The organism is Vibrio sp. 1751 (assembly GCF_033339895.1).
Lineage (GTDB): Bacteria > Pseudomonadota > Gammaproteobacteria > Enterobacterales > Vibrionaceae > Vibrio > Vibrio alginolyticus.
Genome location: NZ_JAWOVM010000007.1, coordinates 57,672 through 112,580, shown reverse-complemented (window position 1 = coordinate 112,580; position 54,909 = coordinate 57,672). Strand labels below are relative to the sequence as shown.

36 protein-coding genes and 1 riboswitch (1 of these 37 cut by a window edge) are annotated in these 54,909 nt (G+C 43.3%); of the genes, 25 read left to right on the top strand and 11 right to left on the bottom strand.

What is annotated here, in order from left to right; translation table 11 throughout:
- Positions 1-364: 364 nt before the first annotated feature.
- The 3 genes from R7041_RS04795 (at position 365) to R7041_RS04785 (ending at position 2,576) form a co-directional block, all read left to right on the top strand.
- Positions 365-751 (top strand): DUF6559 family protein, encoded by a 387-nt coding sequence (locus tag R7041_RS04795; RefSeq protein ID WP_005377791.1) that lies wholly within the window; start codon positions 365-367, stop codon positions 749-751.
- Positions 752-848: 97 nt separating this feature from the next.
- Positions 849-1,205, top strand: a complete 357-nt coding sequence (locus tag R7041_RS04790) for a DMT family transporter (protein ID WP_054574104.1) — start codon at positions 849-851, stop codon at positions 1,203-1,205.
- 420 nt (positions 1,206-1,625) lie between these two features.
- Positions 1,626-2,576 (top strand): LpxL/LpxP family Kdo(2)-lipid IV(A) lauroyl/palmitoleoyl acyltransferase, encoded by a 951-nt coding sequence (locus tag R7041_RS04785; RefSeq protein ID WP_064369089.1) that lies wholly within the window; start codon positions 1,626-1,628, stop codon positions 2,574-2,576.
- A gap of 70 nt (positions 2,577-2,646) precedes the next feature.
- Here the strand turns inward: R7041_RS04785 and R7041_RS04780 are convergent, their stop codons facing one another.
- Entirely contained in the window at positions 2,647-4,119 is a 1,473-nt protein-coding gene (locus R7041_RS04780; RefSeq protein WP_258512263.1) for a carboxypeptidase M32, read from the bottom strand.
- A gap of 223 nt (positions 4,120-4,342) precedes the next feature.
- Between R7041_RS04780 and R7041_RS04775 the strand changes: the two genes are divergently transcribed.
- Positions 4,343-4,978: a LysE family translocator gene (locus tag R7041_RS04775; protein WP_017820932.1), complete on the top strand. Its 636-nt coding sequence runs from the start codon at positions 4,343-4,345 to the stop codon at positions 4,976-4,978.
- Complete coding sequence (locus R7041_RS04770; protein WP_005385713.1) at positions 4,978-5,544, top strand: hypothetical protein; 567 nt, start codon at positions 4,978-4,980, stop codon at positions 5,542-5,544. Before R7041_RS04775 ends, R7041_RS04770 begins: the two co-directional genes overlap by 1 nt.
- Positions 5,545-5,662: 118 nt before the next feature.
- Here R7041_RS04770 and R7041_RS04765 read toward each other — a convergent pair whose 3' ends face one another.
- Entirely contained in the window at positions 5,663-7,039 is a 1,377-nt protein-coding gene (locus R7041_RS04765; RefSeq protein WP_005377785.1) for an alanine/glycine:cation symporter family protein, read from the bottom strand.
- A gap of 123 nt (positions 7,040-7,162) precedes the next feature.
- A riboswitch (glycine riboswitch) is annotated at positions 7,163-7,262 on the bottom strand.
- A 527-nt stretch (positions 7,263-7,789) separates the two neighbouring features.
- Here R7041_RS04765 and R7041_RS04760 point away from each other — a divergent pair.
- Complete coding sequence (locus R7041_RS04760; protein WP_005377784.1) at positions 7,790-7,948, top strand: hypothetical protein; 159 nt, start codon at positions 7,790-7,792, stop codon at positions 7,946-7,948.
- Positions 7,949-7,979: 31 nt separating this feature from the next.
- Positions 7,980-8,714 carry a chromosome partitioning protein ParA gene (locus tag R7041_RS04755; RefSeq protein ID WP_258512261.1) on the top strand — a complete coding sequence of 245 codons (735 nt, stop codon included), beginning with the start codon at positions 7,980-7,982 and terminating at the stop codon, positions 8,712-8,714.
- Between the two features lie 89 nt (positions 8,715-8,803).
- Here the strand turns inward: R7041_RS04755 and R7041_RS04750 are convergent, their stop codons facing one another.
- The 6 genes from R7041_RS04750 to proV all read right to left on the bottom strand — a co-directional run bounded on the left by R7041_RS04750 (position 8,804) and on the right by proV (position 15,221).
- Positions 8,804-9,187 carry a hypothetical protein gene (locus tag R7041_RS04750; RefSeq protein WP_005377782.1) on the bottom strand — a complete coding sequence of 128 codons (384 nt, stop codon included), beginning with the start codon at positions 9,185-9,187 and terminating at the stop codon, positions 8,804-8,806.
- Between the two features lie 99 nt (positions 9,188-9,286).
- Positions 9,287-9,652 carry a VOC family protein gene (locus tag R7041_RS04745; protein WP_258512260.1) on the bottom strand — a complete coding sequence of 122 codons (366 nt, stop codon included), beginning with the start codon at positions 9,650-9,652 and terminating at the stop codon, positions 9,287-9,289.
- A 146-nt stretch (positions 9,653-9,798) separates the two neighbouring features.
- Positions 9,799-11,748 (bottom strand): LTA synthase family protein, encoded by a 1,950-nt coding sequence (locus R7041_RS04740; protein WP_258512259.1) that lies wholly within the window; start codon positions 11,746-11,748, stop codon positions 9,799-9,801.
- Between the two features lie 195 nt (positions 11,749-11,943).
- Positions 11,944-12,951 (bottom strand): glycine betaine/L-proline ABC transporter substrate-binding protein ProX, encoded by a 1,008-nt coding sequence (gene proX / locus R7041_RS04735; RefSeq protein ID WP_054865582.1) that lies wholly within the window; start codon positions 12,949-12,951, stop codon positions 11,944-11,946.
- On the bottom strand, positions 12,944-14,029 hold the full coding sequence (gene proW / locus R7041_RS04730; RefSeq protein ID WP_005377778.1) for a glycine betaine/L-proline ABC transporter permease ProW: 1,086 nt from the start codon (positions 14,027-14,029) through the stop codon (positions 12,944-12,946). Before proW ends, proX begins: the two co-directional genes overlap by 8 nt.
- Positions 14,030-14,033: 4 nt before the next feature.
- Positions 14,034-15,221, bottom strand: a complete 1,188-nt coding sequence (proV, locus tag R7041_RS04725) for a glycine betaine/L-proline ABC transporter ATP-binding protein ProV (RefSeq protein ID WP_005377777.1) — start codon at positions 15,219-15,221, stop codon at positions 14,034-14,036.
- A 437-nt stretch (positions 15,222-15,658) separates the two neighbouring features.
- Here proV and R7041_RS04720 point away from each other — a divergent pair, with 437 nt between their 5' ends.
- From R7041_RS04720 to R7041_RS04690, 7 genes are all read left to right on the top strand, one after another.
- The gene (locus R7041_RS04720; protein ID WP_005377775.1) at positions 15,659-17,539 is read left to right on the top strand and encodes a DUF294 nucleotidyltransferase-like domain-containing protein; all 1,881 of its coding nucleotides are present in this window, start codon (positions 15,659-15,661) and stop codon (positions 17,537-17,539) included.
- Positions 17,539-18,285 carry a 3'-5' exonuclease gene (locus tag R7041_RS04715; RefSeq protein WP_182016200.1) on the top strand — a complete coding sequence of 249 codons (747 nt, stop codon included), beginning with the start codon at positions 17,539-17,541 and terminating at the stop codon, positions 18,283-18,285. Before R7041_RS04720 ends, R7041_RS04715 begins: the two co-directional genes overlap by 1 nt.
- Positions 18,286-18,477: 192 nt before the next feature.
- On the top strand, positions 18,478-20,136 hold the full coding sequence (locus tag R7041_RS04710; RefSeq protein ID WP_005377772.1) for a BCCT family transporter: 1,659 nt from the start codon (positions 18,478-18,480) through the stop codon (positions 20,134-20,136).
- A gap of 314 nt (positions 20,137-20,450) precedes the next feature.
- Positions 20,451-20,984 carry a diaminobutyrate acetyltransferase gene (gene ectA, locus R7041_RS04705; protein WP_047100663.1) on the top strand — a complete coding sequence of 178 codons (534 nt, stop codon included), beginning with the start codon at positions 20,451-20,453 and terminating at the stop codon, positions 20,982-20,984.
- A 34-nt stretch (positions 20,985-21,018) separates the two neighbouring features.
- Complete coding sequence (gene ectB, locus R7041_RS04700) at positions 21,019-22,284, top strand: diaminobutyrate--2-oxoglutarate transaminase (protein WP_017820939.1); 1,266 nt, start codon at positions 21,019-21,021, stop codon at positions 22,282-22,284.
- A gap of 14 nt (positions 22,285-22,298) precedes the next feature.
- Entirely contained in the window at positions 22,299-22,685 is a 387-nt protein-coding gene (locus tag R7041_RS04695; RefSeq protein ID WP_047100662.1) for an ectoine synthase, read from the top strand.
- 86 nt (positions 22,686-22,771) lie between these two features.
- The gene (locus R7041_RS04690; protein WP_258512461.1) at positions 22,772-24,193 is read left to right on the top strand and encodes an aspartate kinase; all 1,422 of its coding nucleotides are present in this window, start codon (positions 22,772-22,774) and stop codon (positions 24,191-24,193) included.
- Positions 24,194-24,382: 189 nt separating this feature from the next.
- Here R7041_RS04690 and R7041_RS04685 read toward each other — a convergent pair whose 3' ends face one another.
- Complete coding sequence (locus tag R7041_RS04685) at positions 24,383-25,948, bottom strand: arylsulfatase (protein WP_258512460.1); 1,566 nt, start codon at positions 25,946-25,948, stop codon at positions 24,383-24,385.
- 388 nt (positions 25,949-26,336) lie between these two features.
- Between R7041_RS04685 and R7041_RS04680 the strand changes: the two genes are divergently transcribed.
- On the top strand, positions 26,337-28,667 hold the full coding sequence (locus R7041_RS04680) for a tetratricopeptide repeat protein (protein ID WP_206949099.1): 2,331 nt from the start codon (positions 26,337-26,339) through the stop codon (positions 28,665-28,667).
- A gap of 47 nt (positions 28,668-28,714) precedes the next feature.
- Here R7041_RS04680 and R7041_RS04675 read toward each other — a convergent pair whose 3' ends face one another.
- The gene (locus tag R7041_RS04675; RefSeq protein ID WP_171345374.1) at positions 28,715-29,503 is read right to left on the bottom strand and encodes a formylglycine-generating enzyme family protein; all 789 of its coding nucleotides are present in this window, start codon (positions 29,501-29,503) and stop codon (positions 28,715-28,717) included.
- Positions 29,504-29,681: 178 nt separating this feature from the next.
- Here R7041_RS04675 and R7041_RS04670 point away from each other — a divergent pair, with 178 nt between their 5' ends.
- The 3 genes from R7041_RS04670 to R7041_RS04660 all read left to right on the top strand — a co-directional run bounded on the left by R7041_RS04670 (position 29,682) and on the right by R7041_RS04660 (position 33,319).
- On the top strand, positions 29,682-31,007 hold the full coding sequence (locus R7041_RS04670) for an anaerobic sulfatase maturase (protein WP_206949098.1): 1,326 nt from the start codon (positions 29,682-29,684) through the stop codon (positions 31,005-31,007).
- A 53-nt stretch (positions 31,008-31,060) separates the two neighbouring features.
- A complete protein-coding gene (locus R7041_RS04665; RefSeq protein ID WP_017634003.1) occupies positions 31,061-32,158 on the top strand; it encodes a hypothetical protein in 1,098 nt (365 codons plus the stop codon).
- Positions 32,159-32,320: 162 nt separating this feature from the next.
- Positions 32,321-33,319: an HAD family hydrolase gene (locus R7041_RS04660; protein WP_005385672.1), complete on the top strand. Its 999-nt coding sequence runs from the start codon at positions 32,321-32,323 to the stop codon at positions 33,317-33,319.
- 107 nt (positions 33,320-33,426) lie between these two features.
- Here the strand turns inward: R7041_RS04660 and R7041_RS04655 are convergent, their stop codons facing one another.
- Positions 33,427-34,944 (bottom strand): arylsulfatase, encoded by a 1,518-nt coding sequence (locus tag R7041_RS04655; RefSeq protein WP_206949097.1) that lies wholly within the window; start codon positions 34,942-34,944, stop codon positions 33,427-33,429.
- Positions 34,945-35,191: 247 nt separating this feature from the next.
- Between R7041_RS04655 and R7041_RS04650 the strand changes: the two genes are divergently transcribed.
- The 7 genes from R7041_RS04650 to R7041_RS04620 all read left to right on the top strand — a co-directional run.
- On the top strand, positions 35,192-36,628 hold the full coding sequence (locus R7041_RS04650) for an arylsulfatase (protein ID WP_225455402.1): 1,437 nt from the start codon (positions 35,192-35,194) through the stop codon (positions 36,626-36,628).
- 152 nt (positions 36,629-36,780) lie between these two features.
- Positions 36,781-48,921, top strand: coding sequence for an Ig-like domain-containing protein (locus R7041_RS04645; protein ID WP_318128597.1), 12,141 nt, complete (start codon positions 36,781-36,783; stop codon positions 48,919-48,921).
- Positions 48,918-51,089, top strand: a complete 2,172-nt coding sequence (locus tag R7041_RS04640) for a type I secretion system permease/ATPase (RefSeq protein WP_064353875.1) — start codon at positions 48,918-48,920, stop codon at positions 51,087-51,089. The genes R7041_RS04645 and R7041_RS04640 overlap by 4 nt, the downstream gene beginning before the upstream one ends.
- Positions 51,086-52,399 carry an HlyD family type I secretion periplasmic adaptor subunit gene (locus R7041_RS04635; RefSeq protein WP_047102180.1) on the top strand — a complete coding sequence of 438 codons (1,314 nt, stop codon included), beginning with the start codon at positions 51,086-51,088 and terminating at the stop codon, positions 52,397-52,399. Before R7041_RS04640 ends, R7041_RS04635 begins: the two co-directional genes overlap by 4 nt.
- Positions 52,400-52,414: 15 nt before the next feature.
- The gene (locus R7041_RS04630) at positions 52,415-53,728 is read left to right on the top strand and encodes a TolC family outer membrane protein (protein ID WP_005377756.1); all 1,314 of its coding nucleotides are present in this window, start codon (positions 52,415-52,417) and stop codon (positions 53,726-53,728) included.
- Positions 53,721-54,341, top strand: a complete 621-nt coding sequence (locus R7041_RS04625) for an OmpA family protein (RefSeq protein WP_054574113.1) — start codon at positions 53,721-53,723, stop codon at positions 54,339-54,341. The genes R7041_RS04630 and R7041_RS04625 overlap by 8 nt, the downstream gene beginning before the upstream one ends.
- Positions 54,331-54,909, top strand: the 5' portion of a protein-coding gene (locus tag R7041_RS04620) for a hypothetical protein (RefSeq protein ID WP_054574114.1). Its footprint extends 264 nt past the window's final position; only the first 579 of its 843 coding nucleotides appear in the window; its start codon is at positions 54,331-54,333; the stop codon falls past the right edge of the window. The genes R7041_RS04625 and R7041_RS04620 overlap by 11 nt, the downstream gene beginning before the upstream one ends.

Here is a 54,909-nt window from a genome sequence, read left to right as displayed (position 1 = left end):
TTGATCTGGAATTCTAATTGGCACGACTTTCTCTCCCTAAGTATAGTCAATCTAGACGTCTATACTTCTAAAGCTAACTTAATTAAGTTTAGATGTCGATACGAAATCCGACTTTTCAATCTACTCTTTACATTATGGTAAACCGTACTCGGGGTTGTCACACAATTGTGACTAAAGCAGAGTTTCTGATGAGATAGGTTTGAAACGCAGTGTGTACTATTTGCTGGTAATTATGCGATCACGTTAATATGTGAAGGTGACTTCGTAGTAAGGAAGTCTCAAATTAATGAGCCATACTAAAAACAATCAGCTCACCATTTTGCATTAATGTGCATATTTGGAAACATCGTCAGTGGAGGACATTATGTTCGGTATTTTCAAGAGAAAGACAAAGATTCAGAGCATAGCTCAAGAAGTTCCTTGCGTGCTACTGCATTCGTTTGGTGATAAAGACATTTATACGCCGGAAGAGATTGATCAAGCTCTTCAAAAGCTGGGTTATGATAAGAGCAAGGATATCAGTCATTATCAGTATGCGTATGGAATGTTTGCCGATGAAGCCTCTTACGAGCTCCTAGAACTAACGGATGAGCTAGGTAATTATGGTCATTTCCAACGTGAAGTAGGTAAGATGCTACTCAATACACCTGAGCCGATTGATATGCATATCTACTTTGAAATTTCTCGTCAGCACCAAAACGTCAGCCTTTCACCTGGTCATCAAAAAGTAAGCGAAAGTGATGGTGTGTAAACATCGTTAGTGGTATTCCATCGTGAGATGAGTATAATGCGCGGCCTAATTATCCGGACATGTTGTCGGTTACATTTCTGTTGAGCGTTAATGCCTTATGTTCAAAATGCTTGTCTCTATGCCACCAACGTTGGCGCTGTCGATAGCGATTGTATGTGAAGTGATTGCCACTTCTTATATTCCCAAAACAGAGCAATTTACGAAAGTAATGCCGAGCACAGTCGTTTTGATTGGTTACGGCATCGCTTTCTTCTTGCTTTCCGTCACAGTGCAAACAATGCCTGTCGGGGTTGTTTATGCCATATGGAGTGGTGCTGGGATCGTTTTGGTTGCGACGGTTGGTTACTTTGTTTACGGACAGCGTCTAGACTTACCAGCCCTAGTTGGTATTGGGTTTATCATCGCTGGTGTGTTGATCGTAAATTTATTATCCAAAACAGTAGGGCATGAATAACGCCACTCTACTTGTTTAGTGAATAAGAAGCCGCAGCGAGAAATTGCTGCGGCTTTTTAGTGCAAATTCAATCGCTAATGGCGAGTATTGATATGATGTCTTATTGTTGCATTCATCACGGTCGCATTATGTGATTGAAAAACAGGCATTATTTAGCGCATTGAAAATACAAAGTTATGTTTCTTCAAACTTTAGGAAAGGGCAGTAGATAAATCACTCCGATAGATGTTAACGTGGCGACTCATCTTTACTGCTTTTTCATTCCCTACATATTTCTGCAAAGTTCTTATTGTGTAGTGTGTCGAAGAACCATAGAATCCGCGCGCTTTAATTTATGTTATTGGCGTTATCAATGATAAAAGTGCAGTCCATTATCATTGTTTTTATCACTTATAGATGGGCACATCTGACAATACTTACATGAACAAATACAAAAAGCCTGCATTCAAGGCCGAATTTCTTTTGCCTCGTTACTGGGGAACGTTAATTATCATTAGCGTGATGTACTTACTTAGCCTCCTTCCTTTTAAAGTTCAACTAGCTTTGGGACGCAACATTGGTCGTTTAGCTATGCGACTCATGAGAAAACGTCAAGTTACGATCAGACGCAATCTTGAGCTTTGCTTCCCTCATATGGAAGAATGCCAACGCGAAGCAATTCTAAAAGACAACATCGACAATACTGGCATCGCACTTTTTGAGACTGCAATGGCATGGTTTTGGTCAGATAAACGGGTAAACAAACACGTCACGATAAAAGGCATGGAGCATCTAGAGGCTTTAGAGAAGTCAGGCAAAGGTGCATTAATGTTGGCCGTACACTCAATGAATCTAGAGTTAGGTGCTCGAGCTTTTGGCATTAAAAAGTCTGGAACCGGTGTTTATCGCCCAAACAATAATCCGTGCTTTGATTATTTTCAGTATAAGGGACGCTCTCGCTCTAATCGTACACTGATTGATCGTAAAAACGTCAAAGCCATGCTTGAAGCACTTAAAACGGGTGAGCGGGTTTGGTATGCACCGGACCATGATTATGGTAACCGACGCTCGACATTTGCACCGTTATTTGCCGTTAAAAATGCTTGTACTACGACAGGTACAAGTTTGTTGGTTGATTCTACAGATTGCGCCATTGTGCCTTTTACGATGGTAAGAGGAAAAGACGGACACTATACCCTAACCATTAGTGCGCCCGTCGAAGGTTTCCCGAAAGAGGATCATCAACGTGCCGCCGCATTCGTGAATCAAATAGTTGAAACATCAATCATGGCAAGTCCGAGCCAGTATATGTGGCTTCATCGTCGGTTTAAAACTAGACCAGAGGGTGAGGACTGTTTGTACAAGCCTAGGCTCATCCCTAGCTTGGCATAACACATAGAGAGCCTACAAAAAGCCCAAGGAACATACGAACTTTGGGCTTTTACTTTCTATTCTTTTCGCTTTATAAGTAGCGATCTTTTAGGTGAGCTTGAAAGTGTTTAGCATTCAGTGTTTCACCCGTGGCTTGTTTTACCAACTCATCAGTGGTGAATAAGCTACCTTTACTCCAGATGTTTTCCGAGAGCCAATTGAATATCGGAGCTAAGTCGCCAGAACGAATAACCGCATCTACATCGACGGTTTGTTTCATTGCTGCCATAAATTGTGCAGCGTACATCGCACCGAGCGTGTAGGACGGGAAATAGCCAAAACTTCCGTCTGTCCAATGGATATCTTGCATACAGCCATTTTTGAAGTTTCCTTCGGTTGATAGCCCCAAGTACGCTTTCATCTTTTCGTTCCAGAGTTCTGGTACATCTGTATGTTTGATGACGCCGTTCATGAGATCTCGCTCAATTTCATATCGAAGAATAACGTGAGCAGGATATGTTAGTTCGTCAGCATCTACGCGAATAAAGCCTTTTTCTACGCGAGTGTAAATTTTGGCTAAATTGGCTTTTTCGAATTCACTACCAGAAAAATGGTTAGAAGCCAGTCGAGCGAGGTGATCGATAAACGCGCTGCTTCGTCCTATTTGCATTTCAAAGAAGAGTGATTGTGATTCATGAATACCCATAGAGCGAGCTTCTCCCGCGGGTGTTCCTGATAAATCTTTTGGTAGCCCTTGCTCGTATCGAGCATGGCCAGTTTCGTGGACAATCCCCATCAATGATTGGACAAACTCGTTTTCATTATAACGTGTCGTAATACGCACATCTGCCGGTACACCGCCACAAAATGGGTGGGTACTCTCATCAAGTCGACCGTGTTCAAAATCGAATTGAAGTAGCTTCATGACTTCCAAACCGAGCGCTTTTTGCTTTTCCGCAGGGTAGTGTGCAGTTGGCAATAAGATGTTGTCTGATTGTTGTTTTTCAAGCGCTTCATCGATCAAAGTAGGAAGCCAGGTTTTCACGTCAGCAAAAAGAATGTCTAACGACGCAGACGTTGTGCCAGGTTCATAAACATCGAGCATGGCATCATAAGGAGTCGTGCCATTTGCTTCGGCTCTAATTTGCGCTTCTTCCTGCGATAGCTTTACGACTTCAGCCCAGTTCTTTTCAAAACCAGCCCAGTCATTTTCTCCACGTTGCGTACGCCATGCATGTTCACATTTGGAGCCAGCAAGAGATTGAGCTTGAACTAATGATTCTGGTAGTAAGTTAGCTTGCTGCCACCCACGCTTCATTTCTCTTAGGATAGATTTTTCTTTTGTAGACAGCGTCTCTTCTTCTGCCTGAGCGAAAAGCTCTCCCAAGTGCGGTTGAGTCATTAAAGAATGGATATGTACATCGAGCTCTGCCGTGGCATTCGAGCGTGCTTCAGCGCCACCAGGTGGCATGACCGCCGCTTGATCCCAATCTATGATGGCTGATAGATGCTCAAAATTTGCCACTTTTTTGGAATGTTCAACGAGTTTTGTAAATGCGTTCATGTGACTACTCTTATTCTTTTGTTCTTTCCCTAAACACCCGATAACGGGTCCTTCATATGGTGTTGCACTAAGCAACCTGCGTTAATTTACTAATAATTAACAATTAACTCCAACCCATTGTCCATAAACTCACCCAGTTGTATAGCTCTCTTAAAAAAGAAGCTTGCGAATCTTGTGGATTGGCGGTATTGATGAAGGATTGACAATTAATTATCACGATAATATGGATATTTTGAATTTCGAGGCATTTATTATTGCCATTACGATTTTAACGTTAACGCCAGGTTTAGATACTGCACTTGTTATCCGTAACACTAGCCGATCGGGCCTAAAAGATGGATGTACAACCAGTCTAGGGATTTGCTTTGGCTTATTCGTACATGCTTTTTTTTCTGCGGTTGGTATCTCGGCGATTCTTGCGCAATCAGCAGAGTTGTTCCAAATCGTAAAAATGATTGGTGCGGCTTATCTTATCTGGCTTGGTTTGAGCAGTTTAAAAGCGCTAATGTCGTCGAAAGATGGATTGACCGTGACCGAGCAGATTCACGAAGTGTTTAATGGTAAGCGCTCTTTTAGAGAGGGCTTTCTTTCTAACGTCTTGAACCCGAAAACGGCGGTCTTCTATTTGGCTTTCTTGCCACAGTTTGTGAATCCAGAAGGTTCACCCTTGCTTCAATCAATGATGATGGCATCTGTACACTTTGCTATTGCGATGGTTTGGCAGTGTGGTTTAGCTGGCGCGCTTAACTCGGCTAAAAATCTACTAAAGAATGCAAGCTTTATGAAGTGGATGGAAGGCGCGACGGGCGCAGTATTAGTCGCACTTGGTGTGAAGTTATTAATTGAAAAACCCGTTTAATGCGTAATATTTATCGATTGTTGATACTACTCGCTGTATTTATTGTGGGGATAGGTGCCGCTGTTGCTTGGCATACGTGGCCACAAGTACAGTTTGCGCAACGCGGCATGATCTGGTCTTGGCACTGGGGCTACTTCGAGCCTTTTGCTAATGGAATACAACAAACGCGAACTCAAGACACTAAACAGTTATTGCTCAGGCGTGTGTATTTGCATGACGCTATTGTCGTTTTTGTTTCGACAACTATGGACAATAAATTTGAGGTTGACGTTGTAAAAGAGCAAACCTGTGAACCTAAAACGACAACTTGGGCTTCGGTCTCTGTCAATCATCAACGTGTTAGGCATGTACCTATGGTGTGCGATGCGTTTGGGCAAGGCTACTTTTATCGCTACATCGGGAAACATCTGGAATCGATTGAGGTTGGTGTCGGCGACTCGTTTGTAACAGAAGCATTTTTAGACTGGCCGCTATCAGAGTTGAAAGCGGATCAATTCAAGCAAAAAAATGCGAAGTTTTTTGAAGAACGTGGAGAAAACGTTGAGCATCAATGGTTGAGAGATTAACCATTTAACCGAAGATAAATAAAGCCCGCTAAATAATAGCGGGCTATGTGTTTTTACCATTTCTAATGTGTTTTGCTCTCTGTGACTGGTAGTTTGTGACCGCAAACCTGCCGTTTAACTAAGCTTTCACTGCTTCAACTTCACCTGATTGCGATGTTGAGCTAAAGAACAGTTTGGTTTCTGCCAGTACGACGTGACGCAGTGCGATCAAACCAATTAGGTTAGGAATTGCCATCAGACCGTTTACGATATCAGCCAGTAGCCAAATCATATCGAGGTGAAGGAATGCACCAGATGCCACCAAGCCGACGAAAATCAGTTTGTATGGAAGCACAGCTTTAGTTCCGAACAGGAACACAACGCAACGCTCACCGTAGTAGTTCCAACCAAGAATGGTGGTAAAAGCGAAGAACATCAAACCGATTGAGACGAGCATAGGGCCAAATGTATCTGCATTTAAACCCACCGCAAAAGCATGAGTCGTCATCGCGGCGCCTGCTAGGTCACTTTGCCATGCACCGGTCAGGATTAGAGCAAGGCCTGTCATGGTACAAATAATGATGGTATCGAAAAAGGTACCCGTCATTGAAATTAGGCCTTGTTTAACACAAGAGTCTGTCTTTGCTGCTGCTGCTGCCATAGGCGCGCTACCCAAACCTGATTCATTTGAGAACACACCGCGAGCGATACCTGATTGGATTGCCAGCATGATGCTTGCACCTAAAAAACCACCAGTCGCTGCTGTTGATGTAAAGGCTGAAACCAGCACTAATTCAACGGCATTGAACAATTGGTCTGCATTCATGATGATCACGCTTAAACACGCCAACACATAAAATACAGCCATGGTAGGAACCACTTTTCCTGCAACGTTAGCAATGGATTTGATGCCACCCAAAGTTACGAAAGCAACCAAAAGAGTTAGTACAAAGGCAGATAGCTCACGGTTAACACCAAGAGATATCTCACTTGCATCCAGAATCGCGTTTACTTGTGGAAACGTACCGATACCAAAACAAGCAACACCCAAAGCAAAGACTGCAAACATGATCGCGAGAGCTTTTGAGCCAACACCGTATTGCAAGTAATACATTGGGCCACCAATCATTTGGCCTTTATCATCGACTCTTCGGTACTTAACCGCCAACAAACATTCGGCGTATTTAGTCGCCATTCCGAAAAGGGCAGCGAGCCACATCCAGAATAGAGCGCCTGGTCCACCGAGTTTGATTGCTGTGGCAACACCAACAATGTTACCAGTACCAATTGTTGCTGAGAGTGCAGTACAAAGAGCTGCAAAGCTAGAAACGTCACCTTGAGTATTAGATGACTTATCTTTACTGAATACCATCGCTAGCGCTGTTGGGAGGTGTTTAAACTGGATCAAGCCAAGGCTAAAAGTGAAGTAAACACCTGTACCTACTAGCAAAATAAGCAGCGGTGGACCCCAGACAAAATTATCGATGGTTTGTAGTAAAGATTGTAGGTTGTTCATGATTTCCCCTTAATAAAACAACTAATAAGGAGAAGAGGGAAAGGACGAGATCAACGATCTCTAAAAGAACTAAGCTATTGGTTGTAGGCGGGAAGGCCAAGCCAAAATAGTTAGGTTGTAACTTTCCACTCCTCTGTCCTTTTGCCTGAGAGTTTCACCTTGCGTGAGTGCAAGACTTGCTCCTTCGGCGACCGATTTAACGGTTCTCTCCAGAGGTTCCTCCAACTACAGTCTCCGCTACCTAGGTAGCACCTGAAATAGTTAATTCTTCGGCGAGTTATGCTAATCAAATGTTAAAATTTGATTAATAACCACTCTCCTGCAGTCTTCATCGGAACAATTACTCAATTAAATGAGTAAAGGTTAGTTAATGATGCTGGTCATCATTAACGTGTGAACTCTATCATGTTTTTGGTCCATTTCAACACCCTATGTCAATTTATTTTCAATGAAATAACCTCATCTATTTTCATGAAGGTATGTTTGCCAATCTTTTTGTGCGAGTCACGGCATAAATAAAATTTATTGGGTTAGGGAATGGAACCCAAAAACACTTCAGAACGATAAATGTGTTTCGATTGTTACGACATAAGTTATTCAATTAAGGACACAAAATTGATTAAAATCGGAGCATTTATTTTAAAATCTACGCTAAGTTGACCTTATGGTACGTATAAATGGGTTACAATGAACCTTTGTGAAACAGTCTACGGACCTAGGCAGTTTTTCATGAGTGGACAAGGAGGCGGTATGACCAGATTATTAGCCATTGCGGTGTTGATTGCAGTAGCATTTGTGCTGTTTCGTTATCGAACCAATGAAAAAGTCCAAAAAGCGACCGTTATAACATTAATTGGCGCATTTCTGATTTATACAGCATCAATTATGTTTGCGGAATTGATCCGCTAGCAAAGTAAAAGAGTCCTTGGAGTAGTATACGGTGAGTTCTCAGAACAAAATGGAAGAGCAAGACGACGTAGTTGTCATTGAAGAGCGTGACAAACGTACGCATATCTATATCGCAATCGCTGCGGTGTTAGGCTTGGCATTTGGTGGCCTTGTTGGATCGGTTGTCACTGCGAACAAGTGGGAATCGACTTACCACGTATTAGAAGAAAAGTGTCAAGCACTAACGCAAGATAAAACCCAGTTGGCATCTCAAGTAAAAGTGCGTGAAGAGGCGATCGACCAAGAAATACAAAACCAAGTTAGTGAGTTACTCGCCGCGAAAGATGAAGCTCATCAGAAAGCACTTAAGAAGTTGCAAAAGCAATTGACTGAGGTCGAGAAGGTCAACTTGTCACTAGAGTCTCAATTGAAGCAGCAGGCAGATAAGATCAACACGACGAAGTCAGAAAATGAGAAGTTGAGTCGTCAAGCGGATATGCAAGCGACTATGTTTGAGCGGTCCCGCGAAGTATTCCAGAAAGAGCTAAAAATTTCGCAAGAATTAGAGTCTCTCGAGAAAGAACGGTCGAAATTATTACCTAAGATTGAGAAACTCAAGAAAGAGTGTGACGTATTTTTAGAAGGCAAATCTTGGGACGTGAAGTCGGACGCGTGTGATAAACATGATGAAGCTAATTCACGACTAAGTCAGGTCGATCAAATGATTGAAGTCTATAAAATGGACCTCAAACAAATCAAAGCAATAACGGAAGATATCGGCCTTTAAGTCTTTTGTATCCGGTTTTGAAAAGCAAAAGGAGCTCTTTAAGAGCTCCTTTTTCGTTGTTAGCTATGACTTTTAGCCTGTCGCGTATATTAGATTCGTGAGGCGTCATAGCCTGAGGCGAGCAGGAGCTCTCGTTCGTGTTTAATCAGCTGAGCTCGATCTTCAATTAGTTCATTGAGTGCTTGAGATGGCTTACCTGCTAATGCTTTGAACGAAGCAAAAGATTCCGCGGTGTCGATTTTATCAATCATCTGACTGATGACATTACGAGCCTCACACGGGTTACTCGTCGTTGTAAAGTATTCTACTTGCTTTGCTGCCGATTTCATCTCAGTTAATAGCTCAAGCGGGCTACTTTCTTTGGCTACTGCCATGTAGTTATCCAGCACGCGCTTTGCATAAAGCAGTTCTTTGAGGGGGATATCTCTTCCGCTCTCGATTAGGGATTCGCTAAGGATCATACTTGAGCTCATGGGCATTCCTTCTTATTACTACGCCGCTTTTGATGTTTCCTTGAGTCTAATTTATTGAAGTCACATTGGGAATGGGTAAAAAGCATTTTTAACGCATTTTTATTCATTTATGAAAACACGAATGCGATGCTTATCTGGATCGATAGCCATAAAATTTAACCCATACACTGATGTCGCTGGTGGTTGAACAAACTCAACACCTAGGTCTTTCCAGCGCTTGTAAATGCGCTCTAACATATGACTATTGGGCACCGATAAAGACAACTCGGTGCCACCACCTCTAATTCCGCTGTAGGGTGAAAGATTATCTCTTTGCTTGAGTGTCAACGTTAAGCCTTCGGTCAGTGGAATAGCGGCAAAGGTTGGAGACAACTGCGTGACTTTGCGTTCGAACAGTTTCGAATAAAAAACTTGGCTTATGTGGATGTCCTCAACGTAGAGAACGAATGAATTGATAGTCATCATGGTTTGTTCCTTAATCAATTAGAAGTAGTAGGGGCAATCTAACGGAAAGGAACGACAGGAGTTGTCAGTAGCACATTCTCGAAGGTAAGTGAAAGAATAAGAAAAAGGAGCCGTTTAGCTCCTTTTTATCAGCGGAATCATTGGTATTAATGAGTGTGTTTGGAAGAATACCAGTTGTTTTGATAAGCTTTAGATGCAAATAATGCGTTTGCTTTTGCACGCTCGACAATAGACTCGTCCACCTCTAGCGGCTCCATGGTTTGGCCGTTAAAGTCGTACGCCAGGGTCGATACCTTTTCACCAGGTGAAAGCACAACGAGATTGTCGCGCGTTAAATAACCAAAGTTTTTGTCGTATTGCATCATTGCGCGCTCATCTTCGCGAGCTAGTGGCTTCGTTAAATCACGACCAATCATCGGTGTTTTAGCATCTACCCCAATTAGAGATAACAGTGTAGGCGGCATGTCGATGTTGTTTGCTATGCGGTCATCTTTACGTGGTTGAATGCCTTTACCAAGGATCAATGCTGGAATGTGAAAGTGCTTAACTGGAACAAGGTTAGCGCCAGAAACACGTGCATCATGATCTGCAATTACAATGAAAATGGTATCATCCCAATAAGATGACTTTTTCGCCTTTTCAAAGAAAGTGCCCAAAGCGTAATCGGAATATTTAACGGCGTTGTTACGCGTCATATATTCTGAATCGTATGGCTCAATTTTGCCTTTTGGATACTCATAAGGGCTATGATTACTTGACGTAAAAACTAAGCTAAAAAAAGGTTTGTCGCTTTTTGAAAGGCGTTCAAACTCTTCGTTTGCTTTGTTATATAGATCTTCATCACTAACACCCCAAGAGCCAACAAAGCTTGGGTTGTTATAATCGTCTTCTTCTACTATTTGATCAAAACCGTTACCAAAGAAGAAAGTTTTCATGTTGTCAAAGTTGGCTTCACCGCCGTAAATAAATTGCGTGTGATAGCCTTGAGCTTTCAGTAAGTCCGCGATAGTAAAGAAACCCGTTTGGCTTTTACTCAGCTTCACTACAGCGCGAGAGGGAGATGGAGGAAAGCCCGTGGTTACGGCTTCAATTCCACGAACAGAACGAGTACCAGTGGCGTACATTTGTGTGAACTGCCAACCTTCCTTCATGAGTTCATCAAGGTTTGGTGTTAGAGGCAAACCGCCCAAAGCACCGACAAATTGGGCGCCTAAGCTTTCTTGTAGCAAAATCACTAAGTTTCTATGTTTACCCTGGTAAGTCGCGGGGTTACTGTTCATGGTTGGGAGTAATGAAGGGGTGAAGTCGGACTTTGTTGATGAAGTGCGAACTAATTCCAACATCTTTTGAGTGTCCATTTTTCCGTAGAACTGCTCCGCGCTCTTTTCTGACTTCATGCTATTAACCGCAAACAACAATGAGTAAGATGAGTTCAGTGCTAAGTCGTTAAGCAGTGGATCGTTAGAAAAGGCGACCATAGCAGGATTTAGCGGGCGGTGCCCTAAAGATGAGCGAGCACCTGCAACCCCAAAAAGAACAACGAAAAGTGCCAATAGTGGTCGCCATTTCCAGTTGACCTGCTGCGCCTTATCGGTCAGTTTCTTACTCCACTTCCAACCTAAAGTGATGGTTAAAACTGTACCTAACGCACCAATAAACAGTTCTAATTTGTAGCCAGTCCAGAGCATACTCAAGACTTCTTTTGGGTAGATTAAATATTCCACAAACAGGCGGTTTGGACGTAGGTCGTATTCCTGAATGAATGGCGCTGTTGCTAGCTCCATGTATACAAGCACCCAAAGCCCTAAAACCATCCATATGCGTAATATTCGCTTCCAACACTCTCCCATCTTACCGGTTAATGGCATGAAGGTTGAAAGCAGTGCTGGAAGAATAAATAACCAGCAAAGCGTTGCAATATCTACGCGCAAACCTTGACCTAGGATGTAAATTAAGTCGTTTAGAGAGTCAATACGGTCAATCTGCCAAAAGGCTAGCAAAACTCTTGAGATAGACAGAAATAGAAGCGAAAACAAAGAAAAGGCAGCAATTGGCTGCAAAGGCCCCCACACAGAGCTCTTTGATAATTTTTTCATATTTATTCGAATAGTTTAATTGTTATGTTGTGTTGTTTTTAGCAAAGCAAGCGTGAAATAAACGTGAATTATAATGTGGGTTTATGGTCGAGTAGTGTAAGTGTTGGTATGTCTATGTAAGGGGGAGGGGCGTTTGTGTAAAAAAAAGAGCCAGTTGATAACACCAACTGGCTCTAGAGGTTGATAAAGGCATGATTACATTGCGGCTTTCTTCGCTTCTTCGACCCATGCGTCGAACTTTTTCTGGTTCGCTTTGATCCAGCCATTTACATGAGACTCGATGTCCGCTGAGCTGTTCTTACCTTGGCTCATCATCATATTCTGCGCACTAACATCATTGATATTTAGTTTGATGATTTCAAATAGCTTCGCAGCAGCAGGGTTTTTTTCCGTAAACTCTTTATTGGCAACGATGCGCATAGAGTTCATCTCGAAGCCGTAGTTCTTACCGTTCTCTAGTGTCGTATCAATGTCCTTACGCTCACCAGGAAGTGAAGAGAATGGCACTTCTAACCACACAACATCTTTCCCTGGAACTAAAACGCCACTTACCCAGTACGGTGTCCAAGTGTAGTAAAGAATCGGATCGCCTTTTTTGTAACGTGAGATTGTATCAGCGATAATCGCCGCGTAGTTACCTTGGTTGTGTGTTACTGTGTCACGAAGTTTGAAAGCATCCAACTGATGTTCAACAACCATTTCACAACCCCAACCTGGGTTGCAGCCAGTTAAGTCCGCTTTGCCATCGCCGTTTGCATCGAATAGCTTCGCCAATTTTGGATCTTTTAACTGACCAATGTTCGTGATGTTATATTTTTCCGCGGTTTTCTTATCGATCAAATAACCTTGCGCAGCACCACTTACGTATTGGCCTTTACGGAAGAACTTATCATCACCGCCAGACATCGTGTACTTATCGGCGTGAAGAGGGAACCAACCAACCGCTAAGAAAGTAGCATCACCTTTAGCAATAGAGGTGTAGCCTACGTTGTAGTCCACTTCTTTGGTCGGTTTAACATCGTAACCAAGCTCTTCAAGTGCGCGGTTTACGATCAACGTTTGAAATGTTTCTTCTGCAACGGTTGATTGAACAGGCTGAACAGTGACACCTTCACCCGGTAGTTCACTTGCCACACCATAAGTTGAAAATGCGATAGTACTTAGAGCTCCAACAGAGAGCGCTTTCTTCCATGAATTATTCATTGATGTTTCTCCTAAGTTTTAGATCGTCTTGGTTCGTCTTTGTTTTCAGTTTTAATAGGTATGAAACAGGACCTGTGTGATACCAGCGAAGTTTAGTGTTGCCCGCATTAACCCCTAACACCTGGGTGATACGGTCTAACAAAATCGCAAGAATAACGATGCCTAAGCCACCAACGGCAGCAAGACCCATATCAAGTCGGCCAATACCACGAAGCACCATTTGGCCTAAGCCGCCAACAGCAATCATTGAAGCAATCACTACCATAGAAAGTGACAGCATTAAGGTTTGGTTTACACCTGCCATGATAGTTGGTAACGCCAACGGTAACTGGATGCGATAAAGCATCTGTTTTTTGTTTGCCCCGAAAGAGTGGCCAGCTTCGATAAGCTCTTCAGGTACTTGCTGAATACCCAAAATAGTCAGGCGCACAACGGGAGGCAGGGCGAAAATGATTGTTACTACTACGCCAGGAACGTTACCAATACCAAACAACATAACAATTGGCACAAGGTAAACGAACGCGGGAGTCGTTTGCATTGCATCTAATATTGGCCTAACAAATTTGGCAGCGGTTTGGCTCCTTGCCAACCATATCCCCATTGGTAGCCCTATAAGCAAACAGAAGAAAACGGCGGTTAACACCAGTGCTAGCGTTGTCATCGCTTGTGACCACGCACCAATTAGGCCGATGAAAACAAGGGATACAAGAGTAGAAAAACCAAGTTTTACATTGGAAAACTGCCACGCTAGCAAAAATAAAATGAGTACCATTATAGGCGCAGGTGTAGACACCAAAGCAGTTTCAAACGACGTTAGAATAAAGTCGATTGGAACTCGTATTGCTTGGAAAACAGGTCGACCATGTTCCACCAGCCAGTTCAAACCGGACTCTACCCAGCTATCGAGGGGTAAAACCGCATCTTGGAATGGGTTCATAATATCGAATGGTGCTTGCTCTACAGTTTCTGAGTTGAGCCAATCATTACTTGGCGCGGCCTCTGTACCTTGCGACCAAGGATCATCTTGCGCAGGAGCAGTATTTGACCAGGGATCATTGTTAGTTTGCTCTGAAGACATCGTGTTAATCCTTATCTAGTGTTTGTAGAAGACGTGATTTAGTCACGACACCAAAGTAAGTTCCTTTCTCATCTACGACAGGCACGGCATAAGGAACACCAGCAACCAGACCCAAAATGTCATTAATTGACTGATCAGGCTGAAGAGTAACTTCATCCGGTAATTGAGCACTGGCTAACGAACGGTTTTCTTTATGAGCCAAACGTAGTGAATCAAGAGATACGATGCCGGAATATCGGCTAGATTTATCGACGACAATGCCGTAATCACGGTCGTGATCCATCAGAATCTGCATCGCAGAGCCTGGACCGTCATTTTCCGATTTCTTAAAAACAGCCGCTGGCTTCTTGCGCGCGATATCTTTTGCTGTCAAGACACTTGCGATGTTTACGCCGCGGAAAAACGCTTCGACATAATCATTTGCTGGACTGTGTAATATTTCATCAGGTGTACCAACCTGAACAACCTCACCGTTTTGCATGATGGCGATACGGTCGCCAATGCGCATTGCTTCATCCAAATCATGAGAAATGAAGACAATTGTGCGTTTGTCATCGTTCTGTAGACGAATAAGCTCATCTTGCATCTCAGAACGGATCAATGGGTCTAAAGCGGAAAATGCCTCGTCCATTAATAGGATGTCAGGATCACAGGCTAACGCTCTCGCTAAACCAACGCGCTGTTTCATACCACCGGATAATTCGTCAGGGAAAGATTCTGCATAAGGGTCTAAACCCACTCTTTCTAAGGCGGAAAGGGCACTTTTCTGACGCTCATTAACGTCGATGCCGGCAAGTTCTAAACCAAAGGCAGCATTTTCAATCACCGTCATGTGTGGCATGAGTGCGAAACTTTGAAACACCATTGAGATATTATTACGACGAACTTCTCGAAGTTCATTTTCGGAGATGTGGGCGATATCTCTTCCTTTGAGATAAACACTGCCTTTAGTCGGCTCAATGAGCCGGTTAAGAAGTCGAACAAGGGTGGATTTCCCGGAGCCAGAAAGGCCCATGATTACGAAAATTTCCCCTTCATTTATGGTGAGAGATACATCGTTTACGCCGACTGTTAAACCTGTCTGTTCAAAAATACCGTCTTTATCGACGCCTTTGTCGATAAGCGAGAAGGCTCTCTCTGGGTCTTCTCCAAACACTTTATACAGTCCCTTAACTTCCAGTATGGGATCCATGTTATCTGTCCTTTTTCGTGTGTTTATAACTGTTTAACGATTTGTACTCTAATTAATTTTAGTTCAACTTTCAACGAAAGGGGGTTGGTTAACTAGTTCTGCCGTGCATAGAGAATTCGTTGAGCAAGGTGTGTTCAATTCTTGTTTTTTATATTTAAAACAATTGCTTGTGATGTGTTTTTATCCACCATAACGTTGCCCTGACGTAGGGTTGAATTTATTTTGAATTTTTTTATACATTTCAACTCAACTCGCTTGCATAGATATAAGCTGTGATAGCTTAGAACTCTACATATAAAAGGTTAGAGCTCTAATTTTTGGTTAAGGCTTGGTCCTGTGAAATCGGTTAGGTACTGTTCTCCTTAGATTTATTTATTGCTTGATTTCACTCAGGGTGATATTTATCGCTGTAGTTTAGGCAACGTATGGAATAAAAAATGGAAGCCGAACAGTTAGAAGTGCTCAATTTCATTAGCCAGTACCCACCTTTTGATGACCTACCTGAAGAGCAGCTTAGAAAAATTGCTCTCAATGCCGAGGTTGCATACTTTCGGCAAGGAACAAAAATCCTTAACTTCGGAGATACGATCCGCGACTTGTATATGGTGAGAAGTGGGGCGGTAGAGATTTATCGACGTAAAGGTGAACTCTATAACAGGATTGATGCTGGTGGACTGTTTGGTCAGATGGGGTTGTTGATGAACAACCGCGTACGGATGCCAGCCAAAGCGATAGAAGACACTCTCGTTTACTGTATTCCGGAAAACATCTTCAATGAACTTTGTGATGAGTTTGAAAACTTTGCGGACTACATGGAACTGGAAGATAGCGCGCGTTTGCGAAGCGCAATATCTAGCCGCTCCGAAAGCAATGACTTTACCACCGCTAAGGCACGTAAAATCTTAGCAAGAGATCCAGTAACTCTGGAGGCAACGGCTTCAATTCAGGAAGCTGCGATACTAATGGCAGAGGAAAATGTCACCTCTCTGCTCATTATTCGCCCGACAGAGGAGCTCACAGAAGAAGATGACGAACAGCTGCTTGGAATATTGACTGATCGCGATCTTTGCATTCGCGTACTAGCTCAGGGTATTGATACCAATATTCCAGTGAGTGAGGTCATGAGTTATGACGTGGTTTCATTGGATTATAACGCCTATGTGTTTGAGGCCATGTTAACCATGTTGCGTTACAACGTGCATCATTTACCAATTTTAAAAGATAAAAAGCCGATAGGAATTATTGGCATGACGGACATCGTTCGTTATGAATCTCAGAACAGCCTATTGCTAGTGAGCTCTATTTTTCAGCAAACCAGTGTCGAGGATCTCAAGCAGGTTTCTGAACAAGTAAAAGACTGTTTCGTAAGAATGGTCAATGAAGATGCCAACGCGCACATGATTGGTCGAGCCATGTCGGTTATAGGCAGTAGTTTCAAACAACGCCTCGCTGAATTAGCTGAGCAAGAGTTCGGCCCAGCGCCCATTCCTTATTGTTTAGTCGCAATGGGTTCAATGGCGAGGGATGAGCAGCTAATTGTAACGGATCAAGATAACGCGCTTATTCTCGATAACAGTTATGACGTTGAGATTCACGGAGAGTACTTTGAAAAGTTTGCTAAATTTGTTTGTGATGGTTTAGCGGCATGCGGCTATGCTTATTGTACTGGAGACATTATGGCTACCAACCCAGAATGGCGAAAAACTCGTGCAGAATGGGAAGAATGCTTTGGAAACTGGATAGACAATCCAACCCCTGAGAGATTGTTAAATAGTAATATCTTTTTTGATCTCCTCGGTGTGCATGGGCGAGTGAAATGGGCGGAGCAATTAAGCAGCTTTATTGTGAGACGAGCGAAAAGAAATAACCGCTTTCTTGCTTGTATGGCGTATAACGCAATACGTAGGACGCCTCCACTGGGCTTTTTCAAAGACTTTGTGATGGAGAAAGATGGTCGTCATCGCAACTCGATTAACTTGAAGCGAAGGGGGACGGCTCCGTTGGCCGATTTAATACGGGTGCATTCTCTGGCAATCGGTTCGCGATCGCAAAACTCTTTCGACCGTTTAGATGACATTAATGATGCTGGCATTTTACCGAAAGGTCGAGGTTTGGATTTAAGGGATGCGATGGAGCTAATCTACATGGTTCGAATTCGTCACCAAGCCCTTGATATAGAAAATGGAGAAGAGCCAGACAACAATATTGAGCCGGAGAACATGTCTGAATTTGAACGTCGAAACTTAAAAGCAGCATTTCAAATTCTAAGTAACGCTCAGAACTTCATTAAGTTTCGATACCAGAGAAGTAGCAAATAATGTGGTTCTCAAAAAAAGTAGAAAAAGAACAGCCGTTGTTGGATACATCCCAGACGCCAGAGTGGTCAATGTTGTTCAAACAACTAGCTAAAGAAGCGAAAGACGAGAGGCTCAAACGCTACTATTCGACACCGATGGTTAATGGGGAAACACCAATTGAACAAGTGCCATTTGTCTCGGTAGACTTTGAGACAACAGGATTGAACTCGGAAGAGGATGTCATTCTCACGATCGGACTTGTGCCGTTCACTATTGATCGTGTTCAATGTAATGGTTCTGCTCATTGGGTCGTTAACCCAAACAGAGAGTTAAACCACGAGTCTGTCATTATTCACGGTATCACTGACTCTGAGGTTAAAAACGCGCCGCAGCTGTCTCCGATCTTGGGTGAAATATTGGATGCGTTGTCAGGCAAAGTGGTACTTGTTCACTACAAGAACATTGAAAGGCAGTTCTTTAATAATGCCTTGCTAAATAGCATCGGAGAGGGGATACAGTTTCCTGTTGTTGATACGTTAGATATTGAGTATGCGATACAACGCCGTGAATGCAGAGGTTTTATCAATAAGTTGAAAGGCAAGAAACCCGGTTCTGTACGATTAGGGCACGCTCGTGAAAGATATGGCCTCCCTGCTTATCAACCTCACCATGCCCTGACGGATGCGTTAGCAACTGCGGAGCTGTTTCAAGCACAACTGCAGTATCACTTTAATCGAAACATGCCAATATCTTCGGTTTGGCAATAGGCGTTATTTATGGTGAAAACAATAAAATGCAATGAGAGATAGGGGGCTTTAAGATTATGATGGCGGATTGAGTAACCGCTTATAAGAACAATGTTTTATGAACATGTGCTTGGTAGTGATGAAGACGTTTCATTACTCGAACTCCGACGAAAGTAATTTAAACTTGGTCACGTATTTTTAAGGAGATTATCCGTGAGCACCGATAATAACGGTGGCATTCAACGCCCCGATGGAAAAGTAAACGCAATAGATACTGACTATCAAATTGGTCAGGATAACGTTGCGCTAAAGGTAGGCCCATTTGGCCTTGATATTCACAACCGTGTTTTTGCAATTTCTGGCTTAGCAATCGTCATGTTTGTTGTGATAACACTATTATTCCGAGAACAGGTAGAGCCGTTTTTTGCAGACCTACGAGCGGGTTTGTTACACAATTTAGACTGGTTTTTTCTCGCTTCAGGTAATATTTTTGTCATTGTCTGTGTCGGATTGATCTTCACACCATTGGGCCGTGTGCGAATCGGTGGTACTGAAGCAACACCGGATTACTCCTATGCCGGATGGTTGGCAATGCTATTTGCTGCAGGTATGGGCATTGGTCTCGTATTCTTCGGTGTATCAGAACCGATGTCCCATTTTAGTTCTGCGATTGGTGGCGTGAGCGTTGAGAATGGTGTACGTACTGACTGGGCACCGCTAGGTGGTGCAGAGGGCGATGCAACTGCAGCTTCGGCATTAGGGATGGCTGCGACGATTTACCACTGGGCACTTCATCCGTGGTCAATATACGCGCTCTTGGCTCTTGGACTGGCTATCTTTTCATTTAACAAAGGTTTGCCACTCACTATGCGCTCAATTTTTTACCCTTTGTTTGGTGAGCGTGTATGGGGTTGGACTGGTCATATTATCGATATTCTTGCAGTGGTAGCGACGGTTTTTGGTTTAGCAACATCGCTAGGCTACGGTGCGTCTCAAGCCGCAACGGGTTTGAACTTCCTGTTTGATGTCCCAATGACCAATACCACGCAGGTTATATTGATTATTGGTATTACTGCGCTCGCTTTAATCTCTGTTGTGGCTGGACTCGATAAGGGCGTGAAAATCTTATCTGAAATCAACATGGGTCTTGCAGCGCTGCTATTGCTATTTGTTATTGTTGTTGGCCCGACGATTGCGATTTTAACTGGTTTCTTCGAGAACATCGTTTCCTATGTGGCTAATATCCCTGCCTTATCTATGCCATTTGGACGAGAGGATGTGAATTACTCTCAAGGCTGGACGGCGTTTTACTGGGCGTGGTGGATTTCTTGGTCACCATTTGTGGGTATGTTCATCGCACGTGTGTCTCGCGGTCGTTCAGTTCGTGAGTTTATTATTTGCGTTATTCTTATCCCATCTTCAGTTTGTGTGTTATGGATGACGGCTTTTGGCGGTAACGCAATTAGCCAATACGTTAATGATGGCTACGAGGCGGTGTTTAACGCAGAACTGCCTTTAAAACTTTTTGCCATGTTAGATGTTATGCCATTGGCTGAGATAACATCTTTTGTCGGCATTATCTTAGTCGTGGTGTTCTTCATTACCTCTTCTGACTCAGGATCACTGGTTATTGATACTATTGCTGCGGGCGGTAAGGTCGATGCACCAACGCCACAACGCGTGTTCTGGTGTACGTTTGAAGGTTTGGTTGCGATTGCATTGATGTTGGGTGGTGGTCTAGCTGCTGCTCAAGCAATGGCGGTGACGACTGGTTTACCATTTACTATTGTTTTGCTTGTTGCAACGGTATCTTTGATAAAAGGTTTGATGGATGAACCTCGTCCAAAGGCGGTTTCTAAGAAATCAAAATAACTAGTATCAGCAGTTAAATTATTGATAAAAGCGGTATGCGAAAGCATGCCGCTTTTTTTTGGATTTCTATTTTTCTCTGAGAAATGAACAGCATGGAAAATGGTCTTATTCTGGTTGTTTTTTGTACTGTGCATTTAGGTGACTATTTAATAAATTAGACCTCGAACTATTTTAACTTTTGGTTAATAGGTTTATTTTTGTGATCCATATCACAAAAATACCGATAAAAAGGCGGATTATTTGATTTTTAGTCGCGAGGGATGCCCATAATAAAAAGGAAATTTAATTAGACCTCAAAGGATATGTATTTTCACATGATCACATCAGCACCTTGGGTCCTTTATCCAGAGATTGGAGAAGACTCAAGTAAAAAATGGATTTTTCGTGAGCCTAAAATCTCTGATGGTGACGACATTTACAGCTTGATTGCAGACTGTCCTCCATTGGACATGAACTCATCTTATTGCAATTTCCTACAGTCTACGCATTTCAGCAAAACCAGTATTTTGGTTGAGCAAAAAGGCGAAATCGCAGGTTTCATTTCCGGTTATCAGAAACCAGACGAGCAAGACGTTTTATTTGTCTGGCAAGTTGCAGTCTCACCTCGCTTTAGAGGTCATGGTTTAGCATTCCGCATGTTGAAAGAACTTCTCACCCGAGAGGAATTAGGCGGTGTTAAATCGGTAGAAACTACCATCACGGAAGATAATAAAGCCTCTTGGGCACTGTTCAAAAAGTTAGATGCGATTAACGGCAATTCTGGCCAAGTAAGCACATTTTTGGATGAAGAAGCCCACTTTAAAGGCAAACACGATACAGAATATTTGTATCGCATTCCTCTCAAATAATCCTCAAACAATAGGAATTAAAAACGGTCTCATCATGGATATTTTCAAAAAGCAGGAATCCAACGTACGCTCATATTCAAACAATTTCCCGGTCGTTTTTCGTAAAGCGAAAGGCTGCTGGCTAGAAACAGAACAAGGTGAACGATACTTAGACTTCCTTGCTGGAGCGGGATCTCTAAATTACGGCCATAACAATCCAGTACTAAAACAAGCGTTGCTTGAGTACATTGAAATGGACGGTATTACTCACGGTTTGGATATGCACTCAGAAGCGAAAGCATCGTTTCTGGAAGCGTTGGATACTTACATCCTTAAACCAAGAAACTTGGATTACAAGGTTCAGTTTACGGGCCCAACAGGTACTAACGCTGTTGAGGCGGCATTGAAGCTGGCTAAAAAAGTAAAAGGCCGCGACAGCGTCGTTGCGTTTACTAACGGCTTCCATGGTTGTACTGCTGGCGCACTGGCTGCAACGGGTAACCAGCATCACAGACAAGGTAATGGTTCTAGTCTAAGTAACGTCACTCGTATTCCATTTGAAGGTTACGCTGGCGTAGATGGTCTCGCGCTGTTCGAAACCATGCTAAATGATAACTCTGCAGGTATGGATAAACCAGCCGCTGTACTTCTTGAAACTGTGCAGGGTGAAGGTGGTTTAAATGCTGCTTCAAACGAGTGGTTACAACGTTTGAGCAAAATCTGTAAAGCCAATGACATTCTTGTGATTGTCGATGACATTCAAGCAGGTTGTGGACGTACCGGTACTTTCTTTAGTTTCGAGCCGTCTGGTATCCAACCGGATATCGTGACGCTATCGAAGTCGATCGGTGGTTACGGTTTGCCGATGGCTGTCGTATTACTTAAGCCTGAGCTTGACCAGTGGAAGCCAGGCGAGCATAACGGTACGTTCCGTGGCAATAATCACGCCTTTATTACCGCTGCAAAAGCACTAGAAATTTACTGGGCAAACGATGATTTTGAAACACACATCAAGCAGTGTTCAGACAAGGTAAGTGCTGTTATTGACCGTTGTGTTCGTCGCTTTCCACAAATGTTTGTGCAGAAAAAAGGCCGCGGCATGATGGTTGGTATTGAATGTATCAATGGTGACATGGCATCTGAAATCGCGAAAAACTGTTTCGAGAATGGAATGGTGATAGAGACAGCGGGTCCAGACGATGAAGTTGTGAAGTTCTTCTGTCCACTAACCATCAGCGAATCAGAGCTAGATCAAGGACTAAGCATCTTTGAAAATGCAGTAGAGACTATCGCTGCGAAACATTTCAAACAAGCATCTTAATAAGGATTTTAATTATGATCGTCAGAACTCTAGATGAATGCCGCAACAGCGAACGACGTGTTGTTTCAGATAACTGGGAAAGTGTCCGCATGTTGTTGAAAGACGACAACATGGGTTTCTCTTTCCACGTCACAACGATTTATGAAGATACAGAAACTCATATTCACTATCAAAACCACCTTGAATCGGTGTTTTGTATGAGTGGTGAAGGTGAGATTGAAGTTGTAGGTGGAGAAACGTACCCAATCAAACCAGGTACATTATACATCCTTGATAAACACGATGAGCACTACTTGAGAGCTTATAAGAATAAAGAAATGGTAATGGCGTGTGTGTTTAACCCACCGATTACTGGCGCTGAAGTGCACGATGAAAACGGTGTTTATCCTCTCGTTGACTAAAAGATGATGGTGGGGTGCTTTGCCACCCCACACTTTACTATCTCTTCTTTTTTCTTTTTAAAGTTACCAATCAAAAAAGGCTTATCATGACATTTACCGTAGAAAAAATCGGCGGTACATCAATGACAGCATTTGATGCTGTTCTCGACAATATTATTCTTCGTCCCAAAACACCATACAATCGTATTTTTGTCGTATCTGCATACGGTGGCATGACCGATGCGCTGCTCGAGTGTAAAAAAACCAGTAAACCAGGCGTTTATCAGCTTATCGCGAAACGCGACGACAAATGGGAAGAAGCGTTAGCGTACGTTGAAAGCCGTATGTTGCTGACCAATGAAAATATTTTTGCGGACCCAATGAATCGTATCCGTGCGGATAAATTCATTCGCTCCCGCATTGCTGAAGCGAAAAACTGTATCGCGAATATTTTAGAAACCTGTCAGTACGGTCAATTTTCGTTGCGCCAGTACTTGCCTCAAATTCGAGAGTTTCTCTCGTCTATCGGTGAGGCACATAGTGCTTACAACACAGCACTAAAACTAAAAAATATGGGTATTAACGCTAAGTTCGTTGACCTGTCTGGTTGGGATAATCATGCGCCAAGAAGCCTTGATGAGTCGATTAGTGACGCGTTTGCTGATATCGATGTATCAAAAGAACTGCCAATTGTGACAGGTTATGCTTACTGTAAAGAGGGCCTAATGCACACTTATGACCGAGGTTATAGTGAGATGACATTTAGCCGAATTGCAGCAATAACAAAAGCGGATTTAGCAGTAATTCACAAAGAGTACCACTTGAGCTCAGCAGACCCACGCGTTGTTGGTCCTGAAAAAGTATTACCAATTGGTAGTACAAACTATGACGTAGCAGACCAACTTGCGAACCTTGGCATGGAAGCTATTCACCCAAATGCCGCTGCGGGTTTGCGTGAAAGTGGTATTGAGCTACAGATTAAAAATACATTCGAACCTGAACACGAAGGTACTTTGATCTCTTCAAGCTATCGTCCGGAAGAAGACAAAGTCGAGATCATCGCAGGTAAAGAAAAAGTATTTGCACTGCATTTGTTTGACCAAGCAATGGTAGGAAAAGCCGATAACGTTAGTTACGAATTGATGGAAATCATCTCCGATGCTCGTGTAAGTTTGGTTGGTAAAGAGATGAACGCGAACTCTATTACTTACTATCTAGGTGGCAGTACTGATAGCTTAAACAAAGTATTGTATAAAGCCGAGAAACGTTATCCGAATGCCTCGATTAAAGGCCGTATGGTCGCGCTTATCTCAGCCATCGGTTCTCAAATTGATACCAATAAGACGTTGGCGAAAGGTGTGCTTGCATTGATGAATAATGGCGTTACGCCAGTTGCACTGCACTCATCATTGAGAAATGTAAATGTTCAATTTGTTGTCGGTGATAAGGAATACCAGCACGCGATTTGCGCATTGCATGATGAGTTTTTCCAAAGTAGCAGTTTAGCTAAATCGGTTAATGTGGCTTAGTTTATCCACGGTTAAAATACAAAGGAGAGCAGGTTAGCTCTCCTTTTTTTTGTTTTTCAGTTTGTACTCACAATGCCCACTTTGTATAGGCTAAACAGGCGATTTAAGTAAGTTCCTATGTGGCGATACACATAAGTCAGCAGAATGGTCTGCTGGCTTATGTTACTGATTAACTAACGTTAACTTAGTTTACTTAAACTTGCTGATTTCTTGTTCAACTTTGTTTAGTTGTTGCAGCTTCTCTTGCATTTTTAGAGAGTCGTAGTTTAGTGAAGCAGGGTTCATCGCTGTGCCACGTTGCATTGGGTATTCTGGAAGTGTTTTAAAGAACTCTCCCACAACGTCTTGTACAGGTACAAATAGCCACATGTTGTCAGCCATCCAACGCAAGTACATTTGTGATTCGCTTGGGCCTTTTTCGAATGGGTCAGCGCGTAGGTGGATGATTTTAGGCCAGTTCGGAGCAAAACGAACTGCGTTACTTAGGTTCCCTTCAAGCGTTGCAAAGTGAAGTTTCCAGTCATTCCAGCGGACAGCGTTTAATTCACCATTAGACGTAAAGTAAAGCAGCGACTCACGAGGGCCTTTTTCTTCCTTACCTTCAAAGTATGGCATGAAGTTATAACCATCTAAATGTACACGCCACTCTTTGCCATTTGCTTTGTAGCCTTCTGCCAGTTTTTCTTTTACATCAGGTACGCCAGCAGCTGCCAATAATGTAGGCAACCAGTCTTGGTGTGCCATCATTTCATTGATCTTGGTTCCTGGCTTAATTACGCCTGGCCAACGAACCAGTTGAGGAACACGCATACCGCCTTCCCAAGTTGTACCTTTTTCACCATGGAATGGTGTTGCGCCACCATCTGGCCAAGTCATGGTTTCTGCGCCGTTGTCCGTTGAGTAGATAACGATAGTGTTGTCTGCAACACCTAGCTCATCCAGCTTGTCGAGTAAAACACCTACATGATCATCGTGTTCCAGCATACCATCGGCATAAATGCTTACGCCTGATTTACCTTGGTATTTTTCCTGCAAGCGAGTCCAAACGTGCATACGAGTGGCGTTATGCCAAATAAAGAAGGGTTTATCCGCCTTAACTGCTTTTTCCATAAATGCCAAAGAGCTCTCTAGGAACTCTTCATCTGCGTGCTCCATACGTTTTCGTGTCATCGGGCCAGTGTCTTCAATCTTACCGTCGGCATAAGACTTAATGACACCACGAGGGCCATAGTTTTTACGAAACTCTGGGTCTTTAGGGTAGTAATAAGTTTCAGGTTCTTCTTCTGCGTTTAGGTGATATAAGTTACCGAAGAATTCGTCAAAGCCGTGTTTTGTCGGTAAGTGCTTATCTTGGTCACCTAAGTGGTTTTTACCAAATTGACCCGTCATGTAACCTTGTTCTTTTAACAGGTCTGCAATGGTTGGCGCCCAATCAGGTATGCCGTGGTCAGAGCCTGGCATACCAATTGTTAACAAACCCGTACGAAATGGCTCTTCACCCGTAATAAAGGCAGCGCGACCAGCAGTACAAGACTGTTGTCCGTAGTGATCTGTGAACAACGCACCTTCATTCGCGATACGGTCGATGTTTGGCGTTTTGTAACTCATCATACCTTGGTTGTATGCGCTGATATTCCAGTAGCCGATATCGTCACCAAAAATTGCCAGAATATTCGGTTTGTCGGCTGCCATAGCAGCACTGGACGCCGCTAACAGTCCTGCGCCCACAGCGATTTTGCTCAATTGATTTGCCATAAAAACTCCAGATTGTTGAGAGTAAAGATAAGCACAAGTGAGCCTTATGCTTAGTTGCTGCATAAGTTAATGATGTATATAGAAAAATCCTCTTATACTCGATATAACCATAAGTTATTGCTAGGTTGTAACTATTTGTTAATTAAGAAGAAATAGGATTGTTCTGTTAGTTTGTAGAGATTCGTAAAGTAGATTTAGATCACTGAAGAGCCTTATTTTTATTGCGTAGTAGAAGAGGGGATGGAAATGAAAAACAATAGGATGCTCGCTTGTTTTACGGTCCTAAAGCAATACTAAAGTCGTTATGTATTGCTTGTAATTATTTGTATAACCAGTGATTTAGTGTCTATATTGATTTAGGTTGTACATTATAAATATAAGGATATCTATGAGTCAGTGGGCAGGCCGGTTTCGCATTTTATTGCTGGTCAACGTTGTTGTCAGTTTTATGGCTTTTTCTCAAGAGTTATTCACAGAGAAACCAAATATTCCTTCAGGCTTAAATCCAGAATATGCTGGCACACAAGCTTGTGCAGAGTGCCACCAAAACGAGGTGGAGGCTTGGAAAGGGTCACATCACGATATGGCCATGAAGCATGCAAGTACAACCTCTGTACGTGGTGATTTTGATAACCATGTTGTAACGCACAAAGGAATGCCTAATCGTTTTTTTAAAAAAGGCGGCGAATATTGGGTCAACATTCAAGGCTCTGACGGGCAATGGCATGACTATAAGATCAGCTATACATTTGGCTGGGAGCCATTACAGCAGTACATGGTCGAGTTTGAAGATGGCCGCGTGCAGCTTATTCCTTTTGCTTGGGACACAAGAGCTAAAGTTGAAGGGGGACAGCGTTGGTTTCATCTTTATCCAGAAACGACAACAACGGATGAATTCTATTGGACCAATACCGGGCAAAATTGGAACTTCATGTGTGCTGATTGCCATTCAACGAACCTAAAGAAGAATTACGACGCTGACAAAAACACTTACAACAGCTCATGGTCAGAGATTAATGTGGGATGCGAAGCATGCCATGGTCCCGCTAGTCAGCACATAGAACTGGCCAAGAAATACAAAAATGCTGGCACTTCTTTTGAGCATGACAGCCATTATGGCTTTGATCGAAATTTGTCTAAAGCAGTGTCGGATTGGGTGTTTGAGGAAGGCCATAGTACGTTACAGCCGAAATCAATTGAAGCAACCAATCAAGTGCAAACATGCGCTCAATGCCATAGTCGCCGAACCCAGTTAAATGAAACAGGTGATCATGTTAAAGGTTCTTTTTTTGATAAATATCGCTTAAGTCTTATAACACCTGAACTCTACTATCATGATGGACAGATTTACGACGAAGATTATGTTTATGGTTCGTTTCTTCAATCTGAAATGGCGGAGAAGGGGGTCACGTGCACTAATTGCCATGATCCACACACGGCAGAGTTAACGATCCCAGAAGAGGCAGTATGTTCGCAATGCCATATTGCATCGGAATATACACCTGAAAAGCATACCTTTCATAAGGCTGGATCTGAAGCATCGCAATGTACGACTTGTCATATGCCAGAAACGACTTACATGCAAGTCGATCCTCGTAGAGACCACAGTTGGCATATTCCACGACCGGATTTGAGCAAACACATTGGAACGCCCAATGTTTGCATGTCATGCCATGAAGATAAAAGCAATCAATGGGCCGATGAACAGATAGCAGAATGGTACCCGAATTCGAAGTATCGTAATCAACAACATTTTGCTGTCGCATTTTATGCGGATTCAATTGGTCATCAAGGAGCAGCAAATGCGTTGGCATACTCTGCTCAGGATTCGTCGTTAAAAGACATTATTCGTGCTTCAGCCCTGGAGAGAATGGGGGGCAACACTGACCAAAATACAACAGTATCTTTGGCTAGGGCCGTTAAGAATGAGAATGAAATGGTTCGATTAGGGGCAATTTCAGGCTCGTCTGGTTATGAATTTCATGATCGGTGGCGGATTCTAGAGCCATTGCTTGGTGACCCGGTGCTTTCAGTGAGAGCGGAAGCTGCCTCGGTGCTGGTAGCGAACTACGCACAAATGACCCCTTTACAAAAAGATATCATTAAATCACCTTTAGAAGAGTACATGGAAATTCAAGAGTTTAATGCCGATCGTGGTTTCGGAAGAACCAATTTGGCGAATGTGTACCGCAGCTTAGGTGAAATCGACAAAGCGGCCGAGCTGTATAAACAAGCGATCAGCATCGAACCCTATTTCGAAAATAGCTACGTTAACCTAGCAGATTTGTATCGTCACCTAGGTAAAGAAGAAGCTGCGCTCACGGTGCTACAACAAGGGATGAAAGCTCAACCTAAATCCAGCACGTTACCATACAGCGCAGGTCTTTCTTTGTTGCGTCAAGGCAAAGCTGATGATGCGAAAAAGCTACTTAGACGCGCCGCAGAAATTGGTGAAACTAATGCGCATTATTGGTACGTGTACGGTCTAGCTTTAGAAAAAAGCGATGTTCTAGAAGCCAGTAAAGCGTTGCAAACAGCATTTGAAGTCGGTGGCAATCCACAACACTTGTTTGCTCAATGCGAGGTTCTAGCGAGAAATCATAAAAAAGGTGCTGTCGCTTTTGCTTTCGATAGGTGCATACAAGAGCTTAGTCACTATGCACCTAAACAAGCTATTGATCAGCTTAAAGCCTCTATTGTTGGGGTCAATAGGAGATAATTACCAAAAGTGGAGCTTTTATCGCTCCACTTTTTTTCTTACTTAGTTTAATCAGCGTCTTTCGCTAATCTCAGCCCCATGTCGGACATGATGACTGACTGGCTAGCAAAATCGCGACGATAGTTTTCGGATTCGTCAGCATCATAGGCAAAGCTACCACCTCGTACAGACTTGTGTGCAAGGCTTTCTTTTTCATCTTTTGCGTTTACCGGATTATCACTTGGTGCTGATTTGTAATAGCCTTCATCAAACGCATCAATAACAAACTCACCAACATTACCCGTCATATCGTATAAGCCAAGCTCATTCGGTTTTTTCTGACCTACCTTGTGTGCCTTATTGTTTGAGTTACTGGCATACCAGGCAACGTCGTTAATATCATCAGACCCCGCGTAAGTGAATCCTTGACTTAGATTCCCCCCTTTCGCTGCAAACTCCCATTCTGCTTCTGTGGGTAAACGATAGTGCTCTCCCGTTTTTTCATTCAATTTCTTTATAAAATAATTGGCTTGTTGCCAGCTAATGTTATTCACGGGCGTATTTGGGTTTCTAAAATAACTCAGAGAAGAGCCTGTAACCGATTCGAATAACTCTTGGGTTACCTCAAATTTTGCCAAATAGAAATCTTCCACGCGAACGGTGCGAGCCGGGCGCTCGGATTTATTTGCTGATGGATTATCCGAGCCCATCATAAATTGTCCACCTTCAATAAGAACCATATCTTGATCGATTTTTTGAGCAAGAGGGCTAGGTTGTGTTGTTGCACATCCAGTGATAATTAGCGAAATCGAAATAGTGGCACCAAGGTAAAGAGTATTACTTTTGGAATGCTTCATAGGGGAGCTCCATCAACATTTATGATCAAAAAATTTTATCAGGCAAGTCTATGAAAAACAGTTATACACACTATAACAAGCGCCACGAATAATTGAACATTATCATCACACTAGGCGATTAACTTAATGATTAGTCTTAACGCCGTTGGGCGCAGGCTAGCAACTAAGAAGGTGATGAATGCACATAACTCAAGGTCCGCAGTTCAATGGAAAAGCATCCAAGCGATTACATGTCATGGCGAAACCTATCGGTGCAGTGTGCAATATCGATTGCACCTATTGTTACTACCTAAGCAAACAAGATTTACTTGAGTACAAGCCAGGCTGCTCACCAGTCATGGATGAGGAAACGCTCGAGACCTATATCCGTCAATATATAGCGGGACAAAATACACCTGAAATTATTTTCTCTTGGCAGGGTGGTGAGCCGACAATGCTAGGTTTGGATTATTTCAAGACAATTGTTGAGCTACAGAATAAATACCGTCCCGATGGCATTGCGATCTCCAATGATCTCCAGACTAATGGCACACTGCTTAACGATGAATGGTGTGAGTTTTTAAAGGCGAACAACTTTCTCGTCGGTTTAAGCATTGATGGTCCAGAAATGATGCATAACGCTTATCGAACAAACCGAGCTGGTAGAGGCACATTCCGGCAAGTCATGAATGCGGTTGAACTATTACATAAGCACGAAGTAAAGTTTGCTACGCTCACTTGTGTTAACAACTTGACCGGCCGTAACCCACTTGAAGTGTACCGATTCTTGCGAGATGAAGTACGCTCCCCTCAAATGCAGTTTATTCCAATAGTTGAGCAGAAAACATTCAGAACAACCGCCCCTCAAACTTGGGAGCCAAACGAGCAACTAAAGCAAGGAGATAAACGGTTGATCCCAGGTCATAAAGATGCCGTTGTTGAGCCTTTTTGCGTTGCGGATGAAGCATGGGGAAATTTTCTGATCGCGATTTTCAATGAATGGGTTTTACACGATATCGGCAACGTGTTTGTGCAGTACTTTGAAGCCAGTATCGAAACCTGGATGGGCAGAAAAAACCCACTGTGTACGTTAGGTGAAATCTGCGGGAAGGGCTTAGCAATGGAGCCTAATGGTGATGTGTTTGCGTGTGATCATTACGTGTACCCAGAATATAAGGTTGGAAACATTCATCACGAAAAGCTCGATACGCTCGCTTATAGCTCTGAGCAGCAGAAATTTGGGTTTGCTAAAAGTCGTACGCTGCCCCAACAGTGCCTTCAATGTGATTATCAATTTGCATGTTTTGGAGAATGTCCCAAAAACCGTTTTATCCGTACTAGGCAAGGTGAGCCTGGTCTTAATTATCTCTGCGCGGGTTGGAAGAAGTTTTTTACCCATGTTGATCAGTCGATGGCGTACATCTTACGAGCGACAGGTAACCCAGTGGTTCACGGTAAATACAGTGACCAGATTCTACACCAGCAAGCTACTCAAACACAGACTGTGTTTGAAACGAAGTTTTAAGATAGTCACTACGCCTGCTACAGGCCCGGAAATGAAAGAATATAGGTTATTGAATGCAAAAAATTAAGCTGCTCTCTAAATCATTACTCGTGATCTCGATCGGCATTGCTACGAGTCAAGCCGTGGTGGCACAAGAAACAACATTGCTAGACCCAGATCAAGTATCGCCGACAACGGTTGTCACTCCACAAGAAGCTCAAATGACACCGGCGCAACGAGTCGAAAAGCTGTCTTATGATGCGCAAAATAAAAAGTTGTCTTCAGAAAAACGTATTGATGCTTTACGTGAGTTAGCCAACTATCCAAGCCAAAATGCATTGGTTGCAGTTGCGCGTGGGTTGCAGGATGAAGATGCAGGTATTCGCGAAGCTGCGATCGTGGGAGCACAACCATATATGATTGAGCACCGTTGGCGTTTGATTTCACCATTATTGAGTGATGACGCCGCCATGGTGCGAATTACAGCAGCGATTAACCTCGTTCGAGATTACGCCAATTTGAGTTCAGAGCAACAGCAGTCACTTGAAGGGCCTGTTTCAGAGCTGACAGCACACTTGTCCAGTAAGAACGATAATGTTTCCAAGTTATTACTTGCAGACGTTTACCGTTGGCATCGTGATTGGGATAAAGCGGCGCTGATATACCCAGAGTTAACTAAGCTTGAGCCAAACAACCCTCAAGTTTGGTTAAGCTATGCAGACAACTTCCGAGCGCAACAGCTAGACCAAAAAGCTATCAACGTGCTTGACGAGGGCATCAAGCTAAATTCAGAAGATGCCTCGCTGCATTATTCTAAATCTCTCGCTTTGGTTAGATTAGACAAAAAGAAAGAAGCGGCGTTTGAAATAGACAAAGCTGCGACGATGGCAAAGACGAACAGTTACTTTTGGTATTTAAATGGTGTTCTGCAAGAAGAGTTAGACTTGAAGAAGTCTGTCAACGCTTTTGAGCAAGCGTATTTGATATCCGGTGCTCCAGAACAATTGTATGCCGTGTGTGACATCTATGTCAGATACGGCAACCCTAAAACGGATGACTGTTTAACAGAGCTAACGAAGGTCGCTCCCGACTATGTTATTGAAGAGCTCAATCAGAAAAAGGGACGTAAAAGTGCCTCTACATCAGTTGAAGCCAATGAATTTAAACTCTAATCGGTAAATTCCATGTTCCTATTTCAATAAAATAGTGAACCAATTTAGTGACGGTGTCACTCTTTGGTGGCCGTTGGATATGTCAGTTCAATATGCGCCTGTTTCAATTGAACTATACTTTTGATTGGATTCGCACCTAGCACCTCAATATAAGGAATTAAGATGGCTATAAAGTTAAAGACGATTGTCTTAGCAACAGGTTTTGCTCTGTCTAGTTACGCTGTTGCTGCTGATATGCAAGATCCACTTCCGTCATGGAACAACACTGACGCTAAGCAAGCTATTATGGCGTTTGTTACGAAAACAACGACCCAAGGTTCGGATTCCTATGTTCCTGAAAGCCAACGAATCGCGACGTTTGATAATGATGGAACACTTTGGGCAGAAAAGCCTGTTTATCTACAGTTGTTTTTTGCGATCGATAGAGTAAAAGAAATGGCCTCTGAGCATCCTGATTGGAAGACAACCGAACCCTTTGCTTCCGCATTAAAAGGTGACATGGAGGGGATTGGTAAACAAGGACTCGAAGGTGTAATGAAGCTTGTTATGGCAACCCATTCTGGAATGTCTACTGAACAGTTTCATCAAGAAGTTAAGGAATGGTTGAAAACGGCTGTCCATCCAACAACGGGTAGACCATACACTGAAATGGTCTATCAACCTATGCTCGAACTGCTCGACTATTTAAGAGCGAACGACTATCAGACCTACATCGTTTCTGGAGGCGGTATTGAATTTATGCGCGTTTGGGCGCCGGAAGTATACGGCATTCCAACGCAAAACATCGTGGGGACGACGTTAAAGGCGGAATATCAAAGTGTTGATGGAAAACCTACCATCCAACGCATGCCGGAAATAGACTTCGTCAATGACAAAGCAGTAAAGCCTGTGACGATTCAAAACTTCATTGGCAAACGTCCGGTCATGGCGTTTGGTAATTCTGATGGTGATTTACAGATGTTAGAGTGGACGAAAGCAGGTTCAGGTCCAAGATTTTCTGCGATTATCCATCACACGGATGACAAGCGCGAATGGGCGTATGATAAAGATTCTCATGTTGGTAAGTTAGATAAATCGTTTAAAGTAGGTGAAGAGCAAGGTTGGCTATTTGTCGATATGAAACAAGATTGGAATCAAGTGTTTAAAGAGAGCACTAAATGATAATCTTTGTTTGACCATAAATTGCTGCAACCAAACAATTGCAACGAAATAAAAGGCCTCACAATTGAGGCCTTAGTTAATTCCACAGTAGCTTCGATACCTAGGGTCTAGTTTCTAGGTTGCTGTGTCATTGTTTCTACCACTTTTTCAATACTTAACGAGCTACCTTTCGTTGCAGGGAACTCCTTAAATGTCTCTAGGAACTTACGCACGATAGCTTGAGCAGGAACGAACATCCACATTTGATCAGCGTAAAAATGTCTGACGTAAAGTGCTGCATCTGGACCGACCTCAAATGGATCCATACGAAGGTTTACAATCAAAGGCCAACTAGGTGTTTTGCGGTATGCCTCATTAATGGCACCCTCCATAATACTGAAGTGGATCTTCCAGTCTTTATAACGAACGGCGTTTAAATTACCACCAGCATCGAAGTAAAAGATTTCTTTGCGTGCGCCTTCATCAGCTTTACCAGTCAGCAGATCAAGTTGGTTGTAGCCATCTAAATGTGCTTTAAAGGTTTTGCCCGCTGCTTTATGACCCTTCAATAGTTTTTCTTTCACATCAGGTTCGCCCACAGCTGCTAGTAGAGTTGGCATCCAGTCTTCTTGTGAAAAGATATCGTTGATAACCGTTCCTGGTTTAATGTTTCCAGGCCAGCGTACCATCATCGGAATGCGGAATCCGCCTTCCCAAGTCGTACCTTTTTCGCCCTTGAACGGTGTAGTACCACCATCTGGCCAGGTAAATTTCTCAGCGCCATTATCAGTACTAAAAACAACAATGGTGTTATCTGCTACGCCTAGCTCTTCAAGTTTATCAAGCATGACACCTACTTGATCATCTAGGTCCATCATGCCATCGGCGTATAAGCCGTAACCTGACTTCCCTTGATATTCTTCACTCAAATGTGTCCAGACGTGCATACGGGTTGAGTTATGCCAAATAAAGAATGGTTTGTCTTCTTTTACTGCTTTTTCCATAAATGCCAAGCTAGCATCCATGAACTCTCGGTCTACGTTTTCCATACGCTTACGAGTAAGGGGACCTGTGTCCTCGATTTTGCCATCCGCAGTCGCCTTCAACACGCCTCGAGGTCCGAATTTTTTACGAAACTCTGGATCTTTTGGATAAAACTCAGACTCAGGCTCTTCTTCCGCGTTTAAATGGTATAGGTTACCAAAGAACTCATCAAACCCATGGTTAGTTGGTAGGTGCTCATCTTGATCACCAAGGTGGTTTTTACCAAACTGACCAGACACATAGCCGTGATTTTTAAGTAACTCTGCGATAGTAGGATCTTTCGATTGAATACCCTCTTTTGCGCCGGGCATACCAATAGTCAATAGACCGGTACGAAACGGATGTTGACCCAGAATAAATGAGGCTCGTCCGGCAGTACAACTCTGTTGTGCGTAAGCGTCTGTGAAAATGGCACCTTCATTGGCGATTTTATCAATGTTAGGAGTCTTCCCTCCCATCATACCATTGTGATACGCACTAATGTTGTATACACCTACATCGTCACCCCAGAACACAAGGATGTTGGGCTTATCGGCAGCAAAGGCTGTGGACGCAGCTAATGTACCGACCAATGCCATTACCTTTTTAATCGAGTTTCGCATGAAAATCCTCCGCGATAAATGAATCCATTATCGTTATATAACGTTACTAATTGTGTTCATCATGGCGAAGTCGAGTGAGATGACACCAAATGAGACAATGTAGTTAGTTGAATATAGTAGAGGTTTTTTGTTGCTTCCAAGTAATCCCTGTTTTTCAAAAATGTTAATTAACATGAACTAGACTTTAGTGTGTTTTAAGTGTGATAAGACGCACTTACAGGATTGAATTTCAATGAAAGGCGACACTATGAAAAATAAACTAGCAACTATCCTGTTTCTATGTATCCCGTTAGAAGTGGTTGCGGAAGAGACACCAAATGTCGTGGTAATGTTGGTTGATAACCTTGGGTGGGGGGAACTAAGTTCCTATGGGAGTACCAGAGGTGTTGAAACTAAAAACTTAGATCAACTTGCTAGAGAAGGTGTACGCCTTACTAATTTTAATGTGGAACCGCAATGCACGCCAACTCGCTCCTCATTCATGACGGGGAGGCGAGCGCTTAGGTCTGGGACAGATAAGGTTGTTTGGGGAGTGCCTTACGGTATGGTGAACTGGGAGATAACCATTGCAGAGAAGTTTAAGGAACAAGGATATAACACGAGCCTTTACGGGAAATGGCATTTGGGAGACCAAAAAGGGCGCTTTCCAACGGATCAAGGCTTTGATGAATGGTATGGCATTGCAAATACGACGGATGAGTCAGAATATAGCTCTCAACCCGGTTATAAAGCTATATTACCTAAACCTCAAATCCTTTCAGCTAGAGCAGGGCAGGATCCTAAAGGGGTCAAAGAATATAATTTGGACTCACGTAGAACGATTGACAGTGAGCTAGTTGAACATGCCACAGATTTTATAAATCGAAATGTGAAAGAGAATAAGCCATTTTTCTCTGTAATTACTTTTACTCAACCACATTTACCGACGCTACCTCATCCTGATTTTATTGGTAAAACAGGCAAAGGAAATTACTCAGATGTGTTAGCTGAGATAGATTTTCGAGCTGGGCAAGTTATTGGTGCAATAGAAAAAGCAGGAATTAAAGACAATACACTAGTGATTTGGTTTTCTGACAACGGTCCAGAGTGGCATATGCCATACCAAGGCTCTAGCGGACCATGGCGTGGTGCGTACTTTACGGCTCTTGAAGGCTCTCTCCGAACACCATTTATTGCCTCTTGGCCTAACCACATCAAACCGGGCAGAGTGAGTGATGAAATTATCCATGTTGTGGACCTATTTGCCTCACTTTCTCATGTCGGTGGATACAAATTACCAAGCGATAGAACAATAGATAGTATTGATCAGTGGGCCTTTTTAAAGGGAGATAGTGAAAAGTCTAATCGAGATGGTTTTATCGTTAACAATGGCTCTGAAACCTACGCTTATAAGTGGGAAAATTACAAGATGCACTTTATTGATCAAGATATCATGCCGGAGAAAGGGCGCCCATTACAGATCCCTGAAATATACAATTTGATTGATGACCCTAAAGAGGAGTTTGATTTAAGAAATAATGCCACATGGTTATTTCCTATCATGATAGGAAAGAGAGTAAAGTTTGAATCTTCCGTTGCAACAAGCTGCGATACGATTCCTTTCCCTGCTCCATTTGGATATAAGCCCGATTGTAGCAAGGGGAATTTCAATCAATTTCCAGTGGATGGGTTACGCCAGAAGTAGTTTACCCCAATGGCTCTTTCTCGCATACATGAGGTATGTTTTTGGTTCAATATCTCATTAGAGCCATTTAGGGCCATGTTTTTTCTAGTTTCATTTGAACAGTCACATTCGTCGACCATACTTAAAGTTCGTTGTTTCATATGGGGCGAATTATGCAGCCAATACTCTACATTCAAGTCGGTAATGTTCTTTGGGCGGTTTTAAGTGACGGTTCTTGGATCCAAACGTTGCCTAACGAACAATTAGTTCCAGAAGTAGAGGTGGTTGTTCTTAATACTGACATTCTCGATATTGCATTTAATGAAGATACAACAAGTGAGGATGAATCGAGTTCGAATGATCTTTTAATTGCATCTCAAAACGGTATTGAATCCACTTTTAATCAGAGCGTTCGAGATTTTAGTGAGTCTTCTGGCGGGTTAAGTTTTGTTGCCTATATTCGCGCTGTTTTACCTGAGCAACTCGTTTCTAATGGCTATGTTACTAGGCCAGCAGTGCAAGAAAGAGAGAACCCAACTTCTGAGACTCAGGCTCCTGAGCGGTTGAATCCCGATGCTATATTAACGGTGGATATTCTTGATGGCGGCGATGGATACGAAAACCAGTTTGAAGTTCCTAGTGTCACGATTCAAGGTGACGCACTCAAGATAAGCGATGAGTGGCTTGTTACTATCACCATTACCGACAGCCTCAATAATTCCATTACTGTTACAACGACCGTAGAGAATGAGGCTTATACCCTATCAGACGTTGATCTGTCTTCTCTTGCTGAAGGGCCGCTTACGGTGACTTCTGTGGTTTCTGACATTTATGGCAATAACCTGAACGCCGTCGATACGACCATTAAAGATACGCTTGCAACGGTGAACGTCAATTTTGATGGTGGAGGGGATGAGTATTTAAATCAGTACGAAATCGCGACTACTCGCCTCGAAGGGACGATTGAAAACATTGAAGATGGCCAGCGTATCCAAGTTACGGTAACCGACTCGTTAGGAGCGGTCATAAACTTAGAAACGGTGGTGACTGGTGGAAGTTGGTCTCTGGACGACGTTGACCTTTCTGGATTGTCTGAAGGTACGCTGACCGTTGTTGCTGAGAGTATAGATATAGCGGGCAACCCTGCAACCAGTGAAAACACCATCATCAAAGATACGCTCGCAAGTGTGACGGTGGACGTTGACGATGGCGGAGACGGCTATTTAAACATTGAAGAGCGCCAATCTGTCACTTTGTCAGGGCAAGTCAGTGATGTTGAAAATGGTCAGACGGTTTCTGTCACGGTTCAAGACAGCTTGGGGGCGATGCTCTCGTTCAATGCCGTTGTCGTTGATGGTATGTGGCAAGTCGAAGGGGCGAACTTATCCACGTTAGCCGATGGGGCGTTAACCGTATCTGCCTCCGTGAATGATGTGGCGGGCAACCAAGCGAAAGCGATGGATGAGGCTACGACCATAGATGCCACTGCTCCCACCATTGATATCGATACGGATTTTTATATTAGAGGTGGTCTTGCCATTGATGATTTCCGTGAGGGTATAGTCACGGAAATGAGAGGGACAACCAGTGGTGTAGAGCAAGGTTTGGCAGTGACGATTCGGGTAAGTGACGGAGACAGCACGCTGAATTTTACTGGCCTCGTTGATGCATCAGGTTCGTGGACAGTAACCGGAATTGACGTAAACACTCTCAATCTAAACAACACGTGGACCATTGAAGCAGAAGTGTTGGATGCCGCCGGCAACCACGTGGTCGATACCATGCCGACAATAGTGCTACCCGGTTCAACGGTATTTTCTGAAAACATCGTTGGATTTTTTGGTGAGCAAAGCAGCTCGGCAGCCATCAACATAGAAAATGGTGTGCCAGCACTGCATGCAGAGCAACCAAGTTTGAGCGCGCTTACATCGGTCGGTCAATCTATAAATGTTGTTGTTGCAGAAGATGGGTTGAGCTTACAAGGAACATCGACTGACGACCGATTAGTTTTCTCAGCAGAAGTCAATGATGATGGTACGGTTCAAATTACTTTTTATGAAGCGATTGATCATGGTGTAGGTCAAGATGAGCTGGTGACTAACGTATTGGTTGAAAGCATTCAAAGTGATGCTGACGGCACACAAGAGGCTGTTGTGGCTCCCCTAGAAATCGCCATCCTTGATGCCGATCCAGTGATCGAAAATGAGTCATATAGTGTAACCGAAGGCCAAGTCATTTCTGGCAATGTACTGGAGAATGACATTGATATTGATGGTGACTTGTACATTCGATATGTCAGAGCCGGAGGAGAGATCCAGTCTGTCCCTGATGGTGGCTCAGTAAGTTTTAGTCTAGAGAAGGGTGAATTAACCGTATTTTCAGATGGCTCTTGGCAGTTGAATGCCAGTCGCAACTTAGATCACACGGTTGAGCAAAGTCTCGTTTTTGATTATCTCGCAGCCGATGATTCAAAAGATTACGGTGTAGCAACCGCAACTATCGACATTATAGATGGCCAAGCGGGTTATGTAGGCAGCGCTACTATAAACGCAGCAGAAGTACCTCTGGGAGAGGCATTATTAACCACCGAAGGCAGTGTTAATGTGATTGCTGGCTCTGATAACCCTGATCCGACTAGTTTGTATTTTGGTGGGGCATCCATTACTAAGTTAGAGGCATTAGGGCTTACAAGCTCAGTCTCTGATAATGAGCTTAGCTACACGTTAAGTTCCAGTGGAAAGCAAATCACAGCATTTGCTAATGGTGTCACTGTATTTACGTTAACATTGAGTGGCATTGAGTCGGGTAACGATGTACTAGCTTCAATCTCGCTTACTCTTTATCATCCTATCGATCAATTCAATAGTAGTGATACGGTCACTTTCCCGCTGACCATTGGAGGGACAGATCTAGACTCCACACCGCTTGTAGAGAATGAAATTGATTTCGTGTTGAAAGATGGTGTTGATCCTACGTTGAGCAACTTGACTGTTGTTGCAATGGAAGAGATTAATCTAGAAAGTGGGGCAATCTTTAAGACTGGGAGCCTTCAACTCGATATCGGGAGTGATTATGTTGACTCTCTTCGATTTAGCGAATTAAACCAGCCCACATTAGTGAGTAGTGAAAGTGAGTTGCTTTACCGTCTGTCTGATGACGGTACGACAATTACTGGCTATATCTTAGAAGGTGGGGTGGAAGTAAATATTTTTCAATCGAAACTATTATCCACATTACCTGTAGAGTCGAGTAGTGAAATAGAGTATTCCTTTGAATTATATCGCTCTTTCGATCTGTCAAAAGATCAAATCCTGGATATACCATTGTTAGTTAATGCAACAGATTCAGACGGTGACACCACCTCCGTAACATTGGATATTACCTTAGAGGCAATTGAAGGTTTGAACGATGATGCCTCTTTAACGGTGGATATTCTTGATGGCGGCGATGGATACGAAAACCAGTTTGAAGTTCCTAGTGTCACGATTCAAGGTGACGCACTCAAGATAAGCGATGAGTGGCTTGTTACTATCACCATTACCGACAGCCTCAATAATTCCATTACTGTTACAACGACCGTAGAGAATGAGGCTTATACCCTATCAGACGTTGATCTGTCTTCTCTTGCTGAAGGGCCGCTTACGGTGACTTCTGTGGTTTCTGACATTTATGGCAATAACCTGAACGCCGTCGATACGACCATTAAAGATACGCTTGCAACGGTGAACGTCAATTTTGATGGTGGAGGGGATGAGTATTTAAATCAGTACGAAATCGCGACTACTCGCCTCGAAGGGACGATTGAAAACATTGAAGATGGCCAGCGTATCCAAGTTACGGTAACCGACTCGTTAGGAGCGGTCATAAACTTAGAAACGGTGGTGACTGGTGGAAGTTGGTCTCTGGACGACGTTGACCTTTCTGGATTGTCTGAAGGTACGCTGACCGTTGTTGCTGAGAGTATAGATATAGCGGGCAACCCTGCAACCAGTGAAAACACCATCATCAAAGATACGCTCGCAAGTGTGACGGTGGACGTTGACGATGGCGGAGACGGCTATTTAAACATTGAAGAGCGCCAATCTGTCACTTTGTCAGGGCAAGTCAGTGATGTTGAAAATGGTCAGACGGTTTCTGTCACGGTTCAAGACAGCTTGGGGGCGATGCTCTCGTTCAATGCCGTTGTCGTTGATGGTATGTGGCAAGTCGAAGGGGCGAACTTATCCACGTTAGCCGATGGGGCGTTAACCGTATCTGCCTCCGTGAATGATGTGGCGGGCAACCAAGCGAAAGCGATGGATGAGGCTACGACCATAGATGCCACTGCTCCCACCATTGATATCGATACGGATTTTTATATTAGAGGTGGTCTTGCCATTGATGATTTCCGTGAGGGTATAGTCACGGAAATGAGAGGGACAACCAGTGGTGTAGAGCAAGGTTTGGCAGTGACGATTCGGGTAAGTGACGGAGACAGCACGCTGAATTTTACTGGCCTCGTTGATGCATCAGGTTCGTGGACAGTAACCGGAATTGACGTAAACACTCTCAATCTAAACAACACGTGGACCATTGAAGCAGAAGTGTTGGATGCCGCCGGCAACCACGTGGTCGATACCATGCCGACAATAGTGCTACCCGGTTCAACGGTATTTTCTGAAAACATCGTTGGATTTTTTGGTGAGCAAAGCAGCTCGGCAGCCATCAACATAGAAAATGGTGTGCCAGCACTGCATGCAGAGCAACCAAGTTTGAGCGCGCTTACATCGGTCGGTCAATCTATAAATGTTGTTGTTGCAGAAGATGGGTTGAGCTTACAAGGAACATCGACTGACGACCGATTAGTTTTCTCAGCAGAAGTCAATGATGATGGTACGGTTCAAATTACTTTTTATGAAGCGATTGATCATGGTGTAGGTCAAGATGAGCTGGTGACTAACGTATTGGTTGAAAGCATTCAAAGTGATGCTGACGGTACACAAGAGACGGTTGTGGCACCGTTAACGATTACTATTTATGACTCTGATCCGGTGATTAGAGATGACACATACTCAGTCTTAGAAGATCAAACAATTACGGGCAATGTACTTGAAAATGATATTGATCTTGATGGAACACTTTATGTGAAATTTGTAGAGGCTGGCGGGGAGCAGAAGTCAATTCTAGAGGGGGGATCCGTAAGTTTTAGTTTAGAAAAAGGCGAATTAACCGTATTTTCTGATGGCTCTTGGCAGTTTGATGCCGGTCGAAACCTAGATCATTCGGTCGAGCAAAGTGTTTCTTTCAGCTATTTAGCTGCAGATGACTCCCAAGACTATGGCTTGGCTAACGCGACGATTGATATTAGTGATGGACAAGCAGGTTACGTAGGCAATGCGACTATAGACGTAACAGAAGTCCCTTTGGATGGCCCGATATTGAACTTTGAAGGAACTGTTAATATTGTCGCGGGATCTGACAATCCGGATCCGAGTAGTTTGTATTTCGGTGGGTCATCTATTACTAAGTTAGAAGCATTAGGGCTTACAAGCTCAGTCTCTGATAATGAGCTTAGCTACACGTTAAGCTCCAGTGGAAAGCAAATTACAGCATTTGCGAATGGTGTCACTGTATTTACGTTAACATTGAGTGGCGTTGAGTCGGGTAACGATGTATTAGCTTCAATTTCGCTTACTCTTGAGCACCCTATCGATCAATTCAATAGCAGTGATACGGTCACTTTCCCGTTGACCATTGGTGGCGTAGATTTAGATGCCACACCGCTTGTAGAGAATGAAATTGACTATGTTCTAAAGGATGGCGCAGACCCAACTTTAAATAATTTGAATGGGGTAGAAGTAAAAGAATCTGATCTCGCAAATGGAAGTGTGTTGAGCTCAGGGAATTTTCAAGTTGAGGTTGGCAGTGATTACCTCGAATCTTTGTCGTTCATCGTCTCTGAACAACCCTTGTTGACGAGTGGTGAACAAGTTGTGCTTTATCAAGTCTCTGCGGATGGCAAAACACTTGATGGTTATATTCTTGACGAAGATGGGCAAACTCAGATTCCCATCTTTCAAGCTACCCTCAATGCTTCATTACCTATTGATGCAAATAGCGACATTACCTACTCCTTTGAGCTTTTTCAGGCTCTCGACCAACAAGAAAATACTGATCCAAACGTGCCTCTCGTTGTTACTGCAATGGACTCAGACCAAGATAACACGTCGGTCGTTTTAGACATTAATGTGATGGATAACGACAATGGACAAGCGCTAATCAATAGTGGCAATGTCGAGTTGACCGAAACACCTGTCGATACAAACATTGCTCCTGATGGGGTTTCAGCCATAGCGAATACGGATGTGATAGTTACGTCATCATTCGATCCGATTGTGTATCTGGGTGTTGACATAAATGATGGAGATACTGTCAAAACTACGCTTGGTGATGCTGTTACTTATAACGGAGAGGCTGTCACTTGGTACGATAACAATGATGGAAGCTTTGACGCAATTTCAGACACTGGAGACGTTGTATTTAGGGTCACGTTACCTAGTGACTTCTCTTTGCCATCAAATGATACGTCTACCGTTAATGTAACTGTAGAGCTTTATCACTCGCTTGACCATGTTTTAGGTGATGGGACGCAATTGTCGATCTCTATGCCCATCGTGGCGAGAGATTCTGATGGAAGCGAGATCTCTACGGAGTCCAACATACTGGTCTATGATGGCTTGTTTCCGGAACTAGTAATTACAGAGGGAATCACAGTCAATGAAAGCGGGTTGAATGATGATTCGCTTGATTCTGGCATCGAGGGCTCGTCACCATCCATTACGCTATTACAAGGTTCAGACTCTATCGCCAGTGTGAGCGTGAATATCGATATGTTCAATGCGCTCGGCTATAAAACAAGTAGTGGTAGCCTGGTTTCGCTTGATTCACCGGACTCGAATGGTTGGTTATATGCAAGAGATGAAAGCGAGCAAGACGTCTTTAGAATTAGATTTAAAACCGATGGGACTGTCGAGTTTGATCTATACCGTGCACTTGAACACGATGAACCTGACGGTGTTCCAGCGGACGAGAACACATTAGAACTCAGTTTTTCAATTTATGCCGTTGATAAGGATGGCGACCAGTCTGAAGCTGAGACATATACCGTTAGTGTAGTAGATGATATCCCTGAAGACACAAGCTCACCAATAGAAATTGAACTTACCGAGGGGGATGAGTTTTCGGGAAACTGGTTTAGCAATAATGCCGACTTAATCAGTTCAGATGGCACGTTGATTTCAAGTTTGACCTATGCAGGTGAAACATACGATACGGCGAGTTCGGTATTTAGCAATGATGCTTGGACCATCGATTTAATCAATAGTAGTGATGGTAACTTAAAATATGGAACGCTGACTATTGCTCAAGATGGGACATTTACGCTAACTACCGAGCTTATTGTTAATACGCCTGTAGGTGGTTTGCTTGATGATCTAACGATAACTGTGACGGATGCAGACGGTGACCAAGCAAGCAGTGAAGCTCAATTAATTCTTGATGATGCCAGGGGTTTTATTCGAACCGTTAATGTAGATACGTTAGAAGATAATGGCGCGAATAATAGTGGAGACCCCACGCCAGTCGCGTTACCGATTAGAGTTTCTCCTGGGGATACGGAGAATAATGAGCGTGTTGAAGCGATAAGGATCTCTGTTGAATCTCTACAAGGAGGGGCTCTGTTTTTAGACGGAGTGCGCCTTGAAGATGATGATAATGACGGATTTATTAGTCTTTCTGGTACAGAGCTAATGGGGGTGGGTATATTCACCGTTCCAAATGGTGATCTCACTTATCAACCAGCGCTAAACCTGTCGGGCAACACTATCAAAGTTTCGTTAGCAGTGTCTGCATTAATCGTATCTGATGTCGAACCAGATGGTTTTGTATTACAAGGCAATAACACGTTAAATGTTAACGTCTTACCGGTTGCAGATTTGCCAGAGTGGTCTAATGATTCGGACTTTTCTTATCAAAGTGTTGAAGATTCCGCTGAATCACTTTCGCTCAATATTGTCGCTGAAAAGTTTGACCAAGACGGTTCTGAAACGCTCCACTACCAAATTTCGAATATTCCAGATGGACTTATATTAACACTTAACGGAAGTGCTATTGAGGAAGGGAAAGCGTATAGCCAATCCGAGTTAGATCAAATTGAAATCACATCTAACGAAAACTTAGCCGGAAGATTTACTTTTGATGTAACGGCAGTAACGACTGAATCGGGTAGTGTGTTTGCCGATGAGCAAGATAAAACAGCGGAGATCACTGAGCAAGTTGTTATCGATATATCTCCAGATGCCGATGTGCCTACGCTGACCGTTAAAAATATTCAGGGGCTTGAAGACCAAGCGATTGACTTAAAAGATTACATCCTAGGGCGGCTCACTGACACAGATGGCTCGGAGTCTCTTTCTTATCGCATAGAAGTTCAAGATGGTTGGACATTGCCTGTCGGAGCTGGGATTACGCTTATCGGTATTAATACCTACCTAGTGACCTCCAATGCTCTAGCCAATTCAGAGGCGTTACTTCAACCAAAATCGGATATCAGCTCATTTACTGAATCTCTATCCCTTCAAGTAACCGCCATTTCAACAGAGTCGACTATTGATGGCTTAGCACCTCTTAATGAAACCGCCGAGAGCCAATCTGCAACCATTGACATTAAGCTAAAAGGCGTGGTCGATGAACCAATTGTCCTAGATGGTGGACAGGGGAATTGGCAATATGATCAAGCGACTAAAGTAATTAGTAATCTCTCTACGTTAGACGAAGATAACCTGATACAACTGGATTTTATCATCCAGACATCAGACGACGATCTATCAGAAGAAATTAATATCTTGCTTCAGAACATCCCTGTGGGAACACAACTGACAGATGTAAATGGTGACCCTATTGTTCTTCCAATTGCATACGTGGACCCAATAACGGGGCCAGTTTATCAGGTCTCGAACGCTGTTCTTGAAAACACTTACCTCAAAACAGAGCAAGATTTTAGTGGAACACTGAGCATGGATGTTATCGTCGTTTCAACAGAGCCGGATGGTGATTCTGCTGAAACCCCTCTTAAAGTGGAAATGGAAATCTCACCTATTGTTGATCAAACTGACGGCCAAGAATTACAAAGCAATGGTATTGAGGACAATTTCATCACACTAAATCTTGAGCCTGTCGTTAATCAAGATATAGATTCTAGTGAGTCCTTGACAGGATACACCATTGTATCCATTTCAGATGGCTTAACACTTTACTTTGATGGTAATGCAGTAGAGGAAAGTAATTTACCGTTAGAACTCAATGAACTACTCGATGGTAGCTCGGCAACATTATCTGAGTTGTTAAACAGTGGACGAATCACTGTAAAAGCTAATGAAGACCTAAGTGGGACGTTTAGCCTGGAAGTTCAGTACGAAGTGACAGACACGTCTCCGACGATGGAGACTGATGTAAAGGCAATCAATGGCTCTTTGAGCGTCGTGGTTTCTGGAAAAGTGGATATTGGTAATGAAGATATTGACAAAACACGTTTAGAAGGCGCGACTGAACTATTCACAAGTACGGATGGGTCTGCTGTTGACGTGAGTGGAGGCATTACATTTACAGAAGCGGATATTGATGGTTCAGAGTATCTCGATTACATCGTTTTACAGATACCGCAGGGTCAAGACCTCATTGTTACTCATCCGAATGGTGCTTCTCAAGATGCCGATGGGAACTGGCTGATTCCAATGGAAGGAATCACAAGTGATAGCGTGTTGGAAACCGCTCAAGATTTGCTTGCTGGCGCATCGATTTATAGCCCATATAACACAGAGATACTTGATGTGAATGTGTTAGCGTATGTTCGAGATGGAACGGATGCTCAATACATCACAGGTCAGTTCCAAATTCAAATTACTGGCCATGAAGGAGATGGAGACCAGTGTGCTGATCCTGGTGAACCGGGAAGCGTTCAAAGTGGGGATATTGTAGGTAAAGAAGGTGAAGATGTCTCAATTGGGGCGTTTTTAAACCCTGATGTGGCGAGTAGTGATGATAACTTAGTTTCCTTCTTTGTCGCCGCAGATTCTTTACCTGAAGGAGTCGAGCTTACTGGCGAAGGTGTGATACCTGCTTATGATAATACGGGCAATCTGTTGGGTTATTCAATTTCTAGCGCTGGATTGTCTTCCTTGACGCTTACTGGCGTGGATGAGGACTTTGCTGGTTGCATTACTTTCAATTTAGAAGTGACAGAAACGGCCCCATGCGATGGTGACTCGAAAACAACCGCTCAGACCATTACGGTACAAATCTCTCCTGTTGTCGATGATATCGCGATAGCACCAAGCCAAGTTACGGTTCAAGAAGATACTATAACCAACCTGAATCTTGCTCTTGTATTGGGCGATAGTGAAGGGCCAATGCAGTCCATTACTGGAGAAGGTGACGCAGCGACTGGCCTTGAAAGTGTCAATTGGGTTTCTTTATCGGTGTCTGACGAGAATGCGCGGTTTACTGCCGTGGACCCGAGCCTACTCATTGACAACGGTGATGGAACATGGGTAGTGACAGATGTTACGCGTCTAAACGAAATTCAGTTAATCCCACCTGAAAACTACAGTGGAGAGCTTGTTATTTCCGTTGACGCAAACATTACTGATGAAGTCACGGGAAGTTGTTTAAGTACTGACAGTGCGAAAGATACTCAAACTAAATCAACAGAAGTTACCGTTACCATTGCCCCAGTGGTTGATAAAGCGGTTCTGGAAACAGAAGACGTAGTTGGTAATGAAGATAATTATATTTATTTAGGAAACTTATCTGCATCATTAATCGATCAAGATGGTTCTGAGTCGATGTCTTTGGTCATGACAGGAGTGCCAGACGGAGCCGTGTTGGTTTGGGACAATAATGGGACGTTCGAATTACTCCCTGATAACGGTTCAACGGATGGTGAGAGCAAGGAGTGGCAGCTAACTCAAGCACAACTTGATAAGGTTTACTTTCTACCGCCACTAGATTTTAGTGGGGATATTTCATTAACACTGCAAGCTATTACCCAAGAGTCTGGATCAAACGACTATAACTATACCACTTCTCAGTTCAACGTCGGCGTAAAACCGATTGGCGATGATGTATCTTTGAATACAACCTCTAACACGTTCACTGGAGATGAAGGTGATTCCATTTCGATTGACTTTTTAGCGAGCGGTTTTGAAACAAATAGCAACGAATATATAGAAGTGTCGATGTTGATCAAAGCAAGCTCTGAACCCTCTGCATTGGAAGGCTTAGGTAGGATTCGTATTGGAACTCAATTCTCATCCTTTACCTTCGATGACGCGGGCAATGCCGTGGCGACGGTATTAGTGCGAGCAAATGAAGTGTCAGGTTTGGAGTTCATTCCGAAGGATGCATTTGGAACGATGGATGTTGCTCTCAATGTTAGAACGTTTGATCAAGCGATAGTGTCAGAGACACTCGAAACCGATTTTGGAGATGTGCAAACTACCGATCTAACCATTGTTGTTACCCCTGAAGCTGATGAGCCAACACTAACGGCCGATTATCAGTCTATTGTGTCTGAAGCGTCTGGGAGTATTCCTTTGGGGTTGAGCATGAATTTAGTCAATCCTGCACCCGAAGAGTTTGGAAGTGTGGAGATTCGCGGATTACCAACAGATCTAGAGTTGAGTCATGGTGAAAGATTGAACGGCATTTATACTGTTGATCAAGAGGATGTCGCTGATCTTTCCATCGTTGGCGGGTTTAGCGGTGCAAGTGATTTTACGTTGTCGATAAAACCGATTGCAACACTGGGTGCTACAGTCGCAGAAGGTGCTGCTCAGACAGTCAATGTTACCTTAGTGGAAGAAGGGGGCCAAACATTACTTGCGACAGATGCTAATGATTTGCTTATTGGAGGAAGTGGCAGCGATGTATTCCAGTTTGACAGTTCAGGGCTCGGTAACGAGTTAAAGCCCTCGTACGATGTGATCAACGATTTCCAAATATCCGTTATTGGTGATGATAATGACACAATTGACATCGCCTCGATAATCACCGCTACCTCGATAACAGAAGTCGATAATAAGCTCGATTTAACAGAGAATGATGATGGCGTAACGCTTCACATAAAACCAGAAGAGACGGGGACAAAACAACAGATTCTTATGCAGGGCGTCACTCTCGATCAGCTTTACAAAGGTGACTCGACTGGCGTAGCCGAAGAAAATGTCTTACAGAAGATGATTGATGACAACAACTTGCTAGTAGGTGGTATGTCATGAAGCATCACTCATCCTCATCAAGTGAGCTGACTAACGATCCTTGGGGGCAATCGTTAACTTGGTTGATGCGTTATTTTGAGGTTAGACACCATACAAAAAAGGTGCTTTCTGGATTACCTCTTGTTGAGGGTAGATTGGATAGTGACTTATTCATCAGAGCCGCTGAGCGAGCCGATCTTGAACTCACATTAATCGATTTAAAATCCACCGCAATGTTGAGCTTTCCATTGGTGGTAATCAATAGGAAGACGTTACAACCCGCTATTATATCTGAGCGACATAACAGCGATTATCAAGTCACGTTATTTAGTGAAGATCAAGGTGAAACGCAATACGTCACGAGCGAGGAGCTGCATAATCAATTCCAGCCTCAAGCATGGCAAGTTTCTATGCGTCCAGAGCTGGACAAACGGATAAGTTCTATTCAAGCGGATTATAATGAACATTGGCTTTTCGCCGTAGTGAAAGAAATGTCTCCGTGGTATCGAGATCTTTTGATTGCCTCTTTCCTTATCAATACGCTAGCGCTAGTTATTCCGCTTTTCACTATGAACGTTTACGATCGTGTAGTGCCTAATCAAGCTTTCAGTACATTATGGGTTTTGGTCGCTGGTGTCTCCGTCATGATTATTTTTGATTGGCTATTGCGTAAAGCAAGGGGAGTTGTCACTGATACCGCGGGTAAGTACATCGATAACAAGCTTTCTTCGATACTTTTTTCTAAAGTTATGGGGATGAAACTTGAACACCGTCCTGCATCAGTCGGTGCATTCGCTCGACAACTACAAGATTTTGATAGTGTTCGCGATTTTTTTACTTCTGCATCTCTTGTGACCTTAGTTGATCTCCCATTTACGTTGTTATTTTTAGTCTTAATAGGTTGGCTAGGTGGGGCAATGATGTTCATACCTATTGCCGTCATGTTCACCCTGCTGATCCTTGGCTTTGCGGTAAAAGCAAAAATAGAACAATCACATACGGAAAGTGCTGCACTATCCATGAAGCGACAAGCTCACTTGTTTGATTCATTGTCCTCTTTAAAAGAGATTAAGCAAAATAACGCTACGGGAGAAGCACAAAAGCGTTGGGAGCAAACGGTATCCATGCTTTCTGATTGGCAAAATCAATCGCGAAACTATTCGAATATCGTTGCTTACTCCATTCAATCTAGCCAGCAGATAATTACCGTAATGTTACTTGTAACAGGCGTGTACAGAATTTCTGAGGGATTGCTCAGCATGGGGGGGCTCATTGCTATTGTCATGCTTAGCGGTCGTGCTGCAGGGGCGATTAACCAGTTAGCTATGCTGTTACTTCGCTATCAACAGACAAAAACAGCGGTTGAAGGCTTAAATTCTATCATGTCTTTACCTCAGGAGGCGCAACGCAGTCAGGTCATTACGTCTGCCGAATTTACAGGGAATATACGTTTAGAAAACGTGAGCTTCCAATACCCAGATGTTGATATGCCATGTTTGAGAGATATTAATCTTACTATCAAGCAAGGCGAACGCGTTGGCGTTATTGGTAGTGCAGGAGCAGGAAAGTCTACACTCCTTTCTATTATTACCAATCAACTCAGTGCCTTACAGGGTAGCGTTTATTTTGATGACATTGACAGTCAGCTTTGGCCCGCCGAATTGATAAGAGAGAAAACGGGTTGGGTTGGCCAAGATTCGCATCTTATATACGGCAGCATTATGGAAAACATAGTATTAGGACATCATGTTATTGATCAAGAACGATTACGCCGTGCGATAGAATTATCGGGTTTGAACCAGTACATGAGTCGCCTTCCTCATGGTCTAGAAACGCAAGTCGGAGAAGGAGGGCGTTATTTGTCGGGGGGGCAAAGGCAAGCTGTAGCGATTTCAAGAGCTTTTTATCGAAACCCTGCAGCATTAATTTTAGACGAGCCAACCAGCTCCTTAGACCAGCCTGCTGAGAATGCATTGTTTAATGCTCTCAAATCGTTGCCGCACTCGACGACGATGATTATTAGCTCTCATAAACATTCCTTATTATCGCTTTGTGATCGAATTGTTGTGCTTGATAAAGGCACAATTTTGAGGGAAGGAGCGCCCCAAGAAATTTTTGCTAAACAACAGTCTAACGCGAAGACGAACAGAGTACGCGCAGTATCAATTGTACGCGAAGGAGGTCAATGATGAGCACAGTTCGTTGGAGTAATGCTCATTTAGCAAACCGTTCGAGAACGTTGATTTGGTTGTCTGCCGCGTTAGTGCTGAGTGTGATTATTTGGGCCTCGTGGGCGAGGTTAGACGAAGTGGTTGTCGGCGAAGGAAAAGTTGTTCCTACTTTGTCTGTTCAGACTATTCAGAGCTTAGAGGGAGGCATTCTAAAGGAGTTACTTGTCATGCCTGGTGAAAGCGTCACTAAGGGGCAAACCATCGCTATTCTGGATGATACAAGGTTTAAGTCGACCTATTCGGAGACCTCTGAACAAGTTGAATCTTTGCTCGCCAGAAAGCAGAGGCTTCAAATTGAATTAGAAACGGTAAAAGTGAATAGCCTCCAACTGGATTGGAAACAACAAGTGAGTATCGAGCCTCAGACATTTGATATTTCGATGACCGGCCACTCTGCCTATCTGAATGCCAAAGCAAACTATCTTGAGCGGTTGAGCCAACTGGAGTCTGAGCTGGAGGAGGCTAAATTGCGAATTGAGCAACAATCGCAAGCTTATCTAGATACCTTGAATACCATTCAAACACTAAAAAGCAGTCTGGTTATTGTCTCGAAAGAGCGAGATATGCTGAGAGAGGTGGTTTCTAGTGGCGCGGTAGCTGAAGTGGAATTATTAAAACTGAATAGAGACGTTATAAAGCTCAAAGGAGACATCGCGAGTTCACAAGCTGCTGCCCAAAAGCAAAGGGCTGTGTATTCTGAATCCATCGCAGATTATCGTGGTACTGCGCTTGCTTTTAGGGCAGAGGCACAAGGGCAGCTCAATGAAGTTGTGACGCAACTAGCGCAGCTCAATGAAAGTCGTCAGGCGATTGCGGACCAGTTGAATCGAACGCAGTTACTTTCTCCGGTCGATGGAACCATCAAAGATGTTTTTGTCAGAACCATCGGAGGTGTGGTTAAGCCGGGTGAGCCTATTTTAGAAATAGTCCCTCGTAATAGCACGTTAATCGTTGAAGCGAGAATTTCTCCTCAGAATATCGCCTTCATAAGGCCTGGCCTGCCGGCAACGGTAAAGTTGTCTGCCTATGACTTTGTCATTTACGGAGGCCTAGAAGGAGAAGTGACCTACGTAAGCGCCGATGCACTTCAAAATGAAGAGGGCAATGCCTACTACCGTGCCAACGTTACTTTCAAGGTTGATGATAAGTTTACGATCATCCCGGGAATGCAGGTTGTGGTAGACATTCTTACAGGAGAAAAAACAGTACTGAATTATTGGTTAAAACCTATATTACGTGCGAAAGAGAATTCGCTCAGAGAAAGATAGACATAAGGATATAAGATGCGGCTTAAATCAACGTTATTGGTCTTGTTTGCAGTATCATCGTCGCCAAACGCTTTGACTTTAGAAGAGTCAGTTACGTTATCTCTCGATAGCTCCCCCAGTTTGCTTGCTCGCTATTCTCGCTATGAGTCGATGGTACGAGACCGAAATGCCATAAATGGTTCATTTCTTCCCCAGGTTAATTTGTATGCAGCAGCAGGGTACGAAGGTACTCGATATAACAACGGAAACTACATCGACAGTGAAGATAGAACATTAGAAAGAACGGAGATGGGCGTAAGAATCTCCCAACTGTTATTTGATGGATTTAAAACAAGTGCTGATGTTGATCGCCTATCTTACGAGGCTGAAGCTGAACGCTTGGACTTATTGGCATCTGCGGAAAATGTTGCATTAGATACTGTCAGAGCGTATGTGGATGTTTTACATGCCCGAGAGTTGATGAAACTGACAGAAAGAAACCTAAATGAACACCAAGAGATCTACCGTTTCATTCTAGATAAAAAAGAAAAAGGTTTAACCAGCAACTCCGACTTAGCGCAGGTTTCTTCGCGTGTCGCGACAACACAGTCCTCATTGATTGCCGCCCAAAACAATCTTTCCGATGCTAGAACAAGATTTGTACGTTTGGTTGGTCGAGCGCCGCAAAACTTAGTTGAGCCTGTTTACCCGCAGGAATTGCTTCCGAATAAGCTTGACGAAGCACTCAAACAAGCGGTTAGGTTGCACCCATCCATACAGTCGGCGATGAAAGATTTAGAGGCGGCTCGACATGAAGTAAAAAGAGAAAAGGGGGATTACTACCCAGAGCTCAAGCTTGAGCTGTCAGCCAACAAAACAGACAACGTGGATAATATTGAAGGCATTAACGAAGATGCAAAGGTTATGCTGACGGTCAACTACGATCTTTTTAACGGCTTTTCTACAGACTCCCGAGTGGAGTCATCTGCCTGGCGAGTAGAGGAGGCGAGGGCTATTCGAGCAAATGCAGAACTAGATGCGAATGAAGGTGTAAGGCTGGCATGGGACGCACATACATTGCTTCAACAGCAAATGGAGTTTTTAAAAGTCAACGTTGATGCGGCGAAAGTAACTGAATTAGGGTACATCCAGCAGTTCAATGTAGGGCGACGCAGTTTGTTAGATGTATTAGATGCCAAAGTTGAAACGTTTGTTGCGAGACGGAACTATACCCGAACAAAGTACGATCATTTGGTTGCCACTTACCGTTTATTCAACTCGATGGGGATTCTGACTTATGCGTTGCGAGTTGAGTATCCAGAGAACTGGAAGGAGAACAATAATGGATAAATTCGCAGTGACGAGTCTTCTAGTTTTTATGTTAGCAGGCTGTGCTGAATCACCGAATACGACGTTGACCACTTACCAGTACAACGACCTTAAAGACAATGATAGTGATGGCGTGATAAACCAACGAGATAACTGCGCAGATACGCCAAAAGGTGTCGTTGTTGACAGTGAAGGCTGTGCGAATTGGGTCAACGACTCGCAGACACACCTGATCAGTTTTTTCTTTGCGATGGATGAGCATCAGGTAACGTCATCTCATGATATGCCGCTAAGCGAGTTGAAAGCATTGCTTCAGAGTAACCCAAATGCGCAAGTCATACTGATAGGAGACACAAGCCCTGAAGCGTCACTCGAATACAACAAAGCGTTGGCAAAGAAAAGAACGGCAGCTATACGAGAATTGCTAGTGAGAAACGGCATTCAAGACAATCGAATTGAAGAGCAAGAGTTTTATCAGAATACGGCATTGACGGTACAACTAAAAAAACGGGAAAGACGCACAATTGCTGTTGTAAACACGAAAGCTGAAAGTACTGAACAAGCGTGGACTATATTTAGTTCGGACAGCGAGTTGACACCTAATTCGAAGTTGGAGTTGAATTATGAAAATTAAAGTCTTGCCTTTCCTTGCTCTAACTTCATGTTTGATTTCACCGCTGGCATTTTCTGACTCTGAGGCTCGAACATCGATTTTTGTCGAACCAGAGATACTAGAAACGATAGAAACATTGATAGATGAGCCAAATGTAAATGTAGCGCTTGCATCTCAGTCTGGTGGTTTTAACGACATGCTAAATGACGGAACCTCTATTGCGATCACATCTAAGAAATGGTCAGATGAAAACATCTCCCGATTTCAACGAGAAAGAGGCCACAGGCCTACACGTTTGTTTTTAATGGCAAACGCTATTGTCGTAATCAATAGTCAAAAGAGTACGGTAGATAGTTTTTCCGTTAGTGAATTGAAACGCTGTGATGCAAATACGTATGCTTTCGGGGAGATGCGTTTAAGTAACCCAGATGTGAGCTCTAATGGTTGTCAATCATCGATTCAAATGCTTGATGAAGACCGATTGAAACGGGCTTTAAGCGACGACTTGTCAGCCAAAGCTTATATGCGATACTCCGATTTTAAATACTCAGAACAGTGGTCGAGCTACAAGGCTCTCTCTGTTCATCAT

What these genes read in the sequence shown, in the direction of transcription:
- R7041_RS04795 (WP_005377791.1), top strand. Translation starts at nt 365, where the DNA reads ATGTTCGGTATTTTCAAGAGAAAGACAAAGATTCAGAGCATAGCTCAA.
- R7041_RS04790 (WP_054574104.1), top strand. Translation starts at nt 849, where the DNA reads ATGTTCAAAATGCTTGTCTCTATGCCACCAACGTTGGCGCTGTCGATA.
- R7041_RS04785 (WP_064369089.1), top strand. Translation starts at nt 1,626, where the DNA reads ATGAACAAATACAAAAAGCCTGCATTCAAGGCCGAATTTCTTTTGCCT.
- R7041_RS04780 (WP_258512263.1), bottom strand. Translation starts at nt 4,119, where the DNA reads ATGAACGCATTTACAAAACTCGTTGAACATTCCAAAAAAGTGGCAAAT.
- R7041_RS04775 (WP_017820932.1), top strand. Translation starts at nt 4,343, where the DNA reads ATGGATATTTTGAATTTCGAGGCATTTATTATTGCCATTACGATTTTA.
- R7041_RS04770 (WP_005385713.1), top strand. Translation starts at nt 4,978, where the DNA reads ATGCGTAATATTTATCGATTGTTGATACTACTCGCTGTATTTATTGTG.
- R7041_RS04765 (WP_005377785.1), bottom strand. Translation starts at nt 7,039, where the DNA reads ATGAACAACCTACAATCTTTACTACAAACCATCGATAATTTTGTCTGG.
- R7041_RS04760 (WP_005377784.1), top strand. Translation starts at nt 7,790, where the DNA reads ATGACCAGATTATTAGCCATTGCGGTGTTGATTGCAGTAGCATTTGTG.
- R7041_RS04750 (WP_005377782.1), bottom strand. Translation starts at nt 9,187, where the DNA reads ATGAGCTCAAGTATGATCCTTAGCGAATCCCTAATCGAGAGCGGAAGA.
- R7041_RS04745 (WP_258512260.1), bottom strand. Translation starts at nt 9,652, where the DNA reads ATGATGACTATCAATTCATTCGTTCTCTACGTTGAGGACATCCACATA.
- R7041_RS04740 (WP_258512259.1), bottom strand. Translation starts at nt 11,748, where the DNA reads ATGAAAAAATTATCAAAGAGCTCTGTGTGGGGGCCTTTGCAGCCAATT.
- proX (WP_054865582.1), bottom strand. Translation starts at nt 12,951, where the DNA reads ATGAATAATTCATGGAAGAAAGCGCTCTCTGTTGGAGCTCTAAGTACT.
- proW (WP_005377778.1), bottom strand. Translation starts at nt 14,029, where the DNA reads ATGTCTTCAGAGCAAACTAACAATGATCCCTGGTCAAATACTGCTCCT.
- proV (WP_005377777.1), bottom strand. Translation starts at nt 15,221, where the DNA reads ATGGATCCCATACTGGAAGTTAAGGGACTGTATAAAGTGTTTGGAGAA.
- R7041_RS04720 (WP_005377775.1), top strand. Translation starts at nt 15,659, where the DNA reads ATGGAAGCCGAACAGTTAGAAGTGCTCAATTTCATTAGCCAGTACCCA.
- R7041_RS04715 (WP_182016200.1), top strand. Translation starts at nt 17,539, where the DNA reads ATGTGGTTCTCAAAAAAAGTAGAAAAAGAACAGCCGTTGTTGGATACA.
- ectA (WP_047100663.1), top strand. Translation starts at nt 20,451, where the DNA reads ATGATCACATCAGCACCTTGGGTCCTTTATCCAGAGATTGGAGAAGAC.
- ectB (WP_017820939.1), top strand. Translation starts at nt 21,019, where the DNA reads ATGGATATTTTCAAAAAGCAGGAATCCAACGTACGCTCATATTCAAAC.
- R7041_RS04695 (WP_047100662.1), top strand. Translation starts at nt 22,299, where the DNA reads ATGATCGTCAGAACTCTAGATGAATGCCGCAACAGCGAACGACGTGTT.
- R7041_RS04690 (WP_258512461.1), top strand. Translation starts at nt 22,772, where the DNA reads ATGACATTTACCGTAGAAAAAATCGGCGGTACATCAATGACAGCATTT.
- R7041_RS04685 (WP_258512460.1), bottom strand. Translation starts at nt 25,948, where the DNA reads ATGGCAAATCAATTGAGCAAAATCGCTGTGGGCGCAGGACTGTTAGCG.
- R7041_RS04680 (WP_206949099.1), top strand. Translation starts at nt 26,337, where the DNA reads ATGAGTCAGTGGGCAGGCCGGTTTCGCATTTTATTGCTGGTCAACGTT.
- R7041_RS04675 (WP_171345374.1), bottom strand. Translation starts at nt 29,503, where the DNA reads ATGAAGCATTCCAAAAGTAATACTCTTTACCTTGGTGCCACTATTTCG.
- R7041_RS04670 (WP_206949098.1), top strand. Translation starts at nt 29,682, where the DNA reads ATGCACATAACTCAAGGTCCGCAGTTCAATGGAAAAGCATCCAAGCGA.
- R7041_RS04665 (WP_017634003.1), top strand. Translation starts at nt 31,061, where the DNA reads ATGCAAAAAATTAAGCTGCTCTCTAAATCATTACTCGTGATCTCGATC.
- R7041_RS04660 (WP_005385672.1), top strand. Translation starts at nt 32,321, where the DNA reads ATGGCTATAAAGTTAAAGACGATTGTCTTAGCAACAGGTTTTGCTCTG.
- R7041_RS04655 (WP_206949097.1), bottom strand. Translation starts at nt 34,944, where the DNA reads ATGCGAAACTCGATTAAAAAGGTAATGGCATTGGTCGGTACATTAGCT.
- R7041_RS04650 (WP_225455402.1), top strand. Translation starts at nt 35,192, where the DNA reads ATGAAAAATAAACTAGCAACTATCCTGTTTCTATGTATCCCGTTAGAA.
- R7041_RS04645 (WP_318128597.1), top strand. Translation starts at nt 36,781, where the DNA reads ATGCAGCCAATACTCTACATTCAAGTCGGTAATGTTCTTTGGGCGGTT.
- R7041_RS04640 (WP_064353875.1), top strand. Translation starts at nt 48,918, where the DNA reads ATGAAGCATCACTCATCCTCATCAAGTGAGCTGACTAACGATCCTTGG.
- R7041_RS04635 (WP_047102180.1), top strand. Translation starts at nt 51,086, where the DNA reads ATGATGAGCACAGTTCGTTGGAGTAATGCTCATTTAGCAAACCGTTCG.
- R7041_RS04630 (WP_005377756.1), top strand. Translation starts at nt 52,415, where the DNA reads ATGCGGCTTAAATCAACGTTATTGGTCTTGTTTGCAGTATCATCGTCG.
- R7041_RS04625 (WP_054574113.1), top strand. Translation starts at nt 53,721, where the DNA reads ATGGATAAATTCGCAGTGACGAGTCTTCTAGTTTTTATGTTAGCAGGC.